The sequence below is a fragment of the Desulforamulus hydrothermalis Lam5 = DSM 18033 genome (assembly GCF_000315365.1).
GTDB lineage: Bacteria > Bacillota > Desulfotomaculia > Desulfotomaculales > Desulfotomaculaceae > Desulfotomaculum > Desulfotomaculum hydrothermale.
This window is the reverse complement of record NZ_CAOS01000014.1, coordinates 1-57,671: the sequence shown is the minus strand read 5'-3', so window position 1 is coordinate 57,671 and position 57,671 is coordinate 1. Positions and strand designations below refer to the sequence as shown.

At 53.3% G+C, this 57,671-nt stretch carries 59 protein-coding genes, 1 pseudogene and 1 riboswitch (1 of these 61 running past the window's edge); of the genes and pseudogenes, 8 read left to right on the top strand and 52 right to left on the bottom strand.

Going from position 1 to position 57,671, the window contains the following annotated elements:
• The 6 genes from DESHY_RS12225 to DESHY_RS12200 all read right to left on the bottom strand — a co-directional run.
• Positions 1-413, bottom strand: the 5' portion of a protein-coding gene (locus DESHY_RS12225; RefSeq protein ID WP_008413217.1) for a C40 family peptidase. The gene continues 382 nt to the left of window position 1, outside the view; only the first 413 of its 795 coding nucleotides appear in the window; the start codon lies at positions 411-413; the stop codon falls past the left edge of the window.
• A 34-nt stretch (positions 414-447) separates the two neighbouring features.
• Positions 448-759 (bottom strand): putative quinol monooxygenase, encoded by a 312-nt coding sequence (locus DESHY_RS12220; RefSeq protein ID WP_048818145.1) that lies wholly within the window; start codon positions 757-759, stop codon positions 448-450.
• Between the two features lies 1 nt (position 760).
• Entirely contained in the window at positions 761-1,888 is a 1,128-nt protein-coding gene (gene bshA, locus DESHY_RS12215; RefSeq protein WP_008413214.1) for an N-acetyl-alpha-D-glucosaminyl L-malate synthase BshA, read from the bottom strand.
• On the bottom strand, positions 1,885-2,595 hold the full coding sequence (gene bshB1 / locus DESHY_RS12210) for a bacillithiol biosynthesis deacetylase BshB1 (protein ID WP_235695578.1): 711 nt from the start codon (positions 2,593-2,595) through the stop codon (positions 1,885-1,887). Before bshB1 ends, bshA begins: the two co-directional genes overlap by 4 nt.
• Positions 2,596-2,766: 171 nt before the next feature.
• Positions 2,767-4,383 (bottom strand): glycoside hydrolase family 57 protein, encoded by a 1,617-nt coding sequence (locus tag DESHY_RS12205; protein WP_008413210.1) that lies wholly within the window; start codon positions 4,381-4,383, stop codon positions 2,767-2,769.
• A gap of 47 nt (positions 4,384-4,430) precedes the next feature.
• Positions 4,431-5,117 (bottom strand): DUF4912 domain-containing protein, encoded by a 687-nt coding sequence (locus DESHY_RS12200; protein ID WP_008413208.1) that lies wholly within the window; start codon positions 5,115-5,117, stop codon positions 4,431-4,433.
• Positions 5,118-5,356: 239 nt separating this feature from the next.
• Here DESHY_RS12200 and DESHY_RS12195 point away from each other — a divergent pair, with 239 nt between their 5' ends.
• The gene (locus DESHY_RS12195; RefSeq protein WP_143147802.1) at positions 5,357-6,007 is read left to right on the top strand and encodes a CPBP family intramembrane glutamic endopeptidase; all 651 of its coding nucleotides are present in this window, start codon (positions 5,357-5,359) and stop codon (positions 6,005-6,007) included.
• 103 nt (positions 6,008-6,110) lie between these two features.
• Here the strand turns inward: DESHY_RS12195 and DESHY_RS12190 are convergent, their stop codons facing one another.
• Together DESHY_RS12190 and DESHY_RS12185 are read right to left on the bottom strand one after the other, a co-directional pair.
• Positions 6,111-6,713: a LysO family transporter gene (locus DESHY_RS12190; protein WP_048818143.1), complete on the bottom strand. Its 603-nt coding sequence runs from the start codon at positions 6,711-6,713 to the stop codon at positions 6,111-6,113.
• 49 nt (positions 6,714-6,762) lie between these two features.
• Positions 6,763-7,053 (bottom strand): LysO family transporter, encoded by a 291-nt coding sequence (locus tag DESHY_RS12185; protein WP_008413202.1) that lies wholly within the window; start codon positions 7,051-7,053, stop codon positions 6,763-6,765.
• A gap of 95 nt (positions 7,054-7,148) precedes the next feature.
• Between DESHY_RS12185 and DESHY_RS12180 the strand changes: the two genes are divergently transcribed.
• From DESHY_RS12180 to trmL, 3 genes are read left to right on the top strand one after another with little or no spacing between them, the layout of a single operon-like run.
• Positions 7,149-7,589 (top strand): CoA-binding protein, encoded by a 441-nt coding sequence (locus tag DESHY_RS12180; protein ID WP_008413201.1) that lies wholly within the window; start codon positions 7,149-7,151, stop codon positions 7,587-7,589.
• A complete protein-coding gene (nth, locus tag DESHY_RS12175; RefSeq protein ID WP_048818142.1) occupies positions 7,582-8,265 on the top strand; it encodes an endonuclease III in 684 nt (227 codons plus the stop codon). Before DESHY_RS12180 ends, nth begins: the two co-directional genes overlap by 8 nt.
• Positions 8,250-8,708: a tRNA (uridine(34)/cytosine(34)/5-carboxymethylaminomethyluridine(34)-2'-O)-methyltransferase TrmL gene (gene trmL, locus DESHY_RS12170; RefSeq protein ID WP_048818141.1), complete on the top strand. Its 459-nt coding sequence runs from the start codon at positions 8,250-8,252 to the stop codon at positions 8,706-8,708. The genes nth and trmL overlap by 16 nt, the downstream gene beginning before the upstream one ends.
• A gap of 28 nt (positions 8,709-8,736) precedes the next feature.
• On the opposite strand, the gene DESHY_RS12165 is transcribed toward trmL, so the two are convergent.
• From DESHY_RS12165 to DESHY_RS12150, 4 genes are all read right to left on the bottom strand, one after another.
• A complete protein-coding gene (locus tag DESHY_RS12165; RefSeq protein WP_008413194.1) occupies positions 8,737-9,945 on the bottom strand; it encodes an alanyl-tRNA editing protein in 1,209 nt (402 codons plus the stop codon).
• Between the two features lie 154 nt (positions 9,946-10,099).
• Positions 10,100-12,553: a mannose-1-phosphate guanyltransferase gene (locus DESHY_RS12160; protein ID WP_008413192.1), complete on the bottom strand. Its 2,454-nt coding sequence runs from the start codon at positions 12,551-12,553 to the stop codon at positions 10,100-10,102.
• Between the two features lie 121 nt (positions 12,554-12,674).
• Positions 12,675-13,856 carry a glycosyltransferase gene (locus DESHY_RS12155; RefSeq protein WP_143147804.1) on the bottom strand — a complete coding sequence of 394 codons (1,182 nt, stop codon included), beginning with the start codon at positions 13,854-13,856 and terminating at the stop codon, positions 12,675-12,677.
• A gap of 142 nt (positions 13,857-13,998) precedes the next feature.
• Entirely contained in the window at positions 13,999-14,388 is a 390-nt protein-coding gene (locus tag DESHY_RS12150) for a carbohydrate-binding protein (protein WP_008413188.1), read from the bottom strand.
• 199 nt (positions 14,389-14,587) lie between these two features.
• Between DESHY_RS12150 and DESHY_RS12145 the strand changes: the two genes are divergently transcribed.
• The gene (locus tag DESHY_RS12145; RefSeq protein ID WP_008413186.1) at positions 14,588-15,208 is read left to right on the top strand and encodes a trimeric intracellular cation channel family protein; all 621 of its coding nucleotides are present in this window, start codon (positions 14,588-14,590) and stop codon (positions 15,206-15,208) included.
• Positions 15,209-15,365: 157 nt separating this feature from the next.
• On the opposite strand, the gene DESHY_RS12140 is transcribed toward DESHY_RS12145, so the two are convergent.
• The 7 genes from DESHY_RS12140 to gatC form a co-directional block, all read right to left on the bottom strand.
• Positions 15,366-16,373 (bottom strand): isocitrate/isopropylmalate dehydrogenase family protein, encoded by a 1,008-nt coding sequence (locus DESHY_RS12140; protein WP_008413184.1) that lies wholly within the window; start codon positions 16,371-16,373, stop codon positions 15,366-15,368.
• Between the two features lie 12 nt (positions 16,374-16,385).
• Positions 16,386-16,886 carry a 3-isopropylmalate dehydratase small subunit gene (locus DESHY_RS12135; protein WP_008413182.1) on the bottom strand — a complete coding sequence of 167 codons (501 nt, stop codon included), beginning with the start codon at positions 16,884-16,886 and terminating at the stop codon, positions 16,386-16,388.
• Between the two features lie 35 nt (positions 16,887-16,921).
• Complete coding sequence (locus DESHY_RS12130; RefSeq protein ID WP_008413181.1) at positions 16,922-18,178, bottom strand: 3-isopropylmalate dehydratase large subunit; 1,257 nt, start codon at positions 18,176-18,178, stop codon at positions 16,922-16,924.
• A gap of 1 nt (position 18,179) precedes the next feature.
• On the bottom strand, positions 18,180-19,313 hold the full coding sequence (nifV, locus tag DESHY_RS12125; protein WP_008413179.1) for a homocitrate synthase: 1,134 nt from the start codon (positions 19,311-19,313) through the stop codon (positions 18,180-18,182).
• 433 nt (positions 19,314-19,746) lie between these two features.
• Positions 19,747-21,192, bottom strand: a complete 1,446-nt coding sequence (gene gatB, locus DESHY_RS12120; RefSeq protein WP_008413178.1) for an Asp-tRNA(Asn)/Glu-tRNA(Gln) amidotransferase subunit GatB — start codon at positions 21,190-21,192, stop codon at positions 19,747-19,749.
• Complete coding sequence (gatA, locus tag DESHY_RS12115) at positions 21,189-22,661, bottom strand: Asp-tRNA(Asn)/Glu-tRNA(Gln) amidotransferase subunit GatA (RefSeq protein ID WP_008413176.1); 1,473 nt, start codon at positions 22,659-22,661, stop codon at positions 21,189-21,191. The genes gatB and gatA overlap by 4 nt, the downstream gene beginning before the upstream one ends.
• A 94-nt stretch (positions 22,662-22,755) precedes the next feature.
• Positions 22,756-23,037, bottom strand: coding sequence for an Asp-tRNA(Asn)/Glu-tRNA(Gln) amidotransferase subunit GatC (gene gatC, locus DESHY_RS12110; protein WP_008413174.1), 282 nt, complete (start codon positions 23,035-23,037; stop codon positions 22,756-22,758).
• Positions 23,038-23,204: 167 nt separating this feature from the next.
• On the opposite strand from gatC, the gene DESHY_RS12105 reads away from it, so the two are divergent.
• Entirely contained in the window at positions 23,205-23,627 is a 423-nt protein-coding gene (locus DESHY_RS12105; RefSeq protein WP_008413172.1) for a RidA family protein, read from the top strand.
• 104 nt (positions 23,628-23,731) lie between these two features.
• Here the strand turns inward: DESHY_RS12105 and DESHY_RS14775 are convergent, their stop codons facing one another.
• Genes DESHY_RS14775 through DESHY_RS12095 form a run of 3 tightly spaced genes read right to left on the bottom strand, consistent with a single transcriptional unit; the run spans position 23,732 to position 26,423 of the window.
• Positions 23,732-23,866 carry a hypothetical protein gene (locus DESHY_RS14775; RefSeq protein ID WP_274377201.1) on the bottom strand — a complete coding sequence of 45 codons (135 nt, stop codon included), beginning with the start codon at positions 23,864-23,866 and terminating at the stop codon, positions 23,732-23,734.
• 19 nt (positions 23,867-23,885) lie between these two features.
• Complete coding sequence (locus DESHY_RS12100) at positions 23,886-25,250, bottom strand: S-layer homology domain-containing protein (protein ID WP_008413170.1); 1,365 nt, start codon at positions 25,248-25,250, stop codon at positions 23,886-23,888.
• A gap of 3 nt (positions 25,251-25,253) precedes the next feature.
• Positions 25,254-26,423 carry a PQQ-like beta-propeller repeat protein gene (locus DESHY_RS12095; protein WP_008413169.1) on the bottom strand — a complete coding sequence of 390 codons (1,170 nt, stop codon included), beginning with the start codon at positions 26,421-26,423 and terminating at the stop codon, positions 25,254-25,256.
• 168 nt (positions 26,424-26,591) lie between these two features.
• On the opposite strand from DESHY_RS12095, the gene DESHY_RS14770 reads away from it, so the two are divergent.
• A complete protein-coding gene (locus tag DESHY_RS14770; protein WP_274377200.1) occupies positions 26,592-26,726 on the top strand; it encodes a hypothetical protein in 135 nt (44 codons plus the stop codon).
• Here DESHY_RS14770 and ligA read toward each other — a convergent pair.
• The 13 genes from ligA to DESHY_RS12030 all read right to left on the bottom strand — a co-directional run bounded on the left by ligA (position 26,695) and on the right by DESHY_RS12030 (position 40,306).
• The gene (gene ligA / locus DESHY_RS12090; protein ID WP_008413167.1) at positions 26,695-28,704 is read right to left on the bottom strand and encodes an NAD-dependent DNA ligase LigA; all 2,010 of its coding nucleotides are present in this window, start codon (positions 28,702-28,704) and stop codon (positions 26,695-26,697) included. The two genes, DESHY_RS14770 and ligA, sit on opposite strands and share 32 nt — an antisense overlap.
• 54 nt (positions 28,705-28,758) lie before the next feature.
• Positions 28,759-29,637 carry a lipid II flippase Amj family protein gene (locus tag DESHY_RS12085; protein WP_008413166.1) on the bottom strand — a complete coding sequence of 293 codons (879 nt, stop codon included), beginning with the start codon at positions 29,635-29,637 and terminating at the stop codon, positions 28,759-28,761.
• A gap of 29 nt (positions 29,638-29,666) precedes the next feature.
• The gene (pcrA, locus tag DESHY_RS12080) at positions 29,667-31,829 is read right to left on the bottom strand and encodes a DNA helicase PcrA (RefSeq protein WP_008413164.1); all 2,163 of its coding nucleotides are present in this window, start codon (positions 31,827-31,829) and stop codon (positions 29,667-29,669) included.
• A 271-nt stretch (positions 31,830-32,100) separates the two neighbouring features.
• Complete coding sequence (hisIE, locus tag DESHY_RS12075) at positions 32,101-32,787, bottom strand: bifunctional phosphoribosyl-AMP cyclohydrolase/phosphoribosyl-ATP diphosphatase HisIE (protein WP_008413160.1); 687 nt, start codon at positions 32,785-32,787, stop codon at positions 32,101-32,103.
• A 52-nt stretch (positions 32,788-32,839) separates the two neighbouring features.
• Positions 32,840-33,598, bottom strand: a complete 759-nt coding sequence (hisF, locus tag DESHY_RS12070) for an imidazole glycerol phosphate synthase subunit HisF (protein ID WP_048818139.1) — start codon at positions 33,596-33,598, stop codon at positions 32,840-32,842.
• The gene (gene hisA, locus DESHY_RS12065; protein WP_008413158.1) at positions 33,592-34,332 is read right to left on the bottom strand and encodes a 1-(5-phosphoribosyl)-5-[(5-phosphoribosylamino)methylideneamino]imidazole-4-carboxamide isomerase; all 741 of its coding nucleotides are present in this window, start codon (positions 34,330-34,332) and stop codon (positions 33,592-33,594) included. The genes hisF and hisA overlap by 7 nt, the downstream gene beginning before the upstream one ends.
• Complete coding sequence (hisH, locus tag DESHY_RS12060) at positions 34,329-34,940, bottom strand: imidazole glycerol phosphate synthase subunit HisH (RefSeq protein WP_008413156.1); 612 nt, start codon at positions 34,938-34,940, stop codon at positions 34,329-34,331. Before hisH ends, hisA begins: the two co-directional genes overlap by 4 nt.
• 2 nt (positions 34,941-34,942) lie before the next feature.
• Positions 34,943-35,533, bottom strand: a complete 591-nt coding sequence (hisB, locus tag DESHY_RS12055; protein ID WP_008413154.1) for an imidazoleglycerol-phosphate dehydratase HisB — start codon at positions 35,531-35,533, stop codon at positions 34,943-34,945.
• Entirely contained in the window at positions 35,530-36,639 is a 1,110-nt protein-coding gene (gene hisC / locus DESHY_RS12050) for a histidinol-phosphate transaminase (protein ID WP_008413153.1), read from the bottom strand. Before hisC ends, hisB begins: the two co-directional genes overlap by 4 nt.
• Positions 36,640-36,670: 31 nt before the next feature.
• Positions 36,671-37,969 carry a histidinol dehydrogenase gene (gene hisD / locus DESHY_RS12045; protein WP_008413150.1) on the bottom strand — a complete coding sequence of 433 codons (1,299 nt, stop codon included), beginning with the start codon at positions 37,967-37,969 and terminating at the stop codon, positions 36,671-36,673.
• A complete protein-coding gene (hisG, locus tag DESHY_RS12040; RefSeq protein ID WP_008413149.1) occupies positions 37,956-38,624 on the bottom strand; it encodes an ATP phosphoribosyltransferase in 669 nt (222 codons plus the stop codon). The genes hisD and hisG overlap by 14 nt, the downstream gene beginning before the upstream one ends.
• Before the next feature lie 126 nt (positions 38,625-38,750).
• On the bottom strand, positions 38,751-39,962 hold the full coding sequence (gene hisZ / locus DESHY_RS12035) for an ATP phosphoribosyltransferase regulatory subunit (protein ID WP_008413147.1): 1,212 nt from the start codon (positions 39,960-39,962) through the stop codon (positions 38,751-38,753).
• A 29-nt stretch (positions 39,963-39,991) separates the two neighbouring features.
• Positions 39,992-40,306, bottom strand: coding sequence for a YerC/YecD family TrpR-related protein (locus DESHY_RS12030; protein ID WP_008413145.1), 315 nt, complete (start codon positions 40,304-40,306; stop codon positions 39,992-39,994).
• 173 nt (positions 40,307-40,479) lie between these two features.
• Here DESHY_RS12030 and DESHY_RS13790 point away from each other — a divergent pair, with 173 nt between their 5' ends.
• The gene (locus DESHY_RS13790) at positions 40,480-40,674 is read left to right on the top strand and encodes a hypothetical protein (protein ID WP_072866183.1); all 195 of its coding nucleotides are present in this window, start codon (positions 40,480-40,482) and stop codon (positions 40,672-40,674) included.
• A 109-nt stretch (positions 40,675-40,783) separates the two neighbouring features.
• Here the strand turns inward: DESHY_RS13790 and purD are convergent, their stop codons facing one another.
• The 17 genes and pseudogenes from purD to DESHY_RS14415 form a co-directional block, all read right to left on the bottom strand.
• Positions 40,784-42,049, bottom strand: coding sequence for a phosphoribosylamine--glycine ligase (purD, locus tag DESHY_RS12025; RefSeq protein WP_008413143.1), 1,266 nt, complete (start codon positions 42,047-42,049; stop codon positions 40,784-40,786).
• A gap of 35 nt (positions 42,050-42,084) precedes the next feature.
• A complete protein-coding gene (purH, locus tag DESHY_RS12020; RefSeq protein WP_072866182.1) occupies positions 42,085-43,629 on the bottom strand; it encodes a bifunctional phosphoribosylaminoimidazolecarboxamide formyltransferase/IMP cyclohydrolase in 1,545 nt (514 codons plus the stop codon).
• A complete protein-coding gene (gene purN, locus DESHY_RS12015) occupies positions 43,616-44,248 on the bottom strand; it encodes a phosphoribosylglycinamide formyltransferase (protein WP_008413140.1) in 633 nt (210 codons plus the stop codon). Before purN ends, purH begins: the two co-directional genes overlap by 14 nt.
• 16 nt (positions 44,249-44,264) lie before the next feature.
• On the bottom strand, positions 44,265-45,317 hold the full coding sequence (gene purM, locus DESHY_RS12010) for a phosphoribosylformylglycinamidine cyclo-ligase (RefSeq protein WP_008413139.1): 1,053 nt from the start codon (positions 45,315-45,317) through the stop codon (positions 44,265-44,267).
• 12 nt (positions 45,318-45,329) lie between these two features.
• Positions 45,330-46,754, bottom strand: coding sequence for an amidophosphoribosyltransferase (gene purF / locus DESHY_RS12005; protein ID WP_008413137.1), 1,425 nt, complete (start codon positions 46,752-46,754; stop codon positions 45,330-45,332).
• Positions 46,739-48,964: a phosphoribosylformylglycinamidine synthase subunit PurL gene (purL, locus tag DESHY_RS12000; protein ID WP_008413135.1), complete on the bottom strand. Its 2,226-nt coding sequence runs from the start codon at positions 48,962-48,964 to the stop codon at positions 46,739-46,741. Before purL ends, purF begins: the two co-directional genes overlap by 16 nt.
• Entirely contained in the window at positions 48,965-49,666 is a 702-nt protein-coding gene (gene purQ / locus DESHY_RS11995; RefSeq protein WP_008413133.1) for a phosphoribosylformylglycinamidine synthase subunit PurQ, read from the bottom strand.
• A 3-nt stretch (positions 49,667-49,669) separates the two neighbouring features.
• Positions 49,670-49,918, bottom strand: a complete 249-nt coding sequence (gene purS / locus DESHY_RS11990) for a phosphoribosylformylglycinamidine synthase subunit PurS (RefSeq protein ID WP_008413132.1) — start codon at positions 49,916-49,918, stop codon at positions 49,670-49,672.
• A gap of 40 nt (positions 49,919-49,958) precedes the next feature.
• The gene (gene purC / locus DESHY_RS11985) at positions 49,959-50,666 is read right to left on the bottom strand and encodes a phosphoribosylaminoimidazolesuccinocarboxamide synthase (protein WP_008413130.1); all 708 of its coding nucleotides are present in this window, start codon (positions 50,664-50,666) and stop codon (positions 49,959-49,961) included.
• Between the two features lie 29 nt (positions 50,667-50,695).
• Positions 50,696-51,988 carry an adenylosuccinate lyase gene (gene purB / locus DESHY_RS11980; RefSeq protein ID WP_008413129.1) on the bottom strand — a complete coding sequence of 431 codons (1,293 nt, stop codon included), beginning with the start codon at positions 51,986-51,988 and terminating at the stop codon, positions 50,696-50,698.
• A gap of 31 nt (positions 51,989-52,019) precedes the next feature.
• On the bottom strand, positions 52,020-52,535 hold the full coding sequence (gene purE, locus DESHY_RS11975) for a 5-(carboxyamino)imidazole ribonucleotide mutase (protein ID WP_008413127.1): 516 nt from the start codon (positions 52,533-52,535) through the stop codon (positions 52,020-52,022).
• A gap of 37 nt (positions 52,536-52,572) precedes the next feature.
• Entirely contained in the window at positions 52,573-53,946 is a 1,374-nt protein-coding gene (locus DESHY_RS11970; RefSeq protein WP_008413125.1) for an NCS2 family permease, read from the bottom strand.
• Between the two features lie 253 nt (positions 53,947-54,199).
• A riboswitch (purine riboswitch) is annotated at positions 54,200-54,300 on the bottom strand.
• A gap of 394 nt (positions 54,301-54,694) precedes the next feature.
• Complete coding sequence (gene pruA / locus DESHY_RS11965; RefSeq protein WP_008413119.1) at positions 54,695-56,242, bottom strand: L-glutamate gamma-semialdehyde dehydrogenase; 1,548 nt, start codon at positions 56,240-56,242, stop codon at positions 54,695-54,697.
• Between the two features lie 44 nt (positions 56,243-56,286).
• Complete coding sequence (locus DESHY_RS11960; protein WP_143147803.1) at positions 56,287-56,682, bottom strand: hypothetical protein; 396 nt, start codon at positions 56,680-56,682, stop codon at positions 56,287-56,289.
• Positions 56,683-56,755: 73 nt separating this feature from the next.
• Positions 56,756-57,025: an ATP-binding protein gene (locus DESHY_RS14910; protein ID WP_420795119.1), complete on the bottom strand. Its 270-nt coding sequence runs from the start codon at positions 57,023-57,025 to the stop codon at positions 56,756-56,758.
• Positions 56,997-57,197: pseudogene (locus DESHY_RS14905) on the bottom strand (ATP-binding protein); the annotation flags it as partial. The gene DESHY_RS14910 and the pseudogene DESHY_RS14905, both read right to left, overlap by 29 nt.
• A 293-nt stretch (positions 57,198-57,490) precedes the next feature.
• Positions 57,491-57,671 (bottom strand): hypothetical protein (locus tag DESHY_RS14415; RefSeq protein WP_207635920.1); only part of this gene is annotated, 181 nt, incomplete at its 5' end.

Genomic DNA, 57,671 nt, shown 5'->3' with positions numbered 1-57,671 from the left:
GCGGCATCTTGCCGGCGTACCAGTGCACTGTCTCCTTGGGGCAGAGCTACCCGCAAAAAGTCTTTATCTTCGTCCAGCAGTGGCAGCCGGCTGCCCAAAAACAAAGTGCCGCAACTGCCCGCTGAGGATCGGGATGCCGCAAATAAAGGGGCGGCAGCCCTGGTGATCTGAACCGTCATAGTGTTTGTGGGCCAGCAAGGTAAACAAAAGTTTTCTACTCTGGCCCATCCCGGTGAACCATCTTGGGCCTGAATATGAAACCAGTCTCCCTCCAGCCCCAAAACTTGAGCCGGCCAGCCCATGAGCAACTGGGTTACCAGGGGAATGCCCGCCTCCGGTTGCTCCAGCACATCAACCACCGCCGCAGCTGCCACCACAACGGTACCGGCTGCCGCCTGCCGCAAGTCAAACATGGCATCACCCCTTACCTGTTTTCCGAAACTTATTCTATTTTACGATGCTCTCCACCGTATAATTACCAAAATCCGGCTGCCCGTTCAGCAACTGCATCATTTGGAGAAATCCCTTGGTAGCTTCCGGGTCGGTGCTCAGCCTGGTCATGGCTGCCTGCTGGGCTTCCTCGTTAGCCCAGACAGAAACAACCAGGAATTTGTTGCTGTTGCCGTTACACCTGGCCACATACCCCTGCACCAGACCTGGCTGCTGTTTGAGATAGTCCATGTGCTGCCGTATAATGTCCATTAAAGCATCGCCTTGGCCATCCTGGGCCTGTAGTTTGCCAAAAGTAATAACTTGCAAATTAAACCCTCCCACAGTATTGGTCTATCACAGTTTGATAAAGTTGTTCATATTTTGCCACCCAATATGCCGCATTAAACTTTTCCACCGCACGGCTCCTGGCATGGGCGGACATTTTTTGCCGCAGGGCCCGATCTTCTAACAGCAACAAGGTAAACCGCGCCATTTCCGCCAGGTCACCCACTGCGGTAAGAAAACCCACCTGGCCGTGGACAACCACCTCCGGCAGGCCCCCGGCCCGGCTGGCCACTACCGGCACGCCGCAGGCCAAAGCCTCCAGGGCCGCCAAGCCAAAGCTTTCACAACAGGAAGGCAACAGCATAACGTCAGCTGCCGCCAAAAGAGGCGCCACCGTGTCCTGCTGTCCCAGAAACAAAATATCCCGGTGCAGTCCCAATGAGGCCGCCAGCTCTTGGGCAGCCGGCATTTCCGGCCCGTCTCCGATCATCAACAAACAGGCCGGCCTTTGCTTGCACACCAGCTGAAAGACCCGGATAACATCCAGCACCCGTTTGAGGGGGCGGAAATTAGAGATATGAATCAACAGGTCCCGGCCACCGGTTAACTGCTGCTTTTCCACGGCTGCTTCAGGCCGGAACACCCGGGTATCCACAAAATTATAAAGGACAGGTAATTCCCTTTGAAAATTAAAGGTCTGCCGGCTTTGCTCCGCTAAAAAAGCTGAAACGGCTGTTACCATATCGCTGGCTTCCAGGCTGTAACGGGTCAGGTCATAAAATTCGCGGCGCGCCCCCACCAAGGATGTATCGGTACCATGCAGGGTGGTAACAACAGGCACCGGCCGGCCGGCAACCTGCCGGGCCAGGAGAGCGCCCAAGGAATGGGGCACTGCGTAATGGGCGTGCAAAACATCCAGTTGGCAGCAGCGCAGTACCTCAACGGTTTTGTTGACCTGGGTAAGAAAATAGGGCGGTGCCTCAAACAGCGGATAATTAAAGGCCGCCGCTTCATGAATATAAATGTTGGGCAGGTAATTGCCCAGGCGAAAAGGACGGCCCACGGTGATAAAATGCACCTGATGCCCTCGCCCGGCCAGCTGCTTGCCCAGCTCTGCGGCGACCACCCCGCTGCCTCCATAAGTGGCGTGGCATAAAATTCCGATCCTCACCGGGGCACCTCCAGCAAGGCTAAAGGATTACCCACCGCCAGGGGCTCTAGGGTAGTAAACCCTTCGCCGTACATACTGCCAATCAAACTGCCAAAATAGCGGTCTCTGCTTTCTACCGTCGCCAATAAACTGCCCGGGCCGTCATTTAAAAAGGTAGCTGCAGCGCCGGGGTGCCTCCCGAACTGAGTTTGATGGGCCAGGATAGCCGTTTTTTTAGTTTGGTAACACTCTGAAACATCTACAATAAACCGGGGTTCGGCAATTGCCGCGATAAAATAATACCATATCTGATTCGGTCGGAAAGGCGTCTGCCGGGCAGCCATCTTTTTTAAGCCGGCATCAAACCAGGCTTCCTGCACCAGCCGACAGGCACTGACATGATCCGGGTGCCGGTCGGACCAGTACGGGCAAAGTATGAGCCGGGGCCGGCACTGCCTGATTATTGCCGCCAATCGCCGGCGGTACGGTAAATCTGAGCTGATGCCTCGATCAGGTATCTCCAAACAGCAGCGCCAGGCCAGCCCCAAAATCTCACCGGCCCGCCCGGCCTCTTGCCGCCGCTCTGCCACCGTACCGTTGCTGGCCAGTTCGCCGGCGGACAGATCAACCACGGCTACCCTGCGGCCGGCCTGACACAGTTTTGCCACCAAGCCGCCGGCCCCCACCTCCACGTCATCGGGATGAGCGCCGACAGCCAATACATCCACCTTAGTAACTTTAACCACCCCTTAAGGGTACCGATTGTTGACAATGCGCAGGCAACCCGGCACTGCCGGTCTGACTGCTTGATTTTGTGTTTTGTCACAGGATGCCCTTGGGGTAGTAATTCGCTGACTGCGGTAAAAAATCCTGTTACCCTAAACGCACCGGATCCCATGTTAAGAAACAACCTGCCGGTAGGGCTCTGCCCGGGTGCGCCAGCTGCGATAATCAATGTTCGGGAAGATATTGTTTTGCCATTCCAGGTAAAAAATAAAGTCTTCCTCAAGACAACCGGATTTAACAGCATGATACAGTTTTAAAAAATTGGCTATATGCTGTTTGGTTCTCTCAATGGCATACGGCACCATGGTACCGGTGGCAATAATAAAAGCCCAGTCACTGCTCTGGGCCAGCAGCAGTTCCCGGCCGGCCTGGTTTAAAGCCCGGCGCAGGAGGCCGGTTGCCCGGGGATAAAGATCCGCCAGTTCTGTCATACGGTCTGCTGCCATGTGCAGGTGCCTGTAAATCCAGTGATTTTTTTCGTTCAACCAAACTTGATTGTAGCCGGCATTTCCCCAGGTGGAAGGACAAGGTCTGGTTACCTGGTTGCGGGGATGCAGACGCAAGTAGTCACCCAGGGTAATCAGTTGCAGGTCACTGCCGGTGGTAAATATTTGGCGAATCAATAAGTCTAACCATATCGGTCCTTCAAACCACCAGTGCCCAAACAGTTCTGCATCATAGGGCGCCACAATGATGGGCGGCCGTTCCATCAGAGAAGCCAAATAGGCCACCTGTTTTTCCCGGTTGAACATAAAGTTGCCCGCATGGATGGCCGCCTTGTGTTGAGCCCAGTCCGGCCGGTAAGGTTTTTTGTCTGCCAAATCAACTTTGCCGGTAATGCGGTAATATTTAAGGCCGGTATGAGTCCTGAAGCCGGCCGGGTGAATATAGTCTTTGATGTATGCTTCTTCCAGGTCATAACCAATATCCCGATAAAATTCCCGGTAATCCGGGTCCCCGGGATAACCCTCATCGGCGCTCCAAACCTGCTTGGAACTTTCTACGTCACGGCCAAAGACAGCTATCCCGTTAGGGCAATAGATCGGGGCAAAATTCCCAAACCGGGGCCGGTGCTGGGCAAATAAAACCCCGTGGTTGTCCGTAATAAAGTATTTGATGCCGTATTCCTGCAGAATGTCTTCCATCCCCTGGGCATAGCCGCACTCCGGCAGCCAAAAGCCCTTCGGTTCGGCGCCAAAGTGCTTGCTGTGCAAGTTGACCGCAGTTTCGATCTGAGCCCTCACTGCCTGTTTATTTACCATCATCAGGGGCAGGAAACCATGGGTGGCGGCACAAGTAATTATCTCCAGGCAGCCCTGCCTTTGCAGGTCTTGAAATGCCCGGGCCAAATTGCCACCGTAGCGGTTAACAAAGAAATCGTAGGCCCGCCGGAATTTTTCTTTATACATTAAGGCCACCGGATGAAAAACACTGCCATAGGTACGGGACTCCTCTTTGCCGGCCAGTTCAATAAGTTTGGCCAGGTGGTGCACATAGCGCCGTTGCATTAAAGGGTCGGTCAGCATGGACAAAAGGGTTGGCGAAACGGAAAAGGTAAGCCGGTAAGGTATGTTGTCTGCCGCCAGCCGATTAAACACTTCCAGTAAAGGAATGTACGCTTCCGTGACCGCTTCGTAAAACCATTTTTCTTCCAATACTTGTTCACTTTCCGGGTGCCTTACATAAGGCAAGTGTGCATGTAAAACAATGGCCAGGTATCCTTTAGCCAAAGGCGCATCCCCTCTTTCTGTTTAACTTGCACCAAGCAGCCTGGGGTTTATTGCGAGGTAAGGTCAGGCTTGACTGCCCGCCCTTCGGATCCACTGCCGCAAGGCACCTGCTGCACTGTTTTATATATCCCTTCCAGCCACATCCATTCTTCATCGATCAGTGATGATACGGAGTTGCCCGGCATGCTGACCCGGTTGGATGTAAGCAGTTTGAGATAACTGCCGTCGGTCAGCAGGCGGCCCAGTTCCAGGAAAAAACTGCGGTTGGGCTGGCCAATTTCAATAAACCAGTTGTCCGCATAGGGGTCGATCAATATTTCCCGGCAGCAGTGAGCGGCGTGCGCGGTTAACGGGCTGTCTTCCGGCAGGCCGGTAATGTCGTATACCCGCAAGACCGGACGGGCGGCACACCAGGCGGCCTCACCATACCGGCGCACATAAGATTCATATTGATCGGCAGATATCTCCCAATAAGCATAAAGCCAGTTAGGGTCTTTGCTTAAAGCCACCAGCCTGTCAGTGCCGTAATGCCGGGGTAGCTTGAACTCTGACCGGTCGGCCTTTGCCGGCTGAATGGCCGGGGAAATTTCCGCTGCCATTTCCTCCGCCGGCTGCTGCTGCAGCATATCCGGTTTACGGGACAGCCGAACCGGTTTGGCTAACCTGGGCCATAAAATTGCTGCCAGCACAGCCAGGGCGACTGCTCCCAACAACCAGTACCAAAAATTATCCATTTTTGCCCCCTCCTAGAAAAATATTTCATCTGGTAACCGGCTTTTTTTTTAATAAAAAGTAAAAAATAAGGAAAAGTACAGGCGTTGTTATGACTTTCCTTAGTATTGCCCAGCATTTTTGCCTTTATAATGCCGGCATGCGGTTTTACAAAACCTGCAGAAAAGCAGTAACAGCTAATACCGGGACAGTTAGGAAATTATCAAGCGAGGTAGTAAAAGTGGCTGACAGCAGGGAGAAAATGTGGGGAATATCAGATGTTGTACAGGTTTTTATTTGGCGCCTGATTATTGTTGTTTTATTGGGCCGGGTGTTGCTTCATTTATGGCCCGGCGCATCACAGCGTTTGGCAGAGGTGCTGGACCGGCTCATCCTGTTAAGCCTGACCCTGTTATGGGTGGGGCGAAAAGGAGCTTGGCGGCATTTGGGTCTTAAATTTACCCGGCCGGGGCGGCAAATCCTTTACGGCCTGCTGGGCGGTGCAGGTTTATTGATCCTGGCCGGCGGTACCCAGTGGGTTATGGGCAAGTTCCTGGCGGCTGATCTCAGTACCAACCCGCTGGTAAAAGCAGCGGCCGGTGCGCAAAGCCCCGGCCAACTGCTGTGGCCCTTACTGATTGGCGGCGTGCTGGTGCCGGCAACCGAAGAAATCTATTACCGGGGCATGGCCTATACCGCCTTTGCCCGCCGCTGGGGCACCGTCAGCGGTATCCTGGTAAGCGCTGTTTTTTTCTCACTGGCCCACCTCAGCGGCCTGTGGTTTGTACAAATTGCCGTGGTAGGCGCCGGTTTGGCGGTAATCTATCACCTCACCGGCTCCCTCTGGCCCGGTATCATTGCCCACGGGCTGGTTAACAGCGCCAGGCTGCTGCTGGTGTATTGGAGCAGTTAAGAAAATTGTTAAATCAACTGGCAGTGGAAAAAAAGCCCGCTTTTGTGTTATCATCACTATGTAATCGGGTCTGCCGGTCGGCCGCAGCAAACCGGGGCAACCCTTAAATTTTTAATTTAATTAAAAAAGGTACCAGAATAGGCACCAGAGTGCTTAACACAGAACCGGTAATAAAAGCAATGACCGCCATCTCTGTACCGGCGTACCTGGTAACAACCGGCAGAGTGGTATCCATAGCGGTGGCACCGCCGGGCGCTACGGCGGAAAACCGGCCGATATAACGGGCTACCAGAGGAACAACCATAAATGTAAGCAGTTCACGGGCTACGTTAGTCATAAAGGCTAAGGCTCCGGTTTCCACATTGTAAATTTCTGCCAACAAGACGCCCGATAAACTGTACCAGCCAAAGCCGGCACCAATGGCCGTGGCTTCATGGAAAGGAAGTCCCAGCAGCCAACCGGCCACCGCCGCACCGGCCAGACTGCCAATGGCAATGAGCGCCGGCAGCATCAGGATTTTGCAACCCATACGCCAGAGCTGGCGCCATACTTCCTTTTGCCGCCCTAAATCAATGCCAATACCAAAAAGCAGCAAATATAAGGCTGTTCTGGTGATAGCATCCAGGTGTTCGGCCAGCCGGTCCGGCATCAGCCAGTGTCCCAGCGCCAAGCCTAGAATAACGGAACCGGGTATCAGCCAGGTCATATCATCACCCGCCTGTTTAGAGTTATCTGAGTGAAACGGCATCGGCCGGTTACTGACCGGCCGGCCGGCGGTCGGTTAACCGGGCCAGGTAGTTTTCGACCGGCCGTACCAGCGCCACACTGCCGATAATGGCACCGGCGGCCAGCACCAGGGCCTGCCAGCCAAGACCGGTTAAATTGGCCAGCAGCTTTTCATTGGTGCCCAGTTGAGCCCCCATAGCCAACAGCATGACAAGTAAACAGCCGGTGGTAAAGCGTTCGTGGGCTTTTGGCTGAACCGCCAATAAATTAAAATGGCCCACCAGTATACCCAGGGCCACGGCAAGCAGCACAGGTATCATTTTTACTCCCTTCCTAAAAAATATTTTTGCAGTACGCTATAAATTTAGCACGACCCCAAAACAGGGTCAATAACCATCTATAAGGAGGTTTTCTTGTGCAGTGCAATCTTTTTTCAGCTTTCCCCAACCCTGACGATGAAAAAATCAAAGAACTGTTAACTAAGTGCAAAACTATTGCCATTGTGGGACTGTCGGACAAACCCCACCGGGACAGTTTTCAAGTGGCATCCTACCTGCAGTCACAGGGCTACCGAATCATTCCCGTGCATCCCCGGGTTAAAGAAGTTTTGGGCGAAAAAGCCTATAAATCGTTGGCAGAGATCCCAGATCAGGTGGATCTGGTTAATGTGTTTCGCAAAAGCGAAGAAACACCCAACGTGGTGCGGGAGGCCGTCCCCCTAAAACCGGCAGCGGTCTGGCTCCAGTTAGGCATTATTAATGATGATGCCGCTCAGTTGGCGGCCCAGGCAGGATTGCAGTTTGTGCAAAACCGCTGCATTAAAGTGGAGCATGCAAGGCTGTTGGGCCATGCGTAACAAATCTGAGCAGCCGGTCTGTCCTTCGCCGGACCGGCTGCAGCAAATTTTGCAGCGCCTGGCGGCAGCTTATCCCAGCGCCACCACCGAATTGCAGTTCACCACACCTTTTGAATTGCTGGTGGCGGTTATCCTGTCAGCCCAGACCACAGATGCCCAGGTTAATAAAATCACCCGCCAACTGTTTAAAAAATTTGCTACCCCACAGGAATTTGCCCGGTTAACACCGGAAGAACTGGCTGCTTATATTAAAGGCTGCGGCCTTTATCGAAATAAAAGCAAAGCCATCGTGGCTGCCAGCCGCATCATCGCGGAGCAATACCAGGGCCAAGTCCCGGCCCGCCGGGACGAGTTAGAAAAACTGCCCGGCGTGGGTAGAAAGACCGCCAATGTGGTGCTGGGGGTTGCCTTTGGTCAACACACTCTGCCGGTGGACACCCACGTCCATCGGGTTGCCCGCCGCCTTGGCCTGGCTTCCGGCAAAACGCCGGAATTGACTGAACAAGAGTTATGTGCCGTCATACCTCCCCCATTATGGCAGCCCACCCATCACAGAATAATTCAACACGGCAGAAAGGTCTGCCTGGCCCGCCGACCTCGCTGCTGCCGGTGCTTTTTATCAGACCTCTGCCCGGAGAACAGTCAAAGGGGGGAATCCTCATGCATATCGTTTTAGTTGAACCGGAAATACCGGCCAACACCGGCAATATTGCACGCACCTGTGCGGTAACCGGTACCGGCCTGCACCTGGTGGAACCCCTGGGCTTCTCCACCGATGACCGCTACCTGAAAAGGGCCGGGTTGGATTACTGGCACCTGTTGGACTTGCACTATCATAAAAGTTTTGCGGAACTGCGGGCAAAGTATCCGGCCGGACGTTTCTGGTATTTTACCACCAAAGGCGGCCGCCCCTACCACCAGGTACAGTTTGCCCCGGATGATTTTCTGGTTTTTGGCAAAGAAACAGCCGGCCTGCCCAGGCACCTGTTAGAAGAAAACCCGCAGGCCTGTTTAAGAATTCCCATGCTGAACGAGGTTCGCTCCCTCAACCTGTCTAACTCAGTGGCCATTGCTCTTTATGAGGCCCTACGCCAGCTCAACTTTCCCAATCTGAAATAATGTCAGGAAAGGGGGGTATTGATCCCCCTTAGCTGAATTGCCGGTTAAAATCAGCAATTATTTGCTGCATTTCAGGCAGGGGCAGGATTTGCGCTTTTCCTTGGGCAACCTCGGCGTTGCCCCCTCCTTTGCCCTGACACAGGGGCCACAAGACCTCGGCTAAACGGTTGACCGGCCAGGCCACGCCGGCTCCCCTGGCCAGCAAGAGGTCGTAAGGCCCGTGGCCGCCGGCCAAAACGGCCACCCGGCCCGGTTTGCCGCACCAGGCGGCGGCCAGCCCCCGCAGCATGTCCATGTCAGCCTCCGGCCAGTGCTGCAGCAGCACCAGCGCACCGCTCACCTGCAGGGCTTGCGGTACCTGTGCTTCAGCCAGGCAGTGATATTTAAACTGCAACAGCTCTTTTCGTTCTTTTTGCAGTTTTTTCAGCTCTGACTCCCGCTTGGCCAGACGGCTGACAGCTTCTTGACCGGCAGCGCCAATGGCTTGTTCTAACCGGCGCTGCCAAATATATGTCTGCCACATCCAGTGGACGGTTCTGCCGCCGCAAACGAAGTGCAGCCTTACCTGCCCTCTGACTTTTTCGGTTTTTAACAATTTAATGGGCCCTGTTTCGCCGGTATACCTGGGGTGGGTGCCGCAGCAGGGGTTTTCGTCCAAGCCGGGTATGATCACCAGCCGCACCTCTTGTTCCCCGGGCGGCACCTTTTGCAGCAGGTCCGGGCTTAACTCAGACCGCCGGTAAGTTTTTACCTGTACCGGCAGGTTTTCCATCACAATTTGATTGGCTTCCGCTTCCACTTGCTGCAAAACCTGATCGCTCAGTTCACTTACCGCCAAATCAATGGTACCGGTCTGCTCTCCCAGATGGAAACCGGTGGTTGCCCAACCATATTGCTGTTCAAATACCGCCGAGATAATATGCTGCCCGTGGTGCTGCTGCATGTGATCCAGCCGCCGTTCTGCATCCACCCTCATAAATATGCCGGCTCCCACCGCAGGCGCATCAGTCCCGGCCAACCAGTGTACAATGCCGGCAGGGGTTTGTTCCACATCAACCACTTCGTAGGAACGCCTGGCACAGACCAGCGTTCCCCGGTCGGCAGGCTGCCCACCGCCTGCCGGATAAAAAATATTGTCTTTAATCAGCACCCCCACCCTGCCGCTTTGCTCCACGTGTCCTGTAATTTCAGACCTGTATTGCAGCAGGTAAGGATCCATTTGATAAAGCTTTGACAAAGCTGCTCACCCCTTGGGTTGTGACTTGATGTACATAGTTCGACATTAACTAACTGATTCCTTGTTTTAGGCAAACTGCCTGTGGCCTGAGCTGCGGAGGTATTACCCTGCCGCAGCTCAGGTTGCTGAAGCGTCCGGGCTTGACCGCTGACATTTAATTGGCGGTAATTTGCCTTATTTTATCGCTGTAAAAGGCAGTCAACTCCTCCGCGATTTCCATGGTGGCACCCTCGCTGAAGATGCGGCAAACAGGTTCCTCCGGGTCCGGTAACACCAGGGCCCAGCCCTGCGGGTGATAAACCTTTACCCCGTCCAGTAATTCCAGCCGGCCGCCCGGTTCTTCAATCAGCCGTCGAATAACTCTCCCTTTGGCTTCCCAGGGTACCGCCACTTCTTTTTTATTTATAAAGAAGCCGGGTATTTCTTCCACCAGCTGGGCCAGGGTGACGTTCTCCCGGGCGCAAAACTCCAATATTTTGAGCAGGGCCAGCAAGGCATCAAAATTCATAAAATGATGCCACACCGCGCCGCCGCTCTGGAGATGATAGTTGATAAGCTTGTCAAGAAAATCCTGTTGAGAGGTTTTGGTACGCACTACCATGCCCTGATAACGGCTGGCCAGTTCATCAATGGCACCGGGTGCTGTTACCGGCACAATTACCGGCCCGGCCTGTTCTTTAAGTATAATTAAAGAAATCAACGCAGTCAGCATTTCTTCACTGATTACCCTGCCCCCGCCGTCCACCAGAATCAGTTGATCCCCGCCTGGTTCAAGCATGGCCCCGGCTGTGCCGCCCTTGCCGGTTACGGCGGCTGCCAACTGCCGCTGCAACCGGCTGCTGTCAGGCCGGCTGTCGGCTGCCGCTTCGTACACATCGAACGTGATGCCTAAAGCAGTCAGGGCTCTGGTTACATAAGGTTCCAGGTGGCTGCGGTCATACTGCAATACTAAATGAAAGCCGGCCTGCCTTAAAATTGCCTCGTTAATGTTGCTAAGCAAATTGTTAAGATAGGTATCTGCCGTATCCTGCACCGTCATAACCGGCAGCAGGTTTTTAGCTTCTACCCGCCGGAAATCTTCCCGGGCCAGCGTGTTTTCAATCTTGCGCTCTTGACTGCGGGAAATGTTGCCGCCCTTTGCATCGGTAAAAATCAAGTTTATTTTATCAGGCTGCCGTGCATTAATTTGTACATGAATACCGCCCTGGCAGCCGTAATTTTTTACTGCATACCGGTGCATCGGCATAATACCTGCGCCAAAATCAATTACCTGTATACCGGCAGACTGCAGGCCGCACAGCAGGGCTTGTTTAATCATGTGGCTGGCTGCCCGGCCGTCACCGGAAACCCCAACCCGCCGGCCGACAGCCAGTGTGCTGCCCAAGGCGGCTCCCAAGCGGCCGGCAAACTCCGGCGTAATATCAATATTGGCCAGGCCGCTAACCCCGGCCACGCCAAACAAATGACTGGGTTGGCCGGTTCCCCAGACCAGGCTGCCGGCCACCGTAGCACCGCTTTCCACCACTTTGCCCGGCCACAGTTTGACATCGGGCTTGACCAGCGCCCTTTCCTTAATTACTGACCGGCTGCCCACCACCGAGCCTTCATACACAGAAGCATTGGCATTTATTTTTACCTGGCTGCCAATGACCGCTCCGCGAACCGCTGACCTGGCTCCCAGAAAGATATTGTCCCATAAAACGCTGCGTTTTACGGTAGCCTGTTCCTGTACAATACAGCCGCTGCCCAACGCTGTATAGGCGTCAATTACTGCGCCGGCGCCCACCCGGCAGTTGTCGCCGATTAACAGCGGCCCGTTGAGGGTGGCGGCAGGGTGGATATCGCTGTTCTGTCCCACCCAGATACCCGGGGCAACTTGTGTGCCGGGTATAGATACGGCAACCTTGCCGGTTAAGCAATCGTGATGGGCCTGCACATACTGCTGCAAATTGCCGATATCGCACCAGTAGCCGGTGAGTGACACGCCAAATAACGGTTGCTTGTTTTTTAAGAGAAGGGGGAATAAATCTTTGCTGAAATCAAACTTTTGACCAGCTGCGAAAAAATTCAAGACCTCCGGCTCCAGTATGTAAATGCCGGTATTGACAGTATCGCTGAACACTTCGCCCCAGCCGGGCTTTTCTAAAAATTGCGTAATCCTGCCGTCCCGGTCAGTAATTACCACCCCATATTCCAGGGGTATGGCCACCGGCGTTAAAACCAGGGTAGCAATCGCACCCTTTTGCCGGTGAAACTCCAGGGCTTGGGTTAAATCCAGATCGGTTAAAGCGTCCCCGCTGATTACCACAAAGGTTTCATCCAAAAATTCTTGGGCATTTTTTACACTGCCGGCCGTACCCAGAGGGACTTCTTCCACGTAGTAACGCATATGCACGCCAAAATCTCCGCCATGGCCAAAGTAACCCCGGATAGCCTCCGGCAGGTATTGCAGTGTGACACCAATCTCCTGAATCCCATGCTTTTTTAACAAGGCAACAATATGCTCCATCATGGGCCGATTAACCACCGGCATCATTGGTTTGGGGCGGCCGCAGGTTAACGGACGCAGCCGGGTTCCTTCGCCGCCGGCCATGATAATGGCTTTCAAACAACATCACTCCTTGTGTGATATGACCAGTTTTAGGGTGTTGCTAATTTTACCGCGGGTCTTAAATACTTCTTTAATTGCCTATGTGTGCAGATAATCGTACCACCCGGCCAAAAAGGTTTTACCAGGCCTGCCGGTTTGCTTCAATAACTTCCCGATAAACTTTTTTGGTTTGCCGGGCAATGGTATCCCAGTTATATTTTTCAATCACATCACGGTAAGCCCGTTCCTGCAATTGCCCGGCGGCCGCCGGATCCAGCAGGCAGTGCAGGATGCAGTCAGCCAGGGAGTTGGCATTACCGGTATAGGCCTTAAGGCCGTTAACGCCGTGTTCAATTATTTCACTTAACCCACCGGTGTCTGATACCACCACCGGGGTACGGGCAGCCATGGCTTCCAGGACCACAATGCCAAAGGGTTCATATAAACTGGGTATGACAGCTACATCGGCATAATGATATAAACAGTTGCGGGTAATATCATCCACATAACCGGTGAAATAAACCCGGTTGTTCAATCCCAGGCAGGCAGCTCGATATTTAAGTTCTCCTTCAAAGGACCCCGTACCGGCTATGATAAATTTGGTCCGGGGACAGTACTGCAGCACTTTGGGAATGGCCTCCAGCAATACCTGCACACCTTTTTCCGGTACCAACCTGCCCACATAATAAACTATTTTTTCCTCGGGGGAAGCATAGTGTTCTCTTTTCACCCTTGGACCGGGCGGCTCATCCCACCGAAAGTTTGCCGGGTTAACACCGTTGGGTATGATCCTCAATTTATCATCCGGCAGCTGGAAGATGTGTTTCAGCTGTTCCTGCATATAATAACTGCAGCAGATCACCCGCCAGGATTCATAGGTAAGCCACCACTCAATATCGCTGATATGTCGCTGTACATCGTTATGCAAGCCGTTATGCCGCCCCCACTCAGTGGCGTGGATGGTAGCAATCAGGGGAATTTTATAAGCATGCTTGCATACCCTGGCCGCATAGGCCACCAGCCAGTCATGGGCATGAATAATCTCCACCGCATTCAGTTTTCCGGTTAGCGGTAAAGCTCGCTCAAGCATGGCCATGTTTAACTGCATGACCCAGGTAACAAAATCGGTGGAGGAAACCCGGAAGGGTTGCACCCGGTAGACATGGACGCCTTTAACTTCTTCGTATTCCGGCATGCCTGGCTGGCCGCGGGTAATAACATGAACGGCATCGCCCTGTTTGGCCATGGTAACGGTAAGATCATAAACATGCTGTGCCAATCCGCCCACATTAAGCGGTGGATACTCCCAGGAAAATACCATGACCTGCAATTTTTTTATCCACCCCTCTTGTTTATTGTCTGCACTCAGTTAGTATTTACCATTTTGCCGCTTTTTATGATTATGTCCCGGCCCCCTGCCGGGCAAATAAAAAAACCTGCCGTTTGATCGGCAGGCCAAACATTTAATGACCGTTCATAGTCCCGTTATGCACCTGGAAGCTCCAATCTTTACCGGAGTTATTATCCCAGTTCATGGCATTGTCATGAAAACAGAAATTAAACTGAGTATGCGTGTCCGGCATGGTTACTGATTTAACAAAGCCGTAGCCGGTTCGGGCCATTCTCATGTCCTGAATGGCATGCCAGCGATCATCCCGGCCAAAGCCGCAGTGCAGGTAAACTTCCTGCGCCCCGCTTTGGGCTAACAGCCCGTTATAGAAAACTACCACATCCTGCCCGGCCGTTATGGGAGTGGGATCCACCACCACACCGCCGGGATATTGGGCATCATGCATCTCTTTTAAACGATAGGCACCCATGGTCGGTTCACCAAAATTGGTTCGGTTAGCCATGCATACACCTCCTTTTTTTGCATTGGGGTTCATCATTATTATCTGAAAGCACCGGGCTAATTATAGGAGGTAAATATTATGGGTTTGCACAGCTACAGCCATTTTTGCGTTAATTTTTAACAGGCATTTGATGATTGAAAAATAAATTTTTGCTGGTAGAATGGTGTATGCTATAAAACCAGCAAAAGGTGGTAGAAGCATGAGCGTTCTTTATTTGCTTGACTTGTTGGGCACCTTTGCCTTTGCCCTCTCAGGGGCACTGACCGCTGTCAAGAAGGAAATGGATTTATTTGGTGTCGTGGTACTGGCCCTGGTTACTGCCATCGGCGGCGGCACCACCAGGGATATTTTGTTAGGCAGCACGCCGGTTTTTATCCTTACCCAGCCGGTTTATCTCTATGTATCTCTGGCCGGCGCAGTTTGCACTTTTTTATTTTATAAAACTTTGTTTAAAATTAACTCGATCATTTTAATTGTGGATGCCCTGGGTTTGGGCACCTTTGTCTGCATCGGCCTGTCGAAAGCCCTGACGGCCGGTATCAGCGGACCCGGCGCGGTTATGCTGGGGGTTATCACGGCGGTAATGGGAGGCATTATCCGCGATGTGCTGTCAGGCCAAATCCCTTCGGTGCTGACACGGGATTTTTATGCCGTGACATGTGTGGCGGGAGGCATCTTGTATCTGTTTTTATGGCGGCAAAATATGGCTGCCGACATGTTGTTGCTTTTAACCACCGGGTTTATTTTTACTCTGCGGTTGCTGGCCATTCGTTATCGATGGAATTTCATTAAAGCACCTTACTCCGGGCCGGAAACATAAAAAGCCACCGGTGGGTGGCTTTCAGAGTGTCGACAAACCTTAGCGGTGCTTTATGATCCCCTTTGGCTCCGGTCTACGCACCGACAGGGGATCATAAAACCACCTCACTTTGTTTTACAACCTTTGTCTACAGTCTGAAAGCCACCGGTGGGTGGCTTTATCTTTTGTCGTATATGCGCCGGCTGATTGCTTCCGCCATCTGGCCGGTGGTGGCGGACCCGCCTAAATCGGCCGTTAAATGCCGGCCTTCCGCCAGCACTTCCCGGACAGCCTCCTCAATTAAGGCGGCACATTGCTGTTCGCCCAGATGGCGCAGCATCATCACGCCGGACAGGATAACGGCCAGGGGATTGGCGATGTTTTGTCCCGCTATTTGCGGCGCGCTGCCATGCACCGCTTCAAACACCGCACAGTCAAGGCCGATGTTGGCGCCCGGGGCCACACCCAAGCCGCCCACCAAACCGGCGCATAAATCCGAAACAATATCTCCGTACAGGTTGGGCAGTACCAGCACATCGTAATTTTCCGGTTCCTGCACCAGTTTCATGCACATGGCGTCCACAATCATTTCTTCATAAGCAATATCCGGGTAGGTTTCTGCCACCGAGCGGACACTTTCTAAAAAAAGCCCGTCGCTCAGCTTCATTATATTGGCCTTGTGGACTGCGGTAACTTTTTTTCTGCCCTGCCGGCGGGCCGTTTCAAAAGCAAACCGGGCAATCCGCCGGGATGCTTCCCGGGTAATTATCTTGATGCTTTCTGCCGCATCCTTGCCTACCCGGTGCTCTACACCGGCATACAGGTCCTCGGTATTTTCCCGCACCACCAGCAGGTCAACGCCCTGGTAACGGCTGGGAACATTGGGAATATTCCTGGCCGGGCGCAGGTTAGCGAACAAATCCAATTCCTGCCGCAGGGTTACGTTAACGCTGCGGAACCCCTGCCCCACCGGTGTGGTGACCGGGCCCTTCAGGGCCACTTTATTGCGGCGAATGGCGTCCAGCACATGATCCGGCAAAGGTTTGCCGTAACGATCAAGGGCTGCCGCTCCGGCTTCCACAACCTCCCACCGGATATTTACACCGGTGGCTTCAATCACCTGCCTGGCGGCGGCGGTTATCTCAGGGCCGATGCCATCGCCGGGGATCAGTGTTACTTTATACACCCTTGACCACTCCTAGTCAAAATTAAAACCGCCGTATTTACGAAAGTGCGGCGCCAGCCCCCCGTCGTTTAAAATCTTAATCATCACCTGGGGCAACGGTTTAACAGCCAGGCGAATATCTTTGGTGCGGTTAATGATATAGCCGCCGGCCAGATCCACATCCAGGATATCGCCTGCCTCAATGAGATCGGTGTCGCACTCCAGCACCGGCAGACCGGTATTAATGGCATTGCGGTAAAATATCCGGGCGAAGGACTTGGCCAGTACCGCACTGATATGAGCGTGTTTGATGGCCAGCGGGGCCTGTTCCCGGGAAGAGCCACAGCCAAAATTACTGCCGGCCACAATAAAATCGCCGGGTGCCACCTTGCTGTAAAAATCCGGATCCAAATCTTCCATCACATGTTTAGCCAGCTCGTTCATATCCAGGGTTTTAAATTTATACTTGCCTGAGATGATGTAATCGGTATTAACATCATTGCCGAATTTGTGGGCTTTTCCGCTAAATTTCATGGCTTCACCTGCTTTATAAAAAGTTTTACCTGAATTTATTTGATAAACTCCCGGGGATCGCTGATCACGCCGGTCAAAGCGGACGCCGCCACGGTTGCCGGTGAGGCCAGGTAAATGTCTGCCTTGCTGTTGCCCATGCGGCCTTTAAAGTTGCGGTTGGCGGTGGATATGACATTTTCGCCGTCCGACGGCACGCCGTTATGGGTGCCCACACAGGGACCGCAGCCGGGGGTCACCACTGCCGCACCCGCTGCCACCAGCTTTTGAATCAGTCCCTCCGCCATGGCATCCAGATAAACCTTACGGGAAGCCGGCGCCACAATCAGCCTGACATCCGGGTGAATCCTGCGCCCTTCCAGAATGGCGGCAGCAATGCGTAAATCTTCCAGGCGTCCGTTGGTGCAGGTGCCGATCACCGCCTGCTGTATCGGGGTGCCTTGCACCTCCCCGATGGGCGCCACATTATCAACCCGGTGTGGTTTGGCCACCTGGGGTTCCAATGCCGCTACATCAAATTGCAACACTTTATGGTACACAGCATCCGGATCGGCCGTTACCGGGGTATACTCTTGCTCTGTGTAGTTTTTCAACCAGGCCAGGGTTTTATCGTCGGCCTCCATCAGGCCGGCTTTGGCTCCCATTTCAATGGCCATGTTGGCCACTGTAAAACGTCCTTCCATGGAGAGGGCGGCAATGGCCTCGCCGGTATACTCGGCTGCCATATAGGTACAGCCGTCGGCGGTAACCTGGCCAATTAGATAAAGAATTAAATCCTTGGCATATACCCCCGGCGGCAGGGTACCCTGACAGACAAATTTTACGGTTTCCGGTACTTTAAACCACATCTGGCCGGAAATCAAAGCCCCGGCCAAATCTGTGGAACCCACGCCGGTAGAAAAGGCATTAAGGGCACCGTAAGTACAGGTATGGCTGTCTGCGCCGATAACCAGACTGCCGGGACCCACCTGCCCGCTTTCCGGAATTAGCTGGTGGCAAACCCCGTCCCCGATGTCATACAGGCGGCAGCCCTTTTCTCGGGCAAACTGCCGCATCAGTTTATGCAGGGCGGAAACTCCCTCCAAAGGGCTGGGGGCACTGTGGTCAATCACCAGAGCAACCCTGTCCGGATCAAACAATTCTTTGCCGTTCATGTTTTCAAAAGCCCGGATGGCCAAGGGAGAGGTGCCGTCCTGCCCCATCACCAGATCAACCCGGGCCACCACAATGTCGTTGGCCCGGCAGTTCTGGCCGCTGTGGGAGGAAAGAATTTTTTCGATAATTGTCTTGCCCAACTTAATCCCTCTTTCCGAAATAGTCTTCGTAGATGTATACCAGCTCTTTATCGAACAGGGAGCGTTTTAAAGCCACCGCAGCAGAACGAATTTTCGGCAGTAATTCTTCCGCTTCTTCTTTAGACAGGTCAATACCGTACTCCGCAAACTTCATTCTCAAAGAAGCGGTACCCGAATGTTTGCCTATGACGATCTGGCGCTCCAAACCCACCTCTTCGGGTTGGAAGGCTTCGTAGGTTTTCGGGTTTTTCAGGGCACCGTCCGCATGAATACCTGACTCGTGAGCAAACATATTGGAACCGACAATGGCTTTACTGCAGTGCAGCTCCCGGCCGGCCGCCCTGGCCACATACTCAGCCACTTCCCGGAATAATTCAGTTTTAAAGTTTAAATCTATATCATACAGGTGTTTAAGGGCCATGACCACTTCTTCCAGCGGCGAATTGCCGGCCCGCTCGCCCAGTCCGGTAATGGTTACGCCTACCCAGTTGGCCCCGGCCTTGACGCCGGCAAAAGAATTGGCCGTAGCCATGCCAAAGTCATTGTGGGTATGCATTTCTATCTCGATGTCAACCGCTTCTTTTAGCTTTTTAATGTTTTCGTAGGTGGTAAATGGTTCTAAAATACCTACCGTATCGCAGTAGCGGAGACGATCGGCTCCCGCCTGTTTGGCAGCCCGGGCAAATTCAATGAGAAAATTCATATCGCTGCGGGAAGCATCTTCGGCGTTTACTGACACATACATGCCTTCTTTTTTAGCAAATTCCGTCGCCCGCACCATGTGCTCCAAAACCCACTCACGGCTGGTCTTTAACTTATGTTTAATATGAATGTCTGAGGTTGAAATAGAAATGGCTACAGCGTCTACGCCGCAGGCCAGGGATGCTTCAATATCTTTAATCACCGGGCGGTTCCAGCCCATGATGCTGGCCCTGAGCCCCAGCTTGCAGATTTGCTTGATGGCTTCCTGCTCATCGCCGCCCATCACCGGGATCCCCGCTTCGATTTGATCAACACCCAGCTCATCCAAATATCTGGCGATACGAACCTTTTCCCTGTTGGCAAAAACAACACCGGCGGTTTGCTCACCGTCCCGCAGGGTTGTATCAACAATCCAAATTTTTCTTTTTTCCATTATGCCACCTCCAGCAAAACAATTACTTTATTTGTTATGTTACCATAATAGTCCTGTCCAGCATATGCACTGAGAGTATTTATACTGTATACATTAGTTAGTGCAGTATTCTTAAATTATATTGCGTTTCTTTAATTTATCTCACCATTACTTTGTTTTTTAACATGTTCATTTTGGTTAAATTATTGTACATGTATATTTGGACACTTTTAAGATATGTGCAAAAAAGTGTACATTAGTCGTCAAAAATAAAGGCCCGGGGTTCCCGGGGCAAACGGTAGACAAACATTGCCGGTGGTTTATGATCCCCTTTGGCTCCGGTCTACCCAGCCGCCGGCAGGGGATCATTAAACCGCCTTGACATAGTTTTGCAGCCTTTGTCGATACTCTGAGGCCCGGGCTTATGCCCGGGCCGTCACGTTTTTTGCGTCAGTTACTTTTGCAATCTTTCCCTCAGCAGTTTATTTACCAGATCGGGGTTCGCTTTACCCCGGGTAGCTTTCATTACCTGGCCCACTAAAAAACCGATGGCCTGGGTTTTGCCACCCAGGTAATCCTGTACCGACTTCGGGTTGGCTGCCATAACTTCCTCCACCACCGCGGCCAGCGCCCCTGCATCGGAAATCTGCACCAGTCCCTTCTCCTGCACAATCGTTTCAGGATCTTTGCCGTTGGCAAACATTTCTTCAAACACTGTTTTGGCTATCTTGCCGCTGATGGTGCCCTGATCAATCAGTTTAAGCAGGGCGGCCAGCCGGCCGGGTGTTATTTTGCACTGGGTGATCTCCAGCCCGTTAGCATTTAACAACCGGGCCATTTCGCCCATCATCCAGTTGCTTACCGCCTTAGGCATATTATAATGCTGCAGCACTTCTTCAAAATAATCCGACATCTCTTTGGTAAGGGTTAAAATTGAAGCGTCATAAGCCGGCAAACCATATTCCCGGATATACCTGGCCCGCCGCTGGTCAGGCAGTTCCGGCAGTGATTCCCTGATAAATTCTATCCATTGGCTGTCCAGGACCAGGGGCACTAAATCCGGGTCGGGAAAATAGCGGTAGTCGTGTGCCTCTTCTTTGCTGCGCAGGGAAACCGTAATCCCCCTGGCTTCATCCCAGGTGCGGGTTTCCTGAATAATCCTGCCGCCGGACTCCAGCACCCCGATTTGTCTTTCAATCTCAAAAGCCACTGCCTTTTGCAGGGCCCGGAAGGAGTTCAGGTTTTTAATTTCTGTCTTGGTGCCAAACTCCTGCCGGCCCGGCGGCCGCACCGACACGTTAACGTCGCAACGCAGGCTGCCCTCTTCCATGCGGCAGTCAGAAACACCGGTATACTGGATAACGGCCCTTAGTTTTTCTACATAGGCCCTGGCTTCCTCCGGCGAACGCATATCCGGTTCGGAAACAATTTCGATCAAAGGTACGCCGGTGCGGTTATAATCCACCAGCGAATAGGGCGTGCTGACAATACTGCCCTGGTGCACCAGCTTGCCGGCATCCTCCTCCATATGCAGGCGGGTAATGCCGATGCGCTTGGTTTGACCGTCCACTTCAATGTCTAAATAACCGTGCTGGGCAATAGGCAGGTCGTACTGGGATATCTGGTAGTTTTTAGGCAGATCCGGATAATAGTAATTCTTACGGTCAAACTTGGAAAAATTGGCAATTTGGCAGTTCAGTGCCAGGCCGGCCCTGACTGCATATTCCACCACCTTTTTGTTTAACACCGGCAGGGTGCCGGGTAAGCCAAGACAAACCGGGCAGGTATGATGATTGGGGTCGCCGCCGAACTCTGTGGTGGAATGGCAAAAAATCTTGGTGTTGGTCTTTAATTCAACGTGAACCTCGATTCCTATAACCGCTTCATAGGCTTGTGTCATGACTTACTCCCCTCCATGTTCGGCTGCAGCCTGGTAAAATCAGTGTTTTGTTCCAGGGTATAGGCCACCCGCAGCAGTGTGCCTTCGTCAAAGGCTTTACCCATCAGCTGCACACCCACCGGCAAACGGTTAACCAGCCCGCAGGGAACGGAGATGGCCGGTATGCCGGCCAGGTTGACCGGAATGGTGCAGACATCCTGCAAGTACATTTGAATCGGATCATGCACCATTTCCCCAATTTTAAAGGCCGGGGACGGCGAAGTGGGGCTTAATAAAACATCGTACTTGGCAAAAGCCCGGTCAAAGTCTTGCTTGATCAGGGTGCGCACCTTCAGGGCCTTCAAGTAATAGGCATCATAATAGCCGGCCGACAGGGAATAGGTGCCCAGCATTATGCGGCGTTTTACCTCCTCACCAAACCCCTGGCTGCGGCTGCGCATGAACATGTCCACCACATCCCGGGCATCCGGCACCCGCAACCCGTAGCGAACCCCGTCGTACCTGGCCAGGTTGGAACTGGCTTCGGCAGTGGCAATCAAGTAGTAGGCCGGCATGGCATAATCGGTATGGGGCAGGCTGGTTTCTTCCACATAGGCCCCCAGCTCGGTCAGTTTTTTAATTACCTCCCGCAGGCGCTCTTTAACCTGGGGATGAATCCCGTCCGCCATGTATTCCCGGGGTACACCAATCTTCATGCCTTTAATGTCGTTGATTAAAAACTTGGTAAAATCCGGGTGTTGCAGGTTGGCCGAAGTGCTGTCGAGGGGGTCGTGGCCGCAAATAACGTTGAGCAGGTGGGCCATATCCGTTACGTCTCTGGTAAAAGGACCGATTTGATCCAGGGAGGACGCGTAGGCCACCAGGCCGTAACGGGAAACCGCCCCGTAAGTAGGCTTCATGCCGATAACGCCGCAAAAGGAAGCGGGCTGCCGGATTGATCCCCCGGTATCCGAACCAAGGGCCACCAGCGCTTCCCCGGCTGCTACGGCAGCCGCCGAACCGCCGCTGGAACCGCCCGGCACCCGTTCCCTGTCCCAGGGGTTGTAGGTTAAATGAAAGCCGGAATTTTCGGTGGAGGAACCCATGGCAAATTCATCCATGTTGGTCTTGCCCACCAGCACCATATCCGCCGCCGCCAACCTGGCCACAGCCGTAGCTGTATAGGGCGGTATAAAGTTATAAAGCATCTTGGAAGCACAGGTGGTGCGAATACCCTCTGTACACATATTGTCCTTAACAGCCGTCGGAATGCCGGCCAAGGGACCCACCGGCTGCCCTGTGGCAATTTTTTTATCCACCTGCCGGGCTTGTGCTTCTGCTTGTTCCCGGGTAATGGTCAGAAAGGATTTAACTTTGTTTTCCACCTCTTCAATGCGCTGAAAAGCCGCTGCTGTTATTTCCACAGCAGACACTTCTTTTTTAACCAGCATTTCATGAAGCCGGTGGGCTGTTTGCTGCAATAAATCCAAAACTTTCCCTCCTCAAGACTTCTGCGAAATTCACCGGTCCAACCTCGTACCGGCAGCAGCCGCTGAACAGGCCCCCGCTCAGCAGCAAGAAAACCTATACTATCTTGGGCACTTTAAAGAAGCAGTCTTCCCGCTCCGGAGCGTTAGCCAGGGCCTTTTCCGGATCAATATGCGGGCCCACCCGGTCTTCCCGAAACACATTTTGCAAAGGCAGCACATGAGCGGTAGGAGGCACGTTGTCTGTAGCCAGCTCCTGCAGTGCTTTGGCTGCCTCAAGAATTTTATTTAACTGTCGGGTGTACAATTCTTTTTCTTCTTCATTCAGTTCTAACCGGGCCAGCAGGGCCACATGTTCCACATCTTGTTTGCTAATCAATCAGGTACACCTTCCTTTGCTAAAAACTGACATCATTATACCAAAGTTTGCTAAAACAGCGCAACTTAAGGTATTGAGCAGATTGTAAAGGCAAACTCATGGTATGCACAGTTTTGGGGCATGCTAAAATGCGATAAAAACTGTATTTAAGAAAAGGAGGCCCATCCATGCACCACAAAAAAGTCATCTCCACTGAACAAGCACCGGCTGCTATTGGTCCTTATTCGCAGGCTATTGCGGCAGGACCTTTCATCTTTACCTCCGGCCAAATTCCTATCGATCCTGTCAACGGCACCATCGTCACCGGCGACATACAGGCCCAAACCAGGCGCAGCCTGGAAAATATCAAGGCCATTTTGGCCGCAGCCGGTGCCGGTATGGATCAAGTTGTTAAAACCACTGTTTTTGTGAAAGACATGAATGACTTTGAAAAAATTAACGAAGTTTACGCCGAGTATTTTCCTTCCCCCGCTCCGGCCCGTTCTCTGGTGCAGGTGGCCCGGCTGCCCCGGGATGTGGGGGTGGAGATTGAGGTTATCGCCGCACCCGGTCATGGCCACGGGCACGGTTCAGGCGGCTGCTGCGGCTAATAAGTTCTGGTTATAATATTTAACGGTGGTTTATGATCCCTTTAGCTCCGTTTTGCGCACCGCCGGCACGCTGCCGGCTGCTGCGGCCATTGGGTACGCCGGCCTTAGTCCGGTTCAGCCGGCGCCCGCAGGATGCGGACGCCGGCCCAATGGTTCATTTCGCTTCCAGTGCTGTTAACGGTATGGCGACAAGCGGCCGGCAGGGGATTATAAACCACCGTGGCTTTATTTTTTTTCAATCTTTCTCCACACTACGGTCTAATTTAGTTTTTGTATTTCCAACACCCTTTCATAAAACGGCTCGCCAATATAAAATATCTTCACTTTGTCGCCTGATTGGAGGGAGTCGATTTCGTTGCCCTGTTTATCAACCAGCCGCCCAAAATCCCAACCCCAAAAATGATCAGGCACATATTTTTTACTGCTGCGGTTGTTTTTCTTTAAATATAACGCCCGGTTGATCCGATCCACCTCGCCGGTGATATTTTTAACCTCCGGCAGGGTTATAGATTGCACTTTATTGTCAGCGGTCAATCCTAATTTAATAAATTGGCCTGCCTTTAACTTCTTCAGAAGGTCTTTACCGGTTTTGCCTTTGGCTTTGTCATCCCTAATCTCGGCATCCCAGGCCACAGCATAGTCCACCTCTTCATTTAACATATCCTTTACTGTTATTACCACCGGTTCTCCTTCGGCATGACGTAAATAACTGGCATAAGTGTCCCGCTGCACCGGTGAAAAGCTTCTTCTTTCCAGCAACTCCAGATAGGCCAGTTTTTTCTGGCTGTCCAAAATACCCGCTACCCGGTAATTGACAACCTGTTGCAAGGGTACGGGATGCCCCTGCCAGTAGGCCGGACAGCCGGCTGCGGCCGTTATTTTTTGCGTCCCCTTGAGAGAATTAATTTGTATTTCCAGGCCGTTTTTCCCCGGGGCAACCGCCGCTACCCAGCCTTCAACCTTTCTTTTGGCATCTGTTTTCAGCCACCCCTGGTCGTAAAGCTTGGCCAGCAAGGCAGCCATTTCTCCCCGGGAAACCTGATGTTGGGGGCGAAAGGTACCATCCGGGAAACCGGACATAATGCCCTGGCTGACCACCGCCCGGACCGCCGGCAGATAAGCCGGCGGTATGGCCTGGCTGTCGGTGAAGGCAACCCCGCCGCCGTCTACGGGCGGCAAATATAGCGCACTGGCCAGGAGAACGGCCAGCTGTCCCCGGTTGACGGGGCGATCGTGGCGAAACTGCTGCAGCAGGTCAGCCGGCAGAAAATTCTGTTGCACCGCAAAATTTATGTAGTTTTGTCCCTGGGGCACCGCATAAAGGGCGCTTGCCTGTTTAGTTTGTTTTAATTTGGCTATTTGTTCCCCAAAACCGGCCGCCTGCAAAACTTTCTGAACGGCTTCCAGCAAAGTGAGCGGTTGTTGGGGACGAAACGTATGGTCAGGAAACCCCTGGTCATAACCAAGGGCTGTGACTTTTTCAATGGACTGCCTGGCCCAGTGTCCTTTAATATCTGTAAAATCGGCTGTGCTTACCTGGTTGCTGGCCGCCCAACCGGCTGCTGGCAGCAACAGCATTATCAGCAGACCGGCGGCATACCGCAGCAGTTGGAAAATACCCATAAATTACCGCTCCTTGTTAACGTCAATAAATTTTATCAGCACACCCTTGTCGGTGGCCAGTAAGACAGCTCCGTCCGGCAGCATAACGGGCGCCATTTTAATGGCATCCTTTTCATCTTTGCCGGTATCTATCATTATGCCGCCATCTTTATGTAAAGTCTGGCCGGTGGTCTTGTCAATTTCCTTTTCCCAGATTAAACGTCCGGCAGTGTTGATACAAAACAGCCGGCCATCCGAACTGCCGGCATACAACCGCCCGTTCAGGTTATCAACCGCAATCCCTGATACCAGGTTGATCAGCGGCAAGTCCCATTTAAGAGTACCGTCTGTGGCAGCGAGCGCAAATACTTTATGTTGACCGGTAAAGTACAGGGTGTTATCCGCCCCGAAGGCGGGTTTTGTTAAATCGTCTGACCTGACCGAATAAGTCCATTGTTCCTTGCCGGTGCGGCGATCCAGGCACATTATTTTGGCCGCCGTGTTTCTCTCCAGGCGGGCCGGGTTAGTTACAACGTACAAATTCCCCGCCGGCCCAAAGGACAAGTGGATGTTCTTCAGCTCCCCCAAACCCCGGTGCCACAGGCGGTTTCCCCTGGCATCCAGGGCCCGCAAGCTGTAGCCGGTGTTCTTATCCCCGCTGCAAACATAAACCGCCTCGCTGTCCCCCAGGGCAGCCACCACATTTTTTTCGTCTGAAAAACGCCACTTAAAGTTTTTCTTGGGTTCCAGGGCATACAGGCCATCCGCCACGCCCAGGTAAACCAAACCGTTGGGGCCGGCGGTCACCACGCCGCTGCTTTTGCTTCCCTTAGGTTTGGACAAAATACGGTAAAGCCAGGTAAGACTGCCGTTGGGCTTCATTTGCTGCATGCCGTCGGTACCCACCGCATAAACCGTCCCGTTGTCCACCAGCAGGGGCTCGGTTATTTTGCCGCTCAGTTCCAGCTTGCGTTCCCAAAGTTTCGACCCATTGCCCAAATCATAACAAATAATTTTATTGCCCGCCGGAACATACAACAACCCGTTAGCCGTCACTGTCACATCCGCCGACAATTTGCCAGCTTTTTGTTGCTGCCAGACAAACCGGCCATAGGGGTATACGGTATAACCGGCTTCCGCCGGCCAGGCTGACATCATTAAGTAAAAGACTGCTAACAAGAAACAAAATCTCACTTCATCACCCCTCAGACTGTTACTTCTTTAGTTGCCCGGAAATTCCTTCATTAATTAGTGATATCGTCTTTAGCCTGGCAAATCTTGAGGTAAAAGGGAGTGTAATTAAAAAGGACAAAGGCACCTTAGCGGTGCCTCCAGAGTGTCGACAAACATTGCCGGTGGTTTATGATCCCCTTTGGCTCCGGTCTACGCACCGACAGCGCTATGATTCGCTACGATCGCCATTGGGGCCGCCTCAAACGGGCCCTCCTGGCCCGGTTGTCAATGATTAATTTTCATTATGCTTCAACAACGCAATAAACTCTGCCTCATTAAGGATGGCAATGCCCAACTGCCGGGCTTTCTCGTACTTGGAGCCGGGATTTTCACCCACCACCAGATAATCAGTTTTTTTACTGACACTGCCGGCTACTTTGCCGCCCAGTTGTTCAATGGCCGCTTGGGCAGCCTGGCGTGAAAAAGCCGCCAGGGTACCGGTCACCACAAAGGTTTTGCCCGCCAGGGGCAGTTCAGCCGGGTTTGGCTGCCCTGCTTCCTGCATGTTGACGCCTGCCTCGGCCAGCCGCTCAACCAGCCGCCGGTGGTCCGGCCGGGCAAAATAATCCACCACGCTTTCAGCAATCTTAGGACCGATTTCCGGGATAACGGTTAAATCTTCGAAGGTTGCGTTCATTATAGCCGTCAGGGAGCCAAAATGCTGCGCTAAAACTTTCGCGGCCCGCTCGCCCACATGGCGAATCCCCAGGGCAAACAGCAGCCGGGCCAGCGAATTGCTTTTGCTGGCCTCAATGGCCTGCAGCAGGTTATGGGAGGAGCGGGCTCCCATACGTTCCAGCTTGATTAAATCTTCATAGCGTAAACTGTATAAATCCGCCGCATCCCGCACCAGGCCGGCTTTAATTAATTGGGTAACGATGCTTTCCCCCAGACCGGCAATATCCATGGCGCCCCGGGACACAAAATGGATGATGCCTTCCCGGGCTATGGCCGGACAATACCGGTTGGTACAACGGTGGGCAGCCTCCCCGGCTGCTCTTGTCACAGGAGCACCGCATGCCGGGCAGGTAGCGGGCATGGTAAAAACCTTTTCTTTACCGTTCCTTTGTTCAGGAAAAACTTGCACCACTTCCGGGATAATATCACCGGCCTTTTGTACCAGGGCTTTATCGCCAATCCGAATATCCTTCTGGCGAATTACATCTTCGTTATGCAAAGTTGCTTTACTGACTGTGGTGCCGGCCAGTTGAACAGGTTCTAAAACAGCTGTCGGTGTCAACACCCCGGTTCGTCCTACCCTGACGATAATGTCCTTAATGGTGCTTACCGCCTGTTCCGCCGGGAATTTATAGGCAATGGCCCAGCGGGGACTTTTCAGGGTGGCCCCCAGCCGCTGCTGCTGATCCAGAGAATTAACCTTTATCACCAGACCGTCTATGGCATAAGGCAGTTGAAACCTTTTTTCCTGCCACTTGGCACAATAATCAATAACCTGCTCGATATCCCGGCACACCCGGTAATGTTCATTAACCCGCAGTCCCAGCTGCCGCAGCCAGGTCAGGCCGGCCGCGTGGCTCGATATTTGGCGGCCCTCCAGGTGGCCGATGGCATACATATAAATGCTAAGCTGGCGGGCCGCCGTCACTGCCGGGTCCAGCTGCCGCAGGCTGCCTGCCGCAGCGTTGCGGGGATTGGCAAACAGCGGTTCCCCGGCCTCTTGGCGGGCTTCATTAAGGCGGCTGAAGGAATCCTTGGGCATATAAGCCTCGCCCCGCACTTCTAAAAAGGGTACCGCTTCCTTTAAACGAAGGGGGATGGCTTTGATGGTACGCAGGTTAGCGGTGATATCTTCGCCCTGCGCGCCGTCGCCCCGGGTAGCTCCCCGCACCAGCAGCCCGTTCTCATAGGTTAAGGAGATGGCTAACCCGTCAATTTTCAGCTCAACCACATATTCCACCGGCTCGCCGGGCAGGTTGCCGCACACCCGGCGGTCAAACTCCCGCAAATCAGCCTCACTGAAAGCGTTAGCCAGGCTTAGCATGGGCACCCGGTGGGGTACCGACTGAAATCCCTGCTGCACCTGCCCTCCCACCCGTTGGGTCGGCGAATCAGGCGTCACCAGTGACGGATATTCCGCCTCCAACCGGATCAATTCCTGCATTAACCGGTCGTATTGGTCATCCGTAATAACAGGCCGGTCCAATACATAGTATAGGTAATTGTGGTGTTCTATCTCCCGTCGCAAAGCCTCTGCTCTGGCCTTAATTTCCGGGCTAACCATAATGACTTGCCTCCTTAATTTAAATCGAAAACCGTCCCCGACCGGAACTTGCCGTTAAAAGCCGCCCCGGGCAATCAATTGCGCTGCATATTTAATAATTAAGGCGGCTGGTACAAAAAACAGCTGCGCCAGTATCGTGCCCAGCAAGCGGGTAAGAGCCAGGTAAAAGCACATTTGCTTAATATCCTGCTCCGGCCTTTCTCCCCGCAGAGCCTGGTCAGTAATGCCGGCAGCCGTAGGATCCACCACCGTGGCAAATAAAACGGTGGCAATACCGTTAATGATGCCGGATAAAAAAGCTGCCGTAGAACGAAATTCGGGATATAAGGCACCGGCATAAATGGCTGACAGCACCGCTGTGGTATATATGCCGGTAACCAGCACATTAAGCACCAGAAATTTTTTGGGAATGTTAATTTTTTGTCGAAGGGCCTGCAGAAAAAACTGCCGGTTGGGTATGCGCACAGCCTGCCTGACCTGGCTGGCCGCTTTGACCGGCGAAAACAGCAGCAACCCGATCATTTTGGGTACCGACCGCACCTGATCAAACAAATATATACCCTTGGTAAAGAAGGTAATAAAAGTGGGGATAAATAAGCCTCCCACCAGGGTACCCAAAGTCGCCCCTAAAATTACCGTCCGCACCTGCACATTCAGATGCGCCAGTTCCTGACGGTAGGCCACCGATTGCAGCAACGCCGCTCCGCTGCCTGCCGCCTCCGTGCCGCGCTGGATAGCGTGCTCAATAATTGATGAAAGTAACGGCGCCTGCAACATATTGGCGGTTTGTGCAATCAAAAATATTACATTAAAAAGTGAATAGGCGGTGGCCAGCCGCCCGGTTATTACCCCGGCGGGACGCACAGCGTAAATCAAGGTATTAATCAAGTGTATCACGGCGGTTAATACCACCACTGCCATTAAGCGGTCCATTATTTTCCTCCGCCTTTAGTGTTGCCCGTTTAAACCTTTTCTAATGGCGCATATTGAGCGATTAAGGTTTTTAAACCCTGCTCCGGGAAAGCCACGGTCAGTTCGGCATCCCCGCCTTCGCCGGACACTTTTACAATCACGCCTTCGCCCCATTTACGATGACGCACCCGGTCTCCCAGCAAAAAGGTGCCGGCTTGTGCCGCAGTTTTGGTTGCCCCGGCAGCTTGACTGCCCCAACCGGTTACAGAGTCTTGCTTGCCGGGTAAAGGTTTGGCGGCATCCGTCAGCTCACCGGGAATCTCCTCCAGGAACCGGGAGCGGGGATTCATATTGGTTCGCCCAAAAAGTGTTCTTTCCCAGCAGTGGGTTAAGTAAAGCTGTTCTTCCGCCCTGGTAATGCCCACATAAGCCAGCCGGCGCTCTTCTTCCATCTCGGACTGGTCAACCAAAGCCCGGCTGTGGGGAAAAACCCCTTCTTCCATACCGGTTAAAAAAACCACCGGGAATTCTAAACCTTTGGCACTGTGCAGGGTCATCAGCACCACCTGGTCTGCTTCCGGATCATGCCTGTCCAGGTCGGTAACCAGTGAAATATTGGCAAGAAAATCCACCAGACCGGCCGCTTCCCCTTGCTGCTGATCAAATTCCTTCGTCACTGTGAGAAATTCCTGCAAGTTTTCCAGCCGCGTCCTGGCTTCTACTGTATCCTCAGCAGTCAATTCGGCCCGGTAGCCGGTACTGTTAAGGACTTCTTCGGTTATTTCTGTCACTGAAAGGAAGGTGGCTTGTTTGGCCAGATTATCCAACAGGTCAGCCAGCAGCCGGCATTGGCTGCGTGCTTTCGCCGGCACACCCGGAATTTCCTCCACCGCGGTCAGCGCCTGCAGCAGGCTCAACCCTTGTGCCAGGGCGTAGGCGGTGATTTTCTCCAGGGAAGCAGCCCCGATGCCGCGCTTGGGAACGTTAATAATGCGCAGCAGGCTCTGGCTGTCGGCCGGGTTTACCAGCAACCTTAAATAAGCCAGTAAGTCCTTAATTTCCTTCCGGTCATAGAACCTGGCTCCCCCAAAAACAGTATAGGGAATACCCTGGCGCAGGAAAACTTCTTCAAAAACCCGGGATTGGGCATTGGTGCGATAAAGCACGGCCATCTCCCGGTAATTGCGGCGACCGCTGAAATGCAAATCTTTAATGCGGTCCGCAATAAAATAGGCCTCCAGCCGCTCGTTCTCCGCCCGGAAAACATGAATAAGGTCACCTTTTCCTTTAGCGGTCCAGAGTTTCAGTTCTTTCGCCTCGCTGTTATTTTTAATGACAGCGTTGGCAGCTTCCAAAATGTTGCCTGTGGAGCGGTAATTTTGTTCCAGTTTAACCACCCGGGCCTCCGGATAATCCCGCTCAAAGCTCAAAATATTGTTGATATCCGCCCCCCGCCACTTGTAGATAGATTGGTTGGGATCTCCCACCACACAGATATTGCGGTGTTGCGCCGCCAGCAGGGTTACCAGCACATACTGGGCATGGTTGGTATCCTGGTACTCGTCCACCAAAATATATTTAAATTTAGTCTGGTAATAGCCCAGCACATGCGGATGTTCCTTAAACAGCCGCACCGTTAGCATCAGCAAATCGTCAAAATCCACTGCATTGTTTTTATACAGCTTTTCCTGATACAAGCGGTAGACCCGCCCGGCCACTTGTTCAAAAAAGTCGTAGGCCTGACGATCATACTGTTCCGGCGTCAACAACCGGTTTTTAGCCCCTGAAATAACCCCCAGCAGACTTCGGGGCTGAAAACGCTTTTCATCAATTTGCAGTTCCTTAAGGCACTCTTTGATTAGTGTCTGCTGGTCAGCATCGTCGTAAATGGAAAAGTTGGCACCGTAGCCCAGGGCTTGAATTTCCCTTCTGAGAATACGCAGGCAAGCGCTGTGAAAGGTAGTTACCCACAAATCCCTGGCTGCCTGCGGCACTAAGGTTTCCACCCGGGTTCTCATTTCGGCCGCTGCTTTATTGGTAAAGGTGATTGCCAAAATGTTGTAAGGCGGCACCCCCTGGCTTAAAATATAGGCAATCCGGTGGGTAAGTACCCTTGTCTTACCTGAGCCGGCCCCGGCCAGCACCAGCAGGGGGCCTTCTGTATGCTGCACCGCCGCTGCCTGGGCAGGATTCAGATTCGCTGCTATGTCCATAAATTCCTCCGTTTGCTAGTGGTTATCAAAAAACACACTACATTATATCACATGGCCGGTGTTAATTAGCATAATTTTATTGCTGACCCGTCCCAGCCAAACACTAAGCAAAAGAGAATGTTCTTCAACCGGATGAACATTCTCCTCGGTACGCAGAAAAAACTTGTCCTTCCTGTTAGTTATTATTATAACACAACCGGGGTTTGCTACCGGCAGTTACCAAAAAACAGCAACAAAAAAGCAGGGGCACATGATTGCCCCTGCCCAACCCCTATTTTTTTCTGCCGGCCAGTTCCTGATAAACAGCCGCCGGCTCCACGCCCTGGTGGGCCAGCAAAACCAGCAGGTGGTAAAGCAAGTCAGCCGTTTCATAAGTTAGTTCAGCACGGCTGTTTTTGGCGCCAATAATTACCTCGGCACATTCTTCACCGACTTTTTTACAAATCTTATCAATCCCTTTTTCAAACAAATAAGTGGTGTAGGAATCAGCCGGCCGCTCGGCTTTACGGCTTAAAATTAACCGGTATAACTCATCCAGTACGGATGACCCCGCGGGCGCCTGCGGGGGCCGGTTGCCATAAACCAGGGCCGGATCAAATAGCTTGTCGCCTTCCACAACCACCATACCATCAGGCTTAACTTTATTATGAAAACAGGAACTGTAGCCCTCGTGGCAGGCCGCACCGCCTGCCTGCTCCACCAGCAGCAGCAGGGTATCGGCATCGCAGTCATAATAAAAGCCCTTCAATTTTTGCACATGCCCGGAGGTTTCTCCCTTTTTCCACAACCTTTGCCGGCTGCGGCTATAAAACCACACCTCCCCGGTAACCAGGGTTTTTTCCACTGCCTCCCGGTTCATCCAGGCCAGCATCAATACCTCTTTACCGGCTGCCTCTTGTACAATGGCGGGTATTAACCCCGCTTCGTTAAACTTGAGGGTATCTATAATAAACTTCATAATTTATATCACCAGCTTTTCTTTCATCCGAGTAATTTCTGCATCGCCGCCTTTACAAGCGAACGGGGATACCCAGTTGTTTAAGGTATTCTTTGGTTTGCCGGATGGTATAGGTGCCAAAGTGGAAGACAGAAGCGGCCAGAGCAGCATCCGCCAAGCCTTCGGTAAAACCCTGGGCGATGTGTGCCAGGGTACCGACGCCGCCGGAAGCAATGACCGGAATTTTTACCTGCCGGGCCACGGTACGGGTTAAGGCCAGATCAAAGCCTTCCTTGGTGCCATCCCGGTCCATGCTGGTGAGCAGTATTTCACCGGCACCCAGCTCCTCTGCTTTAACCGCCCAGGCCACCGCATCCAGACCGGTGGGGGTACGGCCGCCGTTGATGTAAACCTCCCAGCGATCCGGTGCCACCTGCCTGGCGTCAATAGCCACCACTATGCACTGGCTGCCGAATTTATGGGCCCCCTCGGCAATAACCCGGGGATTTTTGATGGCTGCCGTATTAACTGCAATCTTATCGGCGCCCGCCTGCAACATCAACCGCATGTCCTCCACCGTGCGGATACCGCCCCCCACCGTAAAGGGAATAAATACTTCCTCGGCGGTTCGCCGCACCACCTCCAGCATAGTGGCCCGGCCGTCGGCAGAAGCAGTAATATCCAAAAAAACCAGCTCATCGGCCCCTTCCCGATCGTAAAGAGCAGCCAGTTCCACCGGGTCACCGGCGTCCCGCAGGTTAACAAAATTCGTTCCCTTAACCACCCTGCCGTCAGTTACATCCAAACAGGGGATAATTCTTTTCATTAACATAGGCCTCTCTCCCCCCGGGCTATAGCCAGTGCTTCCGGCAATTTAACCGCCCCGGTATAAAGGGCTTTACCCAGAACAGCACCTTCCACCCCGTCAGCCTCCAGGTCTTTCAATGCTCTGATATCAGCCAGGGAAGACACGCCGCCGGAGGCAATTACCTGCAGGCCGCTGTCTTTGGCCAACCGGCCGGTGGCAGCCAGGTTGGGGCCGCTCAGCCTGCCGTCCCGCCGGATGTCGGTAAACACTATACGCTCTATGCCCAGTTCTTTAACTTCTAAGGCCAGTTCCAGGGCTGTTTTTTGCACCGTTTTGCCCCACCCTTGGATAGCAACCAGACCGTCCCGGGCATCAATCCCCACCAGTACCCGCTGCCCGTACCGGCGGCAGGCCTCTGCCACCAGGGCCGGCTGCAACACGGCCGCACTGCCCAGGATGACCCGGTTAACTCCCAGGGTAAGCAGCTCGTCAATGGTCTCTACATCCCGGATGCCGCCGCCCACCTGTACCGGCACCTGAACAGCCCGGACAATATCAGCAATAGCCTGCCGGTTGCGCGGTTGCCCGGCAAAAGCACCGTCCAGATCCACCACATGAATAAATTCAGCCCCCTGTTCCTGCCAGGTGCGGGCAATGCCGGCAGGATCATGGGAATAAACGGTGGCACTCTCCATGCGGCCTTCAATTAATCTAACACAACGGCCTTCTTTTATATCTATGGCAGGAAACAAAATCATGCCCTCACCGTCTTTCCAAAGTTTTCGAGTATGCGCAGCCCCAGGGTACTGCTCTTTTCCGGGTGGAATTGAATACCATAAACATTTTGCCGGCCCACCACCGCGGCAAAGGTAAGGCCGTAATCGGCGGAAGCAATAACCAGCCGGGGATCTGCCGGCTCAACATAATAGGAATGGACAAAGTAAAAGGCTGACCGGTCAGGAATACCCTCCATAAGCGGTGAGGCATTGGTGACACTCACCTGGTTCCAGCCCATGTGCGGCACTTTCAACTCCCCTTCGGGAAAACGCTTCACCGTACCGGGAAAGATGCCCAATCCCCGGTGATGGCCGAACTCCTCGCTGGATTCAAACAGCAGCTGCAGCCCCAGGCAAATTCCCAAAAACGGTCTGCCCGCCGCCACCACCCGGTGAATGGCCTCAACCATACCGGCAGACTGCAAATTGGCCATGGCATCCCGAAAAGCCCCCACACCGGGCAACACCACGGCCCGGGCGGCTGCAACCGCTGCCGGGTCACGGACAATTTCGGCCTGACATCCCACCCGTTGAAATGCTTTTTGGACACTGCGCAAATTTCCCATGCCGTAATCAATCACAGCAATCACTTTTACAGCACCCCCTTGGTGGAAGGTATATCAGTCAGCCGTCCATCCCTGGCCGCTGCCTGGCGCAAAGCCCGCCCCAGCGCTTTAAAAGCCGCTTCAATGATGTGGTGGGTATTGCGTCCGCTGAGCAATCTTATATGCAGGGTGATACCGCTGTTGAGAGCAAAGGCCCGCATAAATTCTTCCACCAGTTCCGTATCAAAATTGCCCACCCGGGCTGCCGGCAGCGGCAGGTCGATAGCCAAATGGCCCCGGCCGCTGATATCCGTTACTGCCAGCACCAGTGCTTCATCCATGGGTACCAGGGCATGGCCGTAGCGGTTGATACCTTGTTTATCGCCCAGTGCCTGCCGGACGGCCATGCCCAAGGTAATGCCGATGTCTTCCACCGTATGGTGATCGTCAATATGAGTATCACCGGTTGCCCGGACAGTCAGGTCCAGGGCACCGTGTTTGGCCAGCAAACTAAGCATATGTTCCAAAAAGCCAACACCGGTTTGCAGCCGGTAATCTCCTGTACCGTCCAGTGAAACAAACACTTCGATATCGGTTTCGCCGGTGCGGCGTGCCACCCGGCCCTGCCGCTGGGTCATCGACTATCCCTCCCCGCTGCCTGCAGCACTTTCGCCAGTGCCTGTAAAAACAGTTCATTTTCCTTCGGCCGGCCTACAGTTACCCGCAGAAAACCGGGCAGTTCCGGCCCTCCCAGCTTGCGGATTAAAATACCTTGCTGCAGTAATCCTTGATGAATGGTTTTGCTTTCAAAATTGGTGCGAAATAATATAAAGTTGGCTGCCGAGGGATAGGCTGTAACCCCCTCGATATTTTGCAGCCCCTGCCAGAGTATCTGCCGCTCTTGTAAAATAGCCTGAATTTGCTCCTGAAACAGTGCCGTATGCTGCAATACCAGCCGGGCCGCCGCCTGGGAAAAAGCATTTAAATTAAAGGGCTGTTTGACTTTTTTAATTTGTCTTAAAACATCCGCATGAGCCAGCAGGTAACCAACCCGCAGCCCCGCCAGGGCAAAGGCCTTAGAAAAAGTTCGCAGGATAATCAAATTCGGGTAGCGGTTTAACAAAGGCGCACAATCGGCCCCGCCAAATTCCAAATAGGCCTGATCTGCCACCACCAGGCAGTTGACCTGCTGCAGCAAGCTTTCAATTTCCTCCAGGGAAGAAGCATTGCCGGTGGGGTTATTGGGCGAGCAAAGAAAAATAACCCGGCTGTCCCGCTGTCTGGCATAACACACCAGGGCGGGCAAATCCACAGAAAAATCGCCGCGGCGGGGCACCGGTATGGGTTTGGCCCCGGCCACCAGGGAGTGAATTTTATACATGGAAAAGGTTGGATTAGTAATCAGCACCCTTCCGCCGGTGCCGAAAGTTAACAAAATATTTAATATTAATTCGTCAGAACCGTTGCCCACCATTACCTGTTCCGGCGTTACCCCGGCATAGGCCGCAATATCCCGGCGCAGTTCAACCGCTTCCCCGTCCGGATAACGGCTTAACAAATCACCGGCTGCCAGTTGCCCGATTTGGCGGGACACTTCGTCCGGAAAGGGGTAAGGGTTTTCATTGGCATCCAGCTTAATGACATCCGGAAAGACATGGGCGTCATAGGGAATTAACTTGTCCAGCCCGTCCCGCACCAGGTTAGCAAGATTAAAGGCTTCACGCAACCCGATCACTTCCTTCATTATCTATCTGTCACACCCGCCGACCTAAAAACTACACATTATCCTTAAGACGTATCCTGACAGCGTTAGCGTGGGCGGCCAGCCCCTCCGTTTCTGCCAGCCTGACAATATGCGGCCCCAGCTTGTTTAAACTTTCTTTGGAAAAGGCAATTACGCTGCACTTCTTCAGGAAGGTGTCTACATTTAAGGGGGAATAAAAGCGCGCCGTACCGCCGGTGGGCAGCACATGATTGGGGCCCGCCAGATAATCCCCTACCGGCTCGGGGGAATAGTGGCCCAGGAAAACCGCCCCGGCATGGCGGATCCGACCCAGCTGTTGAAAGGGTTCCTCCACCAGCAGTTCCAGGTGCTCGGGAGCAAAATCATTGGCCAGCGCCAAAGACTCGTCCAGGCTGCCGGTTAGGATGATGGCGCTGTGGTTGGCCAGCGACTGCCGGGCTATCTCCTGCCGGGGCAACCGGCTGACCTGGTGAGCCAGTTCCTGGCTGACGGCCTGGGCCAGCGCCCGGTCGTGAGTAATTAAGACAGCGGCTGCCAGAGTGTCGTGTTCTGCCTGGGACAGCAGGTCCGCCGCGGCATAGGCCGGATTGGCGGAACCATCCGCGACCACCAGGATTTCACTGGGCCCCGCCAGCATGTCAATATCCACCTGGCCGTACACCATCCGTTTAGCCAGTGTTACATAAATATTGCCCGGCCCCGTAATTTTATCCACCCGGGCGATGGTTGAGGTGCCGTAAGCCAGGGCAGCAATGGCCTGGGCGCCGCCTGCTTTATAGATTTCGTCTACCCCGGCTTCTGCGGCGGCCACCAGGGTATAAGGATTTACCCGGCCATCAGCCGCCGGCGGGGTTACCATCACCACCTGGGGCACCCCCGCCACTTTGGCCGGCACGGCATTCATCAGAACCGAAGATGGGTAAGAGGCAGTGCCGCCCGGAACATAAATGCCCACCCGCTCCAGTGGTAAAATCAACTGACCCAGCACAGCACCGTCCCGGTCAGGCTGAAACCAGGAGCGGGACAGCTGTTGCCGGTGATAGGCGGCTATCCGCTCTTTGGCCAGTTGCAGCGAAGCAAGCACCTGCCGGTCAACCTGCCGGTAGGCCTGCTCAATTTCTTCCCGGCTAACTTTTAATTGAGCCGGGCTTATATCAGCCTGGTCAAACTGTTTGGTGAACCGGCATAACGCCTCGTCGCCCCCTTGACGCACTTCCTCCACAATGGCGGCCACACGCTGCGCCAGCGCTGCCTGGTGGGCTGTGCGGCCGGCAAATAAAGCCTCAATGGCCTGCCGGTCCTGGGCATTGATAATTTTAATGACTGCCATGGGTATAAGCCTCCTCTACCACCTGACGCAATCTTTCCACCAAAGGGTTGATCCTTTCGTTTTTCAGCCGATGGCTGACCCGGTTGGCAATTAACCGGGTGGTCGAGCTCAACACATCTGCAATGGGTACCAACTTATTTTCCCGCAGGGTACGGCCGGTAGAAACCAGATCGACAATCATTTCAGCCAATCCTACAATGGGCGCCAGCTCAATATTGCCGTGCAGCTTGATAATTTCCATTTGCATACCCTGCCGACGGAAAAATTCTTCCGCAATGCGGGGGAATTTGGTGGCCACACGGGTCTGGTTCCAAAAAGCAAGGTTTGTTTCTTTGCCCTCCGGCACTGCCACTACAAACCGGCAGCCGCCAAACTGCAAGTCTAACAGCTCATAAACGTCCTTATGCTGCTCCACAATGGTATCTTTACCCACCAAGCCAAGATCCGCCGCACCGTATTCCACATAGGTGGGAATGTCGGTGGGCCGGCAAATAATAAAGCGGACGACATCCTCTGCCGAGTACAGCAGCAGCTGCCGCCCGGGCTCTTTAATCCCCTCTGTGTTTAACCCTGCTAATCCCAATAATTTTACGGACTCTTGATAGAGAGTCCCTTTGGGCAGAGCAATGGTTAACAGCTCCCTGGCCGCCACCAAATAAACCACCTCTTTAACTTGTTAAATTACTAATATAATATTATGTTAAATTGATAGCAAGGTGGTGTCAAGTACTAATTTAACAAAAAAGGCCGGCGTACCGGCACATGGTAGTCAAAAACATATTTAAGGGGTTGAGGCCAATTCCTGGCTGGTCCCGTCCGCAAAGCAGTAGATCACCCGGCCGGCCCCCAGGCTTCTGGCTTCCGCTCTGGCCCGGGCGGGAGCATATTCAAATAAAGCGGTGGCTACCTTGAGCCCCTGCTTTCTTAGTGCCTGGGCCGTTTGCAGGGCCTGGGCCATACTGCCGTTTTCCCAGGCCACCAGCACATCGGTGACCGGTTCTGCCGGCGGCCCCTGCAGCCTTTCCAGCGCCACCAGCACCCGTTCCAAGTTGACGGCAAAACCGGTCGCCGGCATAGGATAGCCGAAGTGAGCCAGCAGCTGGTTATACCTGCCGCCGCCGCAGATGGGAAATCCCATGGCCACGGTATAGCCTTCGAAAACCAGACCGGTGTAATAGTCTAACCCCCGCAGCAGCCCTAAATCAAGGGTGATATGGCCGGCCAGGCCGTAACAGGTGAGGCCCTGGTACAGTTGCCGCAGGTTCTCGACGGCATCGGCCGCCGGCCCCTCCTGGGCCAGTTCGGCTGCCTTATCCAGCACCGCCGGCCCGCCCCGCAGTTCAATAAGATCCAGCGCCCGTCTGGCTTCTTCCGGGGTGGCCGCATGGGAGGCCAGAAATTTTTCGACTTTGACAAAATCTTTATTGCCCAGGGCATCTTTAAGCTCTTGCGCCACTTCTTTAGGCAGTCCCAACTGTTTTACCAACCCGTGAAAGATACCCACATGGCCGATGCTGATTTGGAAATCGCCCAGGCCGCTTTGCCTGAGGTACTCAGTTACCAGTGCCACCACTTCGGCATCTGCCTCGGGCGAAGAAGCTCCCAACAGCTCCACGCCGGCCTGGCAGAATTCCCGCTGCCTGCCCACCTGGGGTTGCTCGTAGTTAAATACATTGGCCAGATAAAACAACCGTAAGGGCGGCGCAATACCTTTCATGCGGGTAGCCACCAGGCGGGCAATGGGTCTGGTCATATCCGGCCGCAACGCCATCAGGTGTCCCTGCCGGTCGAGAAATTTAAAAAATTTATCCTCCTGTATTTCCTCCGAAGCAAGGTTCTCAATATATTCAAAGGAGGGGGTAACCACCTCCCGGTAACCCCAGCCAGTCACCAAATCGCAAAATGCTTCCTTTAAGTTGCGCAGCCGGTGAGCTTCCGCCGGCAACATATCTCTTACCCCCGGAGCTAATCGTCCGAATCTACTGGATGTCATTGTTTCACCTCGTAATTGAATGTTTAGCCTTATTCTTCCTTTAACGGACCGGGATCCGGCAGCCGTGACAGCACCAGCTTGTAGCCGTCGGCACCGTAATTTAAACAGCGTTTAACACGGCTGATGGTGGCCGTGCTGGCACCCGTTTTGCCGGCAATTTCGCCGTAGGTACGGTTGGCCTCCAGCATTTTTGCCACTTCTAACCTTTGGGCCAGGGAGCGCAACTCTGAAACCGTACAAATATCTTCAAAAAAGCGGTAGCACTCATCAATGTCCTGCAAGGTAAGAATTGCTTCAAACAGGCGGTCATTAAGTTTATCCCGCAACTTTCCGGTGTATGCCAAGCAAATCTCCCTCCCGTATAGCTACTATTATGACCAGGAAAAGCCTGCATCATTTTTCTAATATCACTTTTCGACGTTAAAACGTTAAATCCTTTATTATTTATTGCTGCGCAGAAAGAAAAAGAGAGGGCTTCATGCCCTCTCAGAGTGTTGCCAAACATTATCGGTGGTTTATGATCCCCTTTGGCTCCGGTCTACGCACCGACAGCACTATGATTCGCTCCGGTCGCCATTGGGGTCGCCTCAAACGGGCCATCCTGGCCCGGTTCGGCTGGCGCCCACGTCCTGTGGGCGCCACCCCAATGGCTCCTTTCGCTCATCAAGTGCTGTTACCGGTGCTTCGACAAGTCGCCGACAGGGGATCATAAAACCACCTCACTTTGTTTTGCAACCTTTGTCTAAAGGTCGCGAGGGCTTCATGCCCTCTCAACTTAAGACTGGATTTTAGGAAAGATCCGCTGCCTGCGGCCTCAACGATTACCTGTTAACTGCCTTTTGCCCGATATCCGTACGGTAATGGGCGCCGGCAAATTCAATGGCCGCTACGCCCTGGTAAGCCCGGCGGATGGCCTCCGGGATATCCCGCCCCAGGGCGGTTACCCCCAGCACCCGGCCGCCGTTGGTAACAATTTTACCGTCCCGCCGGGCGGTGCCGGCATGGAATACTTGTACACCGTCCGGCACCCGCTCCAGGCCTTTGATCGCCTGGCCGGTTTCGTATTTGCCGGGATAGCCGCCGGCGGCCATCACCACACAAACGGCCGCTCCCTCTTGCCAGACAATGGGCTGCCGGGCCAGGCGTCCTTCCAATACGGCTTCAATAATATCCACCAGGTCTGTTTTCAGTAAAGCCAGCACCGGCTGGGTTTCGGGGTCGCCAAACCGGGCATTGAATTCCAACACCTTCGGCCCCTCCGGGGTTACCATCAGGCCGGCATACAAAACCCCCCGGTAATGCCTGCCCTCGGCGGCCATAGCCCGTACGGTGGGATAAAGTATATCCTTTAACACTTTATCCGCCAGTTCCGGCGTATATACCGGCGCCGGGGCATATGCTCCCATACCGCCGGTATTGGGACCGGTATCCTGGTCGCCCGCCCGTTTGTGATCCTGGGCCGCCACCATGGGCACAACCGTTTCACCGTCCACAAAGGCCAGTACGCTGACCTCTTCACCCTGTAAATATTCCTCAATAACCACCTTATCACCGGCTCGCCCGAAAGCCCGCTCGGCCATGATCATATCCACTGCCGCCAGCGCTGTTTCCAGGTCCTCCGCCACGATAACACCCTTGCCCGCGGCCAGCCCGTCGGCTTTAATAACGCAGGGCGCCCCGTATTTTTGCACATAGGCCCGGGCCTCCGCCGCATTGTCAAAAGTAGCGTAACGGGCGGTGGGGATATGATACTTGGCCATTAAATCCTTGGCCATGGCCTTGCTCCCTTCAATTTCGGCGGCCGCCCGGGAGGGACCGAATATTTTTAAGCCTTCTTTTTCAAATAAATCTACGATACCGTTGGTCAGGGGTATTTCCGGCCCCACCACCGTCAAGTCAATTTGTTCTTGTTTGGCAAAGTCCAGCAGGCCGTTTATGTCTGCCGCGGCAATGTTTACACACACAGCCAGGTTTGCCATGCCGGCATTGCCCGGTGCGCAAAAAATTTCCTTCACCCGGGGGCTTTGCCGCAATTTCCAAACCAGAGCATGTTCCCGTCCGCCGCTGCCAACCACCAGTATTTTCATGTATCCCACTCCACCCAATGAAAGTTATCTGAACATTAATGCTTGAAATGCCGCAAACCGGTAAATACCATGGCTATGCCGTGCTGGTTGCAGGCCGCCACAGACTCATCATCCCGGATGGAGCCACCCGGCTGAATGATCGCGGCAATACCTGCCCTGGCCGCCTCGTCCACCGTATCCCGGAAGGGGAAGAAGGCATCACTGGCCAGCACAGCACCTTTAGCCTGGGAACCTGCCTGGGCCAGGGCAATGCGGGCTGCGCCCACCCGGTTCATTTGCCCGGCCCCCACACCGATAATCCGGCCGTCTTTTGCCAGTACGATGGCGTTAGACTTGACATGTTTCACCACCGTCATGGCAAACAACAGGTCTTTTATTTCATGATCCGCCGGCCGGCGTTCAGTCGCCACCTGCAGCCGGTCCGGCGCGGCCGCTGCCCGGTCGGCCTGCTGCACCAGCAGCCCGCCGTTAACCTTTCTTACTTCCAGCAGATCTGTGGTTTGCCCGCTTAACGGTCCCGTCTTAAGCAGCCGCAGGTTTGCTTTTTGCTTTAAAAGGGCCAATGCTTCGTCAGTAAAATCAGGCGCCACCACCGCTTCCAGGAAAATCTGCGCCATTTGCTCGGCAGTTGCGGCATCCACCTGCCGGTTGCAGGCAACAATACCGCCAAAGGCGGAAACCGGGTCGGCTGCCAGCGCTTTTTGGTAAGCGGCCGCCAGCGATTCTGCTATGGCTGCCCCGCAGGGATTGTTGTGCTTAATAATCACCGCACAGGGTTCAGGGAATTCCCGCACCAACTCCAAAGCACTGTTGGCATCCAGAATGTTGTTATAGGACAATTCCTTGCCGTGCAGCTGTTCCGCATTGGCAATGCAGGGGCCGGTTACGGCCGGGTCACGGTAAAAGGCTGCCTGCTGGTGGGGATTCTCGCCGTAACGCAAATCCTGGGATTTTACCAGCGACAGGCTGAACACCGGCGGGAAACCCGCCTGGCCCTGCAGGCCCTGCAGGTAATTGGCGATGGCTGTATCATAAGCGGCCGTATGGGCAAAGGCCTCGCCGGCCAGATCCAGGCGCAGGGTCGGGGAAAGATCACCCTCTTGCTCCAGAGCCGCCAGCACCTGGCCATAACGGGCGGGATTAACCACAATCCCCACATAGGCATGGTTTTTGGCTGCCGCCCGTACCATGGCCGGCCCACCGATATCTATATTTTCAATGGCATCCGCCAGGGTAACATCCGGCTTGGCAATGGTTTCCCGGAAGGGATAAAGGTTGACCACCACCAGGTCAATGGGGGTAATCTTGTGCTCTTTCAACTGTTCTAAATGTTCCTGGGTGCGCTGGGCCAAAATGCCGCCGTGCACCCCGGGATGCAGGGTTTTGACCCGGCCGTCCAGGATTTCCGGAAAACCGGTTACCTGGGATACATATAGCACCGGTAAGCCGGCCTCCTGCAGGGTTTTCGCCGTCCCCCCGGTGGAGACCAGCTCAATTCCCAGGGCAGCCAGCCCCCGGGCAAAGTCCACCAGACCGGTCTTGTCCGATACACTGATTAAAGCGCGCTTAATCTTCAACATGATCACGCTCCTGATCAATAAATACTTTTCTCCCCTGCACCCGCAAGCGTCCCTGGGCAAACAGCTTAACCGCCTCGGGATACAACCGGTGTTCTTGCCGGAGAATCCTGGCCGCCAGGGTATCCTCGGTATCATCGTCGTAAACCGGCACGGCTGCCTGTAAAATAATAGGCCCGGTATCAATGCCCTCGTCCACAAAATGAACCGTGCAACCGGCAATTTTTACCCCGTAGGCCAGAGCATCCCGCTGCCCGTGCAGGCCCGGAAAAGCAGGCAATAAAGCAGGATGAATGTTCATCATCCGGTTGGGAAAAGCCTGCAGCAGGGGCTCCCCCACCAGCCGCAGGTAGCCGGCCAGGCATACCAGTTGTACCCCGTAGGACTGCAGTATTTTCACCAGCTCCCTTTCATAATCGTGTTTGTTGGCAAAATCCTGCGGGTTGACATGGAAGGCCGGAATGCCTGCGGCTCGCGCCCTGTCCAGGGCATAGGCGCCGGCCTTATCGCTCAGCACCACCACCACCCGGGCCGGCACCAGGCCTTGGCGGCAGCCGTCGATAATGGCTTGTAAGTTAGAACCACGTCCCGAGGCCAGGACACCCACTCTTAGTTTTTCCATGTTTTTACTCTCCAGATTATTCATATACATACTCCACTGCCGGTTCCCCAGCCGCTGCCCGGCCAATAAGGTAAGCTGTTTCGCCCAGCCGTTGCAGTTCCTGTAATACTGCCGGCGCCTCGGCAGCCGGTACCACCAGCACCATGCCGATCCCCATGTTAAAGGTGCGCAACATTTCCGGCTCGGCCACCTGTCCAATCTGTTGAATCAAGCTGAACACCGCCGGTACCGGCCAGGCTGTGCGGTTTAATACCGCCTTTACCCCCGTGGGCAGTATGCGGGGCAGGTTTTCCGTCAAGCCGCCGCCGGTGATATGGGCCAGGCCCTTGACAGCAAACTTGTTCAGCAGGTGCAAAACAGTTTTCACATAAATGCGGGTGGGGGTCAGCAGTTCTTCACCCACTGTGCGGCCCAGCTGTGGCACATAGGTGTCCGGCCGGTAGCCTGCCACTTCCAGCAGAGCCTGGCGGGCCAGGGAATAACCGTTGCTGTGCAGGCCGGAGGAAGCCAAACCAATGATGCTGTCGCCCGCTGCAATGGTTTGACCGTCGATAATCCGGCTGCGCTCCGCCACACCTACAGCAAAACCGGCAATGTCATACTCCTCCTCGCTGTAAAAGCCCGGCATCTCGGCGGTTTCACCGCCGATTAAGGCACAGCCGGCTTGGCGACAGCCTGCGGCCACCCCGCTGACAATCTCAGCCACCCGTTCGGGCAGCAACTTGCCCACCGCCAGATAATCCAGGAAAAACAACGGTTCTGCTCCCTGGGCCAGAATATCGTTAACACACATGGCCACCGCATCAATGCCGATGGTGTTGTGAACACCCGTTAACTGGGCCACCTTTAACTTGGTGCCCACGCCATCAGTACCCGCTACCAGCACCGGTTCCTGATAGCGTCCGGCCGGTAAAGCAAACAAACCGCCAAAGCCGCCAATATCTGTCAGCACCTCCGGGCGAAAGGTACTGCGCACCGCCTGTTTCATTAAATGCACCGCCCGGTTGCCGGCCTCGATGTCTACCCCCGCACCGGCGTAGGTAAGGGGTTGTGATTGAGGCTGGGACATGACAAAACCCCCTTATTCTAAACTATACTTGCCGCTTTCCTTAGGCTTGGCTACCTCCACCGGATAGTGACCGTTAAAGCAGGCTGTGCAGAAATGATTTTGCCGGGGCGCAAAAATATCCAGCAAGCCCTCTAAACTAAGGTAATGCAGGCCGTCGGCATCAATGTTGCGGCGGATCTCTTCCAGCGGCAACTTGGCTGCAATCAACTCTTGTTCGTCCGAGGTATCAATGCCGTAATAGCAGGAGCGGCGCACCGGCGGCGAGCTGATGCACAGGTGTACCTCCCGGGCCCCCGCCTGCCGCAGCATGGCTACCAGTTTTTGGCTGGTAGTGCCCCGTACGATAGAATCGTCCACCATCACCACGCGCTTATCCTGCAGCACTTCCCGGATGGGATTTAATTTGAGCTTAACGCCTATTTCCCGCATGGCCTGGGTGGGCTGAATAAAGGTGCGGCCCACATAACGGTTTTTCATCAAACCTTCTTCAAAGGGAATGCCGGACTCCTCTGCATAACCCCTGGCTGCCGCCGTCCCGGAATCCGGTACCGCAATCACAATATCCGCCGCCACCGGATATTCCCGGGCCAGCTGCCGCCCCATTTCCCGCCGCACCAGGTTAACGTTAAAGCCGTCCAGAGTGCTGTCAGGCCTGGCAAAGTAAATATATTCAAAAATACAATGGGCCGGCTGTTGGGCTGTTAAGCCCCGGGTGACCGTCAGGCCCGACTGGTCGATGCGAATAATTTCCCCCGGTTCAATATCCCGCAGGAAGGCGGCGCCCACCGTGGTCAGGGCGCAGGACTCGGAAGCAACCACATAGGCATCCCCCAGCCGGCCCAGACACAGGGGACGGAAACCGTGAGGATCCCGGGCGGCATAGAGGGCATTTTCGGTTAGTATTAGCAGTGAATAAGCCCCTTTTACATCAATCATACATTTCATCAAGGCTTCTTCCAAACTGTTGGCGTTATAACGGGCAATCAGGTTTACCACCACTTCACTGTCGGTGGAGGACTGGAAAACCGAACCGGTGGCAGCCAGCTGTGCTCTCAATTCGGTGATGTTGGTAATATTGCCGTTGTGGGCTAAACCCAGCATACCTTTAGCATAACGAAATACCAGGGGCTGGGCATTAAGGGGCTGGCTGGCCCCGGTGGTGGAATAGCGCACATGGCCGATGGCAGCCGGGCCGCAGAACTGTTCCAGCTGCTGCCCGGTAAAAACCTCGGTTACCAGTCCCATACCCTTATGCAGTTGTATCTGGCGGCCGTCTGCCACGGCAATGCCGGCGCTTTCCTGGCCCCGGTGCTGCAGCGCATGCAGGCCGTAATAAGTCAGCCTGGCCACATCCAGGCCGGCACCGTAGATGCCGAAAACACCGCATTCTTCCACCGGTTTATCCGGCAACAGCAAGTTAGCTACTTCATTAGACAAGGTATCGCCCCCCGCCAGGTTTCTGCCAGCCGGGTCACCGGCAGGTTCACCAGGGTACCGCCGCAGCCGGTGCAGCCGGGATTTACCACATTAATCACCAGTGACTCGCCGCCCACGGTACCCAACTGGCTGTAAGGAACGCCGGCAGCCACCAGTTTTTTCACCAGTTCAACGCTGCGCTGCCGATCCACACTAATAATAATGCGGGACTGTGTTTCGCCAAATAACAGGGCATCGCCCCGGAAGCGGCGCACCATGGTAATGTCTGCCCCCAGTCCGCCGGCTATGCAGCATTCCGCCAGGGCCACCGCCAGTCCTCCTTCGGCACAATCGTGGGCGGATTTAATCAGCCCGCTCTTGATTTCGGCCAGTACAAAATGCTGCACCTTTTTCTCCAGATGCAAATCCAGGGCAGGCGGTTTGCCTTTGGTTAAACCAAAATGTACTTTTAAATATTCGCTGCCGCCCAGTTCCGGCAGGGTCTCGCCAATAAGAAAAACAGCATCCCCCGCCTGCTTAAAGCCCTGGGTGCAAACATGCGCCAGGTTTTCCACCAGGCCCACCATGCCGATGGTGGGTGTGGGATAAACCGCACTGCCCTGGCTTTCATTATAAAAACTGACATTGCCGCCGGTAACCGGAGTTTCCAGCACCCGGCAGGCTTCGGCCATACCTTCGATACACTGCCAAAAAGTCCACATAACTTCCGGTTTTTCCGGGTTGCCAAAATTTAAGCAGTTGGTCACAGCCAGCGGTTTAGCACCGGCACAAACCAGGTTGCGGGCAGCCTCAGCCACCGCAATGGCCGCACCGGTTTTGGGATCCAGGAAACAGTAGCGCCCGTTGCAGTCAGTGGTCATGGCAATTCCTTTGTCGGTACCCTTGACCCGCAGCACTGCCGCAGCAGCACCGGGAGGCACCACTGTATTTAAGCCCACCATATAGTCGTACTGCTGATAAACATACTGCTTGCTGGCAATGTTGGGGGAAGCCAGCAATTGCAACAACAACTCGTTATAATCAGCGGGCAGGTTTAGGTTGTCCAGCGGGTAGTTCTGCACTTCCTTCAGGTAAGCCGGTTCCCGGGTGGGGCGGTAATAAACCGGCGCCTGCTCAGTTAAAGCCCGGGCGGGAATCTCCGCCACCACCTGAGGGCCCTCTTTAATCCGCAGCAGGCCGTCCCCGGTAACCCGGCCCACCACCACCGCATCCAAATCCCACTTGGCAAATATCTCTTTTACTTTATCTTCCGTTCCTTTTTGTACCACCAGCAGCATCCGTTCCTGGGATTCCGAAAGCATGATTTCATAAGGAGTCATGCCCGCTTCCCGGCGGGGAACCAGGGCCAGATCCATTTCCAGGCCGGTGCCGGCCCGGCTGGCCATCTCGCAGGAAGAACTGGTGAGGCCCGCCGCCCCCATATCCTGAATGCCCACCACATAGCCGGTTTTAATAACCTCCAGACAGGCCTCCAAAAGAAGTTTTTCCATAAAGGGATCGCCCACCTGAACGGCCGGACGCTTGTCGGCCGCCGCCTCAGACAGTTCCTCGGAAGCAAAGGTGGCCCCGTGGATGCCGTCCCGCCCGGTTTTGGCGCCCACCACCAGCACCGGGTTGCCGATGCCTGCGGCAACCCCTTTTTTAATGTGGCGCTGGTCCAGCAAACCCACACACATTACGTTAACCAGACAGTTGTCTTTGTAGCAGTCCTCAAAGTAAACTTCGCCGCCCACTGTGGGAACGCCGATGCAGTTGCCATAACCGCTGATGCCGGCCACCACGCCTTCAAACAGGTAGCGCACCCGGGGGTTGTCCAACCGGCCAAAGCGCAGGCTGTCCAGCACCGCCACCGGTCTGGCTCCCATGGTGAAAATATCGCGCAGAATACCGCCCACACCGGTGGCAGCACCCTGGTAGGGCTCGATAGCCGAAGGGTGATTGTGGCTTTCAATTTTAAAAACCACCGCCTGCCCGTCGCCGATATCCACAATACCGGCATTTTCGCCCGGTCCCTGCAGGATGGCCGGTCCTTCGGTGGGCAACGTTTTCAAAGCGGGACGGGATGTCTTGTAACTGCAGTGTTCCGACCACATGACAGCAAAAATGCCCAGCTCTACATAATTAGGTTCCCGGCCCAGGATGTCCAGGATTTTTTCATATTCTGAGTCGGTGAGGCCCATCTCACGCCATACCCTGGGATCCGTAGTCATCTAGCCGCACCTCCTCTGCCAGAAATCCAGAAGTGATTGGAAGATAAGTTGTCCGTCGGTATTGCCCAGCACTGCTTCGGCACAGCGTTCCGGGTGAGGCATCATGCCCAGCACATTGCCCTGCCGGTTGCAAATGCCGGCAATATTGTTAAGCGAACCGTTGGGGTTGGCAGCCGGGGTTACTTCGCCTTGCGGGTTGCAGTAGCGGAAAATTACTTGATTGTTTGCTTCTAACTGTTGGAGGGTTTCCTGATCGGCATAGTAATTTCCTTCACCGTGGGCAATGGGGATTTTCATAACCTGTCCTTTGGCTGCCCGGCAAGTAAAGGGGGTGGTATTGTTTTCAAGGCGCAGAAAAGTATCGTGGCACAGAAACTGTAAATTTTTATTGCGGTGCAAAGCGCCGGGCAGCAGGCCGGCCTCGGTAAGAATCTGAAAACCGTTGCAAATGCCTATCACCAGTCCACCCCGGCGGGCAAACTCAACGATTGGCCGCATCACCGGCGAAAACCTGGCTATGGCACCGCATCTTAAGTAATCTCCGTAAGAAAATCCCCCGGGCAGCACAATACAGTCAAAGCCGTCCACACTGCCCGTTTTGTGCCAAATGTACTCGGCCGGCTGCCCGGTTACGGTTTGAATGGCGTGCAGGCAATCGGCGTCACAGTTGGAGCCGGGGAAAACCACCACTCCAAATTTCACCCTTTACACCTCCACCAGTTCAAATGTATAATCTTCAATTACCGGGTTCACCAGCAGTTTATCGCACATGTCCCGCACTTGTTTCTCGGCGGCAGCCCGGTCGGCTGCCTCCAAATCAACCACCATATAGCGCCCGATGCGCACTTCGGACACGTTGTGGTAGCCCAGAGCAAACAGGGACTTGCGCACCACGCTGCCCTGCGGATCCAACACACTTTTCCTAAGGGTTACGTAAATCTTTGCTTGCCACACGTTAAACCCTCCCTTTGCATAGCCTTCAGAATTTAGTGATTTACTCCCCGGTCAATCTCCTCAGCACTTCCCGGTAAGCTCCGGCCACGTTGCCCAAATCCCGGCGGAAGCGGTCTTTATCCAGTTTTTCGCCGGTGGTTTTATCCCAGAAACGGCAGGTGTCCGGCGATATTTCATCGCCCAGCAGCACCTGGCCCTTGTGCAGGCCAAACTCCAATTTATAATCTATCAGGTCAATGTTGACCGGGGCTAAATACTGCCGCATAATCTCGTTAACCCGCAGGGCGGTTTCCTTAATATAAGCCATTTGCTCGGGGGTGGCCAGTTCCAATGCAGCGATGTGCGAAGCGTTGATTAAGGGGTCGCCCAGTGCATCATCCTTATAATAATATTCCAGCACCGTCCGGGGCAGAAGTGTACCTTCGGGCAAACCGATGCGCTTGGCCAGGGAACCCGCCACGATATTGCGCACCACCACTTCCACCTTGATAATTTGCAGGGCTTTGACAATCATTTCACGGTCGCTGACCAGTTCCACAAAGTGAGTGGGAATGCCTTCTTTTTCCAGCAATTGAAAAAACACCGCAGATACTTTGTTGTTCACTACCCCTTTATTGTCAATGGTGCCTTTTTTTTGCCCGTTAAAGGCAGTGGCGTCGTCCTTGTACTCCACCCAGTAATAATCAGGGTTGTCGGTACGGTAAACCTTTTTGGCTTTGCCTTCGTAAATCATCGCTAATTTTTGCATAAGAACCCTCCCCCTTCATTTAATAATCTTTATAAGCCAAAGCGCTTGTAAATTTCGTCAATATGCCTCAGGTGGTAGCCGTAATCAAACAAGCCTGCCAGTTCTGCGTCGGTTAAACGGGCCTTAATGTCTGCATCCGCCTGCAAAAGCTCCAAAAATTTGGTGCCGGTGCGCCAGGCCTGCATGGCATTGCGCTGCACCAGTTCATAGGCCCTTTCCCGGCTCAGTCCTTTATCTACCAGGGCCAGCAGCACCCGCTGGGAAAATACCAGGCCCAGGGTTTTCTCTAAGTTGCGCTTCATGTTTTCCGGGTAAACCAGCAGTTTTTCCATAATGCCGGTAAACCTGTACAGCATAAAATCCAGGGCGGTGGTGCTGTCCGGAATGATTACCCGTTCCGCCGAAGAGTGGGAGATATCCCGTTCGTGCCAGAGGGTAACATTATCCAGGGCAGCCATGGCATTGGCCTTTACCACCCGGGACAAACCGGACACGTTTTCCGCCGTGATGGGGTTGCGTTTGTGGGGCATGGCGGAAGATCCCTTTTGCCCCTGGTTAAAGTATTCTTCTACTTCTAAAATATCGGTGCGCTGCAAATTGCGGATTTCGGTGGCAAACTTGTCCAGAGAAGCCGCAATGACCGCCAGGGTGCATAAATACTCAGCATGACGGTCCCGCTGGATGATCTGGGTAGATACCCTGGCCGGCTGAAGTCCCAGCTTCCGGCATACGTACGCTTCCACCCGGGGGTCTATATTGGCATAGGTGCCCACCGCCCCTGAGATGGCCCCCACACTGACAGTTTTAACAGCCTGCTGCAGCCGCTCGATATTGCGTTCGGTTTCTGCCACCCAGAGCAGCATTTTAAGGCCGAAGGTCATCGGCTCCGCATGGATGCCGTGGGTGCGGCCGATCATCAAGGTGTGCCGGTGTTCCCCGGCCCTGTCCAGCAGTACCTGGCGCAGCCGCTGCAAGCGTTTCAGCAGCAGTTCCCCGGCTTCCTTCATGCGTACACACTGGGCGGTATCCACCACATCCGAAGAAGTCAGGCCCATGTGGATATACTTGGCATCCTCTCCGACGTTTTCAGCTACGCAGGTCAAAAAGGCAATCACATCATGGCGGGTCACTTCTTCAATTTCTAATATACGCTCCACCGTAAAAGCGGCCCGCTGTTTAATGTTTTCCAGAGCGGCTGCCGGAATCTGCCCCAGCTGAGCCATGGCTTCGCAGGCAGCAATCTCCACCTCCAGCCACTTTTGAAACTTGTTTTGGTCAGACCAAATATGCTTCATTTCCGGTAAAGTGTAGCGTTCAATCATCTGTTCTGCGGCCTCCGTTTCCTAACTGACACTATTTAGCGTTCAAATATCCGTCCACGCCAAATTCCTTTAGCCTGGCGTCCTTTTCCTCCACTTCCGCAGCCAAATGTTCTTTAAACCGGTACAGCTGCTGCTGCAGGGACGCATCCGTTAAGGCAATCATCTGGGCTGCCAAGATGGCGGCATTTTTGGCGCCGTTAACCGCCACCGAAGCCACCGGAACGCCCGGGGGCATCTGGGCGATGGCATACAGGGCATCCACCCCGTTGAGGGCACCTGACTTAACCGGCACCCCGATCACCGGCAACACCGTGTGGGCTGCCAGCACCCCCGGCAGGTGAGCCGCCAGCCCGGCGGCAGCGATAATAACCTTCAGCCCCCGGGAAGCAGCCGATTTAGCGTAGGCAGCGGTTTTATCCGGGGCCCGGTGGGCGGAGGAAATATTCAACTCGTAGGGTATACCGAACTTCTCCAGGGTTTGCACGGCATCCTTCATCAAGGGCAGGTCGGAATCGCTGCCCAGCACAATACCTACCAGGGCTGACATGGCATAACCTCCTTAAAATAATTAAATATTTTTACGTTTATTCCCCACCCAGGAAAATATAACGGGTGATTACCAGGACAAACAGGATGTACATTAACCAGTGCACTTCTTTGGCCCGGCCGGACAGAACCTTTAGGGCAGTGTAGAAAATAATACCTGCGGCAATGCCGTTGGCAATGCTGTAAGTAAAGGGCATCAAGGTAAAGGTCATAAAGGCCGGGAACCCTTCGGTAAAGTCGTCGAAATCAATCTCCCGCACCGCTGAAACCATCAGTACCCCTACAATAATCAAGGCAGGCGCGGTGGCGGCACTGGGGATTAAGCCGGCCAGCGGGGCCAGGGCCAGGGCCAGCAGGAACAAAACACCGGTGGTAACAGCCGTTAAACCGGTACGGCCGCCCTCGCCGATGCCGGCGGCACTTTCTACATAGGCGGTCACCGTACTGGTACCCATCAACGCACCGAAGGAAACCCCCAGGGCATCCACCAGCATAGCCCGACCGATTCTGGGCGACTGGCCGTTTTTATCCAGCAGGCCCGCTTTATCGGCAGTGCCCACCAGGGTGCCGAAGGTATCAAACAATTCCACAAAGGTAAAGGTGAATACCACCGTCCAGATACCCATATGCAGGGCGCCCATAATATCCAGTTTGCCCACGTTAAGGTTGCTGAAATCCGGCAGCGCAAAGGGGCTAAAGTTTTCCGGGATAACCGTAACGCCCAGGGGAATGCCAATCAGGGTGGAAACCAGGATACCGATCAGCAAGGAGCCTTTAACCCGGTTGGCCATCAATACGGATGTCACAGCCAGGCCGATCAGAGTTAATAAGGTAGCCGGATTATGAAAGGAACCCAGGAAGATGTTCCACTCAAAAAACTTGAGGGTTGCTACCCCGCCGTCTTGCAGGGCTTGCAGGGTGGGGGGAATTACCGGGCCCGCCTTAACAACGGTAAGTTCAGATAATTTTAAGCCAATGATGGTGATAAATAAGCCGATACCCACCGTAATGGCCCGTTTGAGGGAATTGGGCACCGCCACAACCAGAATTTGGCGCACCTTGGTAACTGTTAAAATAACAAAGATAATACCGGAAATAAATACCGCACCAAGGGCTACCTGCCAGGGCATACCCACATGCTGGGCAGCCACCGCGGCAAAAAAGGCATTAAGGCCCATACCGGGCGCCAGGGCGATGGGAAAATTAACAAACAAACCCATGGCAATGGTTACCACACCGGCCGCCATAGCTGTGGCAAAAAATACGGCGTTCTTGTCCATGCCGGTGCCGGCCAGGATGTTGGGGTTGAGGAACAGAATATAAGCCATGGTCATAAAGGTGGTCAGACCGGCAATAATTTCTGTCCGCACAGTGGTGTTGTGTTCTTTGAGTTTGAAAAACTGTTCCAGCACTTGATGTCTTCCTCCTTAGCAAAATAAAGTGGCGGGATGTCTGGTTAGTCATTTTCCAGGTATTATGACCCTAAGAAAATTTATCATGCAGTTCAGGTTGTTGCGATAACCGTAAAACAAAAAAGCCCAGAACGATAGGTTTCATTCTAAGCAGAGTGAAACCTACCGCCTGGGCTTTTATCCCTATCGGTGTAGCGCAAAAACGCCTGTACCGCTCGGACCAAACCAACCACCCCTGGGGGTTGTGGAACCCTAGGTACACTTTCCCTCCCGTAGTCAGGCAATTTACGGTTGCCCGGTAGAAACACTTGAGCCAATTCCCAAGCATATACGGAATGATTAACTTGTACAATCTCATACTAGCAAGGCTGTGTGCATTTGTCAACGAACCAAAACAAATTTTTACATGGTTTTTATTTTCGTTTAACTTTTTCCGGCAACTGTTTGAATATAATGCCGGATCAAATCAAGCATCATGCATAAAGTTAATCAACCGGATTAACCTGAGCAGCGTAGCATGAATTATCCGTTTCACCGGACAACTGTCAATGGTTAAGGCACCTTGTAACAAAGAATATATTTTATAAAAAAAGCCCCCGGCTAAAGCGGGGATACAGGCGCGAATATACATTAAATAACTTATCTCAGTCACTCAGTATCATTGTGGTTTGCTAAGTTTACCCGTACCTATACAGTTGAGAAAGTTATTTAATGGTAATTATTGTTGTTTTATTTTAAGGATTTCAGTTTAATATTTTTCTGAAATAACCTTGGACTGTAAAAAAATCAGAAGATAATCTCTTCCTCCTGCCTTAGAATTTGTTCCGGACATGTTAAACCCCCCAAAAGGATGTACTCCAACCAGAGCACCGGTACATTTGCGGTTGAAATACAGATTGCCTACATGATATTTACTTCTGGCCATTTCCAGCTTACGGTGGTCCCGTGCAAAGACCGCCCCCGTCAGCCCGTACTCGGTGTTATTAGCTATCTCCAGCGCATGGTTATAATCTTTTGCCTTAATAAAGGCCAGCACCGGTCCGAAAATTTCTTCCTGGGCTATTACTGCATCGGGTGAAACATCTCCGAAGATAGTTGGCTGTAGATAATAACCTCCCAAGCTTTCTAATGTATTTCCACCCAGCAATAGTTTTCCTTCTTTTTTACCTATGGCTATATAGGACTTAATTCTGTTAAGGGAACTTTTATCAATCACCGGGCCAACAGGGTGATTGTCAATGGCTGCGCCTATGGTAAACTTACTGGTTTTTTCAACCACAGACTGAACCACTTGGTCATATACATCTTGAACAATTATAGCCCGGGAGCAGGCAGAACATTTCTGGCCCTGATAACCAAAGGCAGAAACGGTAATTGCAGTGGCAGCTGCCTCTAAATCAGCAGTACTGTCGACAACAATAGCATCCTTACCACCCATTTCGGCTGATACACGCTTGATATGGTGCTGACCTTTTACTGTTTTGGCAGCCAGTTCATTAATTCTTAAGCCTACTTCCTTGGAACCGGTAAAGTTAATAAATCTGGTTCTGGGACTGGTTACAAGGTAATCACCTATGGCCCCGCCACTGCCTGGCAAATAGTTTACCACTCCGTCCGGAAGCCCTGCTTCCCTAAGAATATTCATAAAGATTGCGGCTATCACAGGAGTATTGCTGGCAGGTTTTAATACTACCGTGTTGCCTGCAACAATCGCTGCAGCAGTCATCCCGGCCATAATTGCCAAGGGGAAATTCCAAGGTGGAATAACCACACCTACGCCAAGGGGGATATATATCAATTCATTATGTTCCCCTGGTGTTTTTACAAGTGGTTGGGGGCCTGCCAGGCGGTACATCTCCCGTCCGTAAAACTCTAAAAAGTCAATGGCTTCGGCCGTATCGGCATCGGCCTCTGCCCAGTTTTTGCCCGCTTCATAAACTAACCAGCTGGAAAGTTCATATTTTTTTTCCCTCATTATGGCTGCAGCCTTAAATAAGTAATCCGCTCGCTCCTGGGGTTCAACCTTTGACCACATACGAAAAGTCTGTTCTGCACTGCTGAGGGCTAGTTCAGCCAGCTCCGCTGAAGCTTTGCCAACATAGCCAACAACCTGGCTATTACAGGACGGGTCTATAGATGTAATTTTTTCTACGGTATAGATTTCTTCACCGTGAATAATAAGAGGATAATATTGCCCTAATTTTGCCCCTACCTGGTTTAAGGTTGACCTAAACTTGTCAATTACAAACCGGTTATTAAAATTTAATAACGGCTCGTTTGTAAAATCATTTAGCATTGGTGTCACCTCATTCGAGAAATAAATTTTAGATTTTGTGCTAATTAGGCTCTGCAGAGTGCTTTACCCTGATGATTATAAATTAAACTAAGATCTTTTCTTTTGTTTTGCACCACATAGATGCCCGGGTGTGGGTAATTTGGTGAGCTTAAATATTCTCGTAATAATTGGTTAATAATTACTTGCCTTACCTTTGATACGGGTAATTCTAAGGGGTAGTAAAAGGAAATGATTGCATTTCTCCTGCCATAAACTTGTTCTTCCCTGACCAATATCCCTTTATCGGCCATTTTAGAAAACTCCATGTACATATCAAATACTCTATCAGTTACGCTCCCCAAGGCAGCAGCAATTGCTTTTATTTCTTCCTCTCCTGGATTATAGCAACCAGTTATCTCTCCGGGTTTAAATGTAACCAGTAGCTTGCCTGGCTTAATCAATGTGTCAACGCCGACTTTATTTTGACCCACCATCGCCGGTTTAGAATTGACCCACCCGGCGATTTTTTGTTGGTTAGGTGGTAGAGGGGGAGCCGTAGGCTCCAGTCCTCATCTTCTCACGAAGTCGGTAACTATTCCCCCTAATATTGACGATGTGGGAATGGTGTAAGAGCCGATCCAGGATAGCCGTAGCAAGTATCGGATCGCCCATCAGTTCCCCCCATTCACCGAAACTCTTGTTGCTGGTCAACAGAATACTCCCTCTCTCGTATCTTGCACTTACTACCTGGAAAAAGAGGTTAGCTGCCAAACTGTCAAACGGTAAGTAACCAATTTTCGTCAATAATCAGGAGCTTTGGTCGAATATAGATGCGTAGGCGTTTATCCGGCCTGTTTTCCGTGTAAGCCTTTCGCAGATCTTCGATGATTTTCGAGAGACTGACAAAGTAAACGGATATTCGTTTGCAAGATGGCTTCCACAGCCAAACGCCCCCCGCGAAATGACTTTTTCCTACTCCCGGGAAGCCTTAAGAAAAAAAAATTTCCCGTGTCGGGGTACAAAAGTCATTCGTGGCCGCCTCCCGAATCAACCCGTCCCTCATGGCGGGGTGGGGAAGAAAAACCAAACTCCCCCAAGCGTTTTTCGGGAGGGCAAAGGGGCCGAATTTTGGTGCGGACCCCCCCCTATTCCCGTTTTTGGAATTTCCCCGTTTTCCTCTGAATCTAAAAAAAAAAGTTGGAAAAAAAGAAGGGAAAAGGGGGGGGGCTTTGGCCATGAACTTGGTCCCCTCTTCCAAATGGGGGGCATTCAAAAAAAAAGAAAGAGCCCGTTTGGGTGTGAAAAACCCCCAAAGTTTTTCCCCCATAAAAGCCAATAGACCCCGGGCTTGTTTGTTTTTTCCCTCATTTTAATAAAAACTTTGGCTCTCCCCTCCTCCTCCCCCTCCCTCCTCCAGTCCTTCTCCATTGAGTGAGTATAATAGAATAGG

Excerpts from the sequence above, each read along its gene's own strand:
- DESHY_RS12085 (WP_008413166.1), bottom strand. The coding sequence starts at position 29,637 with ATGGACCGCTTAATGGCAGTGGTGGTATTAACCGCCGTGATACACTTG.
- DESHY_RS12200 (WP_008413208.1), bottom strand. The coding sequence starts at position 5,117 with ATGGATAATTTTTGGTACTGGTTGTTGGGAGCAGTCGCCCTGGCTGTG.
- hisA (WP_008413158.1), bottom strand. The coding sequence starts at position 34,332 with ATGATTTTGTTTCCTGCCATAGATATAAAAGAAGGCCGTTGTGTTAGA.
- hisD (WP_008413150.1), bottom strand. The coding sequence starts at position 37,969 with ATGGCAGTCATTAAAATTATCAATGCCCAGGACCGGCAGGCCATTGAG.
- DESHY_RS12105 (WP_008413172.1), top strand. The coding sequence starts at position 23,205 with ATGCACCACAAAAAAGTCATCTCCACTGAACAAGCACCGGCTGCTATT.
- pruA (WP_008413119.1), bottom strand. The coding sequence starts at position 56,242 with ATGCTAAATGATTTTACAAACGAGCCGTTATTAAATTTTAATAACCGG.
- gatB (WP_008413178.1), bottom strand. The coding sequence starts at position 21,192 with ATGACACAAGCCTATGAAGCGGTTATAGGAATCGAGGTTCACGTTGAA.
- purN (WP_008413140.1), bottom strand. The coding sequence starts at position 44,248 with ATGGAAAAACTAAGAGTGGGTGTCCTGGCCTCGGGACGTGGTTCTAAC.
- DESHY_RS12195 (WP_143147802.1), top strand. The coding sequence starts at position 5,357 with ATGTGGGGAATATCAGATGTTGTACAGGTTTTTATTTGGCGCCTGATT.
- pcrA (WP_008413164.1), bottom strand. The coding sequence starts at position 31,829 with ATGGACATAGCAGCGAATCTGAATCCTGCCCAGGCAGCGGCGGTGCAG.
- nth (WP_048818142.1), top strand. The coding sequence starts at position 7,582 with ATGCGTAACAAATCTGAGCAGCCGGTCTGTCCTTCGCCGGACCGGCTG.
- purL (WP_008413135.1), bottom strand. The coding sequence starts at position 48,964 with ATGACTACGGATCCCAGGGTATGGCGTGAGATGGGCCTCACCGACTCA.
- nifV (WP_008413179.1), bottom strand. The coding sequence starts at position 19,313 with ATGGAAAAAAGAAAAATTTGGATTGTTGATACAACCCTGCGGGACGGT.
- DESHY_RS14770 (WP_274377200.1), top strand. The coding sequence starts at position 26,592 with ATGATCCCCTTTGGCTCCGGTCTACGCACCGACAGCGCTATGATTCGC.
- hisZ (WP_008413147.1), bottom strand. The coding sequence starts at position 39,962 with ATGACATCCAGTAGATTCGGACGATTAGCTCCGGGGGTAAGAGATATG.
- DESHY_RS13790 (WP_072866183.1), top strand. The coding sequence starts at position 40,480 with ATGATCCCCTTTGGCTCCGGTCTACGCACCGACAGCACTATGATTCGC.
- purE (WP_008413127.1), bottom strand. The coding sequence starts at position 52,535 with ATGTCAGCCCTGGTAGGTATTGTGCTGGGCAGCGATTCCGACCTGCCC.
- ligA (WP_008413167.1), bottom strand. The coding sequence starts at position 28,704 with ATGGTTAGCCCGGAAATTAAGGCCAGAGCAGAGGCTTTGCGACGGGAG.
- purC (WP_008413130.1), bottom strand. The coding sequence starts at position 50,666 with ATGCAAAAATTAGCGATGATTTACGAAGGCAAAGCCAAAAAGGTTTAC.
- DESHY_RS12155 (WP_143147804.1), bottom strand. The coding sequence starts at position 13,856 with ATGGTATTTTCCTGGGAGTATCCACCGCTTAATGTGGGCGGATTGGCA.
- purM (WP_008413139.1), bottom strand. The coding sequence starts at position 45,317 with ATGTCCCAGCCTCAATCACAACCCCTTACCTACGCCGGTGCGGGGGTA.
- DESHY_RS12185 (WP_008413202.1), bottom strand. The coding sequence starts at position 7,053 with ATGATACCTGTGCTGCTTGCCGTGGCCCTGGGTATACTGGTGGGCCAT.
- trmL (WP_048818141.1), top strand. The coding sequence starts at position 8,250 with ATGCATATCGTTTTAGTTGAACCGGAAATACCGGCCAACACCGGCAAT.
- purB (WP_008413129.1), bottom strand. The coding sequence starts at position 51,988 with ATGATTGAACGCTACACTTTACCGGAAATGAAGCATATTTGGTCTGAC.
- purD (WP_008413143.1), bottom strand. The coding sequence starts at position 42,049 with ATGAAAATACTGGTGGTTGGCAGCGGCGGACGGGAACATGCTCTGGTT.
- hisIE (WP_008413160.1), bottom strand. The coding sequence starts at position 32,787 with ATGAAGTTTATTATAGATACCCTCAAGTTTAACGAAGCGGGGTTAATA.
- DESHY_RS12145 (WP_008413186.1), top strand. The coding sequence starts at position 14,588 with ATGAGCGTTCTTTATTTGCTTGACTTGTTGGGCACCTTTGCCTTTGCC.
- hisB (WP_008413154.1), bottom strand. The coding sequence starts at position 35,533 with ATGACCCAGCGGCAGGGCCGGGTGGCACGCCGCACCGGCGAAACCGAT.
- hisC (WP_008413153.1), bottom strand. The coding sequence starts at position 36,639 with ATGAAGGAAGTGATCGGGTTGCGTGAAGCCTTTAATCTTGCTAACCTG.
- DESHY_RS12135 (WP_008413182.1), bottom strand. The coding sequence starts at position 16,886 with ATGAAATTTAGCGGAAAAGCCCACAAATTCGGCAATGATGTTAATACC.
- hisF (WP_048818139.1), bottom strand. The coding sequence starts at position 33,598 with ATGTTAATGAAAAGAATTATCCCCTGTTTGGATGTAACTGACGGCAGG.
- DESHY_RS12100 (WP_008413170.1), bottom strand. The coding sequence starts at position 25,250 with ATGGGTATTTTCCAACTGCTGCGGTATGCCGCCGGTCTGCTGATAATG.
- DESHY_RS12190 (WP_048818143.1), bottom strand. The coding sequence starts at position 6,713 with ATGACCTGGCTGATACCCGGTTCCGTTATTCTAGGCTTGGCGCTGGGA.
- purH (WP_072866182.1), bottom strand. The coding sequence starts at position 43,629 with ATGTTGAAGATTAAGCGCGCTTTAATCAGTGTATCGGACAAGACCGGT.
- DESHY_RS12150 (WP_008413188.1), bottom strand. The coding sequence starts at position 14,388 with ATGGCTAACCGAACCAATTTTGGTGAACCGACCATGGGTGCCTATCGT.